General features: G+C 63.3%; 51 protein-coding genes and 3 tRNA genes (2 of these 54 running past the window's edge). 30 read left to right on the top strand and 24 right to left on the bottom strand.

The window, feature by feature from the left end; all coding sequences use genetic code 11:
• The 3 genes from G6R19_RS11480 to trxA all read left to right on the top strand — a co-directional run.
• A protein-coding gene (locus G6R19_RS11480; RefSeq protein ID WP_163164993.1) for a discoidin domain-containing protein crosses the window boundary here: on the top strand, positions 1 to 1156 show its 3' portion. Its footprint begins 410 nt before the window's first position; only the last 1156 of its 1566 coding nucleotides appear in the window; its start codon lies beyond the left edge, outside the window; its stop codon occupies positions 1154 to 1156.
• Positions 1157 to 1390: 234 nt separating this feature from the next.
• Complete coding sequence (trxB, locus tag G6R19_RS11475; RefSeq protein WP_163164991.1) at positions 1391 to 2347, top strand: thioredoxin-disulfide reductase; 957 nt, start codon at positions 1391 to 1393, stop codon at positions 2345 to 2347.
• Positions 2348 to 2380: 33 nt separating this feature from the next.
• Positions 2381 to 2707: a thioredoxin gene (gene trxA / locus G6R19_RS11470; protein WP_163164989.1), complete on the top strand. Its 327-nt coding sequence runs from the start codon at positions 2381 to 2383 to the stop codon at positions 2705 to 2707.
• A 4876-nt stretch (positions 2708 to 7583) separates the two neighbouring features.
• Here trxA and G6R19_RS11465 read toward each other — a convergent pair.
• From G6R19_RS11465 to rpmH, 8 genes are all read right to left on the bottom strand, one after another.
• Complete coding sequence (locus G6R19_RS11465; RefSeq protein ID WP_163164987.1) at positions 7584 to 8900, bottom strand: ParB/RepB/Spo0J family partition protein; 1317 nt, start codon at positions 8898 to 8900, stop codon at positions 7584 to 7586.
• A gap of 66 nt (positions 8901 to 8966) precedes the next feature.
• Positions 8967 to 10034: a ParA family protein gene (locus G6R19_RS11460; protein ID WP_275898064.1), complete on the bottom strand. Its 1068-nt coding sequence runs from the start codon at positions 10032 to 10034 to the stop codon at positions 8967 to 8969.
• Between the two features lie 89 nt (positions 10035 to 10123).
• Positions 10124 to 10774 (bottom strand): 16S rRNA (guanine(527)-N(7))-methyltransferase RsmG, encoded by a 651-nt coding sequence (gene rsmG, locus G6R19_RS11455; protein ID WP_163164983.1) that lies wholly within the window; start codon positions 10772 to 10774, stop codon positions 10124 to 10126.
• A gap of 21 nt (positions 10775 to 10795) precedes the next feature.
• Positions 10796 to 11362, bottom strand: a complete 567-nt coding sequence (locus G6R19_RS11450; RefSeq protein ID WP_163164981.1) for a R3H domain-containing nucleic acid-binding protein — start codon at positions 11360 to 11362, stop codon at positions 10796 to 10798.
• The gene (gene yidC, locus G6R19_RS11445; protein ID WP_163164979.1) at positions 11362 to 12336 is read right to left on the bottom strand and encodes a membrane protein insertase YidC; all 975 of its coding nucleotides are present in this window, start codon (positions 12334 to 12336) and stop codon (positions 11362 to 11364) included. Before yidC ends, G6R19_RS11450 begins: the two co-directional genes overlap by 1 nt.
• 15 nt (positions 12337 to 12351) lie before the next feature.
• Positions 12352 to 12747: a membrane protein insertion efficiency factor YidD gene (yidD, locus tag G6R19_RS11440; RefSeq protein ID WP_205484377.1), complete on the bottom strand. Its 396-nt coding sequence runs from the start codon at positions 12745 to 12747 to the stop codon at positions 12352 to 12354.
• Entirely contained in the window at positions 12740 to 13150 is a 411-nt protein-coding gene (rnpA, locus tag G6R19_RS11435) for a ribonuclease P protein component (protein WP_163164977.1), read from the bottom strand. The genes yidD and rnpA overlap by 8 nt, the downstream gene beginning before the upstream one ends.
• Positions 13151 to 13189: 39 nt before the next feature.
• Positions 13190 to 13327, bottom strand: coding sequence for a 50S ribosomal protein L34 (gene rpmH / locus G6R19_RS11430; RefSeq protein ID WP_003800212.1), 138 nt, complete (start codon positions 13325 to 13327; stop codon positions 13190 to 13192).
• A gap of 468 nt (positions 13328 to 13795) precedes the next feature.
• On the opposite strand from rpmH, the gene dnaA reads away from it, so the two are divergent.
• The 12 genes from dnaA to G6R19_RS11375 all read left to right on the top strand — a co-directional run bounded on the left by dnaA (position 13796) and on the right by G6R19_RS11375 (position 27100).
• Positions 13796 to 15217, top strand: coding sequence for a chromosomal replication initiator protein DnaA (gene dnaA / locus G6R19_RS11425; protein WP_163164975.1), 1422 nt, complete (start codon positions 13796 to 13798; stop codon positions 15215 to 15217).
• A gap of 523 nt (positions 15218 to 15740) precedes the next feature.
• A complete protein-coding gene (gene dnaN / locus G6R19_RS11420; RefSeq protein ID WP_163164973.1) occupies positions 15741 to 16865 on the top strand; it encodes a DNA polymerase III subunit beta in 1125 nt (374 codons plus the stop codon).
• Between the two features lie 96 nt (positions 16866 to 16961).
• Positions 16962 to 17846, top strand: a complete 885-nt coding sequence (gene gnd, locus G6R19_RS11415; RefSeq protein ID WP_163164971.1) for a phosphogluconate dehydrogenase (NAD(+)-dependent, decarboxylating) — start codon at positions 16962 to 16964, stop codon at positions 17844 to 17846.
• 45 nt (positions 17847 to 17891) lie between these two features.
• The gene (gene recF, locus G6R19_RS11410) at positions 17892 to 19094 is read left to right on the top strand and encodes a DNA replication/repair protein RecF (protein ID WP_163164969.1); all 1203 of its coding nucleotides are present in this window, start codon (positions 17892 to 17894) and stop codon (positions 19092 to 19094) included.
• Entirely contained in the window at positions 19087 to 19662 is a 576-nt protein-coding gene (locus G6R19_RS11405) for a DciA family protein (RefSeq protein ID WP_163164967.1), read from the top strand. The genes recF and G6R19_RS11405 overlap by 8 nt, the downstream gene beginning before the upstream one ends.
• Before the next feature lie 381 nt (positions 19663 to 20043).
• A complete protein-coding gene (gene gyrB / locus G6R19_RS11400) occupies positions 20044 to 22134 on the top strand; it encodes a DNA topoisomerase (ATP-hydrolyzing) subunit B (protein ID WP_163164965.1) in 2091 nt (696 codons plus the stop codon).
• Between the two features lie 55 nt (positions 22135 to 22189).
• A complete protein-coding gene (gene gyrA, locus G6R19_RS11395) occupies positions 22190 to 24868 on the top strand; it encodes a DNA gyrase subunit A (protein WP_163164963.1) in 2679 nt (892 codons plus the stop codon).
• Positions 24861 to 25568: a DUF3566 domain-containing protein gene (locus G6R19_RS11390; protein ID WP_163164961.1), complete on the top strand. Its 708-nt coding sequence runs from the start codon at positions 24861 to 24863 to the stop codon at positions 25566 to 25568. Before gyrA ends, G6R19_RS11390 begins: the two co-directional genes overlap by 8 nt.
• Before the next feature lie 97 nt (positions 25569 to 25665).
• Positions 25666 to 25739 (top strand) — tRNA-Ile (locus G6R19_RS11385).
• A gap of 68 nt (positions 25740 to 25807) precedes the next feature.
• Positions 25808 to 25924 (top strand): DLW-39 family protein, encoded by a 117-nt coding sequence (locus G6R19_RS20400; protein ID WP_229748488.1) that lies wholly within the window; start codon positions 25808 to 25810, stop codon positions 25922 to 25924.
• Positions 25925 to 25996: 72 nt separating this feature from the next.
• Positions 25997 to 26072 (top strand) — tRNA-Ala (locus G6R19_RS11380).
• Between the two features lie 77 nt (positions 26073 to 26149).
• On the top strand, positions 26150 to 27100 hold the full coding sequence (locus G6R19_RS11375; protein WP_163164959.1) for a DMT family transporter: 951 nt from the start codon (positions 26150 to 26152) through the stop codon (positions 27098 to 27100).
• 28 nt (positions 27101 to 27128) lie between these two features.
• On the opposite strand, the gene G6R19_RS11370 is transcribed toward G6R19_RS11375, so the two are convergent.
• The gene (locus tag G6R19_RS11370; protein ID WP_163164957.1) at positions 27129 to 28004 is read right to left on the bottom strand and encodes a glycosyltransferase family 2 protein; all 876 of its coding nucleotides are present in this window, start codon (positions 28002 to 28004) and stop codon (positions 27129 to 27131) included.
• Positions 28005 to 28115: 111 nt separating this feature from the next.
• On the bottom strand, positions 28116 to 29054 hold the full coding sequence (locus tag G6R19_RS11365; protein WP_163164955.1) for a hypothetical protein: 939 nt from the start codon (positions 29052 to 29054) through the stop codon (positions 28116 to 28118).
• A gap of 155 nt (positions 29055 to 29209) precedes the next feature.
• Between G6R19_RS11365 and G6R19_RS11360 the strand changes: the two genes are divergently transcribed.
• From G6R19_RS11360 to G6R19_RS11350, 3 genes are all read left to right on the top strand, one after another.
• Positions 29210 to 29755: a peptidylprolyl isomerase gene (locus G6R19_RS11360; protein ID WP_163164953.1), complete on the top strand. Its 546-nt coding sequence runs from the start codon at positions 29210 to 29212 to the stop codon at positions 29753 to 29755.
• Between the two features lie 9 nt (positions 29756 to 29764).
• Positions 29765 to 30643, top strand: a complete 879-nt coding sequence (locus tag G6R19_RS11355; RefSeq protein ID WP_163164951.1) for a rhomboid family intramembrane serine protease — start codon at positions 29765 to 29767, stop codon at positions 30641 to 30643.
• A 589-nt stretch (positions 30644 to 31232) separates the two neighbouring features.
• On the top strand, positions 31233 to 31700 hold the full coding sequence (locus G6R19_RS11350; RefSeq protein WP_163164949.1) for a carboxymuconolactone decarboxylase family protein: 468 nt from the start codon (positions 31233 to 31235) through the stop codon (positions 31698 to 31700).
• 201 nt (positions 31701 to 31901) lie between these two features.
• On the opposite strand, the gene G6R19_RS11345 is transcribed toward G6R19_RS11350, so the two are convergent.
• Entirely contained in the window at positions 31902 to 32537 is a 636-nt protein-coding gene (locus G6R19_RS11345; RefSeq protein ID WP_163164947.1) for a DNA-3-methyladenine glycosylase I, read from the bottom strand.
• A gap of 32 nt (positions 32538 to 32569) precedes the next feature.
• Positions 32570 to 32821, bottom strand: a complete 252-nt coding sequence (locus G6R19_RS11340) for a cell division protein CrgA (protein WP_163164945.1) — start codon at positions 32819 to 32821, stop codon at positions 32570 to 32572.
• 173 nt (positions 32822 to 32994) lie between these two features.
• Here G6R19_RS11340 and G6R19_RS11335 point away from each other — a divergent pair, with 173 nt between their 5' ends.
• The 3 genes from G6R19_RS11335 to G6R19_RS11330 are packed head-to-tail and all read left to right on the top strand — an operon-like array spanning position 32995 to position 34585.
• On the top strand, positions 32995 to 33774 hold the full coding sequence (locus tag G6R19_RS11335) for a class E sortase (RefSeq protein ID WP_163164943.1): 780 nt from the start codon (positions 32995 to 32997) through the stop codon (positions 33772 to 33774).
• Between the two features lie 2 nt (positions 33775 to 33776).
• Positions 33777 to 33947, top strand: coding sequence for a hypothetical protein (locus G6R19_RS20230; protein WP_205484375.1), 171 nt, complete (start codon positions 33777 to 33779; stop codon positions 33945 to 33947).
• On the top strand, positions 33944 to 34585 hold the full coding sequence (locus G6R19_RS11330; protein ID WP_163164941.1) for an aminodeoxychorismate/anthranilate synthase component II: 642 nt from the start codon (positions 33944 to 33946) through the stop codon (positions 34583 to 34585). The genes G6R19_RS20230 and G6R19_RS11330 overlap by 4 nt, the downstream gene beginning before the upstream one ends.
• 18 nt (positions 34586 to 34603) lie before the next feature.
• Here G6R19_RS11330 and pknB read toward each other — a convergent pair whose 3' ends face one another.
• From pknB to G6R19_RS11295, 7 genes are read right to left on the bottom strand one after another with little or no spacing between them, the layout of a single operon-like run.
• Complete coding sequence (gene pknB / locus G6R19_RS11325) at positions 34604 to 36550, bottom strand: Stk1 family PASTA domain-containing Ser/Thr kinase (protein ID WP_163164939.1); 1947 nt, start codon at positions 36548 to 36550, stop codon at positions 34604 to 34606.
• Positions 36551 to 36565: 15 nt separating this feature from the next.
• Positions 36566 to 38293, bottom strand: a complete 1728-nt coding sequence (locus G6R19_RS11320; protein ID WP_163164937.1) for a serine/threonine-protein kinase — start codon at positions 38291 to 38293, stop codon at positions 36566 to 36568.
• Complete coding sequence (locus G6R19_RS11315; protein ID WP_163164935.1) at positions 38290 to 39750, bottom strand: penicillin-binding protein 2; 1461 nt, start codon at positions 39748 to 39750, stop codon at positions 38290 to 38292. The genes G6R19_RS11320 and G6R19_RS11315 overlap by 4 nt, the downstream gene beginning before the upstream one ends.
• On the bottom strand, positions 39747 to 41144 hold the full coding sequence (locus tag G6R19_RS11310; RefSeq protein ID WP_163164933.1) for an FtsW/RodA/SpoVE family cell cycle protein: 1398 nt from the start codon (positions 41142 to 41144) through the stop codon (positions 39747 to 39749). The genes G6R19_RS11315 and G6R19_RS11310 overlap by 4 nt, the downstream gene beginning before the upstream one ends.
• Positions 41141 to 42859 (bottom strand): PP2C family serine/threonine-protein phosphatase, encoded by a 1719-nt coding sequence (locus G6R19_RS11305; RefSeq protein ID WP_240341842.1) that lies wholly within the window; start codon positions 42857 to 42859, stop codon positions 41141 to 41143. Before G6R19_RS11305 ends, G6R19_RS11310 begins: the two co-directional genes overlap by 4 nt.
• 2 nt (positions 42860 to 42861) lie before the next feature.
• Entirely contained in the window at positions 42862 to 43344 is a 483-nt protein-coding gene (locus G6R19_RS11300) for an FHA domain-containing protein (RefSeq protein WP_163164931.1), read from the bottom strand.
• A complete protein-coding gene (locus G6R19_RS11295) occupies positions 43341 to 44084 on the bottom strand; it encodes a DUF3662 and FHA domain-containing protein (protein WP_163164929.1) in 744 nt (247 codons plus the stop codon). The genes G6R19_RS11300 and G6R19_RS11295 overlap by 4 nt, the downstream gene beginning before the upstream one ends.
• 375 nt (positions 44085 to 44459) lie before the next feature.
• Between G6R19_RS11295 and G6R19_RS11290 the strand changes: the two genes are divergently transcribed.
• Positions 44460 to 44542, top strand: a tRNA-Leu gene (locus G6R19_RS11290).
• 105 nt (positions 44543 to 44647) lie between these two features.
• Here G6R19_RS11290 and G6R19_RS11285 read toward each other — a convergent pair.
• Both G6R19_RS11285 and G6R19_RS11280 read right to left on the bottom strand, forming a co-directional pair.
• On the bottom strand, positions 44648 to 45346 hold the full coding sequence (locus G6R19_RS11285; RefSeq protein ID WP_163164927.1) for an FCD domain-containing protein: 699 nt from the start codon (positions 45344 to 45346) through the stop codon (positions 44648 to 44650).
• A 10-nt stretch (positions 45347 to 45356) separates the two neighbouring features.
• Positions 45357 to 46484, bottom strand: a complete 1128-nt coding sequence (locus G6R19_RS11280; RefSeq protein WP_163164925.1) for a mandelate racemase/muconate lactonizing enzyme family protein — start codon at positions 46482 to 46484, stop codon at positions 45357 to 45359.
• Between the two features lie 415 nt (positions 46485 to 46899).
• Between G6R19_RS11280 and rlmN the strand changes: the two genes are divergently transcribed.
• A complete protein-coding gene (rlmN, locus tag G6R19_RS11275; RefSeq protein WP_163164923.1) occupies positions 46900 to 48135 on the top strand; it encodes a 23S rRNA (adenine(2503)-C(2))-methyltransferase RlmN in 1236 nt (411 codons plus the stop codon).
• Between the two features lie 6 nt (positions 48136 to 48141).
• On the opposite strand, the gene G6R19_RS11270 is transcribed toward rlmN, so the two are convergent.
• Complete coding sequence (locus G6R19_RS11270; RefSeq protein WP_240341841.1) at positions 48142 to 48843, bottom strand: TetR/AcrR family transcriptional regulator C-terminal domain-containing protein; 702 nt, start codon at positions 48841 to 48843, stop codon at positions 48142 to 48144.
• Positions 48844 to 48981: 138 nt separating this feature from the next.
• On the opposite strand from G6R19_RS11270, the gene G6R19_RS11265 reads away from it, so the two are divergent.
• Both G6R19_RS11265 and G6R19_RS11260 read left to right on the top strand, forming a co-directional pair.
• Complete coding sequence (locus G6R19_RS11265; protein WP_163164919.1) at positions 48982 to 50367, top strand: NAD(P)/FAD-dependent oxidoreductase; 1386 nt, start codon at positions 48982 to 48984, stop codon at positions 50365 to 50367.
• A gap of 124 nt (positions 50368 to 50491) precedes the next feature.
• Entirely contained in the window at positions 50492 to 50974 is a 483-nt protein-coding gene (locus tag G6R19_RS11260; RefSeq protein ID WP_163164917.1) for a pyridoxamine 5'-phosphate oxidase family protein, read from the top strand.
• 3 nt (positions 50975 to 50977) lie between these two features.
• Here the strand turns inward: G6R19_RS11260 and G6R19_RS11255 are convergent, their stop codons facing one another.
• Positions 50978 to 51577, bottom strand: a complete 600-nt coding sequence (locus G6R19_RS11255; RefSeq protein WP_163164915.1) for a hypothetical protein — start codon at positions 51575 to 51577, stop codon at positions 50978 to 50980.
• 72 nt (positions 51578 to 51649) lie between these two features.
• Positions 51650 to 52249: a hypothetical protein gene (locus G6R19_RS11250; RefSeq protein WP_163164913.1), complete on the bottom strand. Its 600-nt coding sequence runs from the start codon at positions 52247 to 52249 to the stop codon at positions 51650 to 51652.
• A gap of 153 nt (positions 52250 to 52402) precedes the next feature.
• Between G6R19_RS11250 and G6R19_RS11245 the strand changes: the two genes are divergently transcribed.
• The 5 genes from G6R19_RS11245 to G6R19_RS11225 form a co-directional block, all read left to right on the top strand.
• Positions 52403 to 52783: a VOC family protein gene (locus G6R19_RS11245; RefSeq protein ID WP_163164912.1), complete on the top strand. Its 381-nt coding sequence runs from the start codon at positions 52403 to 52405 to the stop codon at positions 52781 to 52783.
• Positions 52784 to 52896: 113 nt separating this feature from the next.
• On the top strand, positions 52897 to 53655 hold the full coding sequence (locus G6R19_RS11240; protein WP_163164910.1) for a 5-oxoprolinase subunit PxpA: 759 nt from the start codon (positions 52897 to 52899) through the stop codon (positions 53653 to 53655).
• Positions 53652 to 55298 carry a 5-oxoprolinase/urea amidolyase family protein gene (locus G6R19_RS11235; RefSeq protein WP_163164909.1) on the top strand — a complete coding sequence of 549 codons (1647 nt, stop codon included), beginning with the start codon at positions 53652 to 53654 and terminating at the stop codon, positions 55296 to 55298. Before G6R19_RS11240 ends, G6R19_RS11235 begins: the two co-directional genes overlap by 4 nt.
• Positions 55295 to 57040: a biotin carboxylase N-terminal domain-containing protein gene (locus tag G6R19_RS11230; RefSeq protein ID WP_163164907.1), complete on the top strand. Its 1746-nt coding sequence runs from the start codon at positions 55295 to 55297 to the stop codon at positions 57038 to 57040. The genes G6R19_RS11235 and G6R19_RS11230 overlap by 4 nt, the downstream gene beginning before the upstream one ends.
• A 63-nt stretch (positions 57041 to 57103) precedes the next feature.
• Positions 57104 to 57671: the 5' portion of a GntR family transcriptional regulator gene (locus G6R19_RS11225; protein WP_163164905.1), read on the top strand. Its footprint extends 122 nt past the window's final position; only the first 568 of its 690 coding nucleotides appear in the window; it begins with the start codon at positions 57104 to 57106; its stop codon lies beyond the right edge, outside the window.

Below are 57671 nucleotides of genomic sequence, written 5' to 3'. Positions count from 1 at the left end.
GGACGCTGGCTACATCAACTACGGCGATACGCACCCCAGCCAGGTTGATCCTTTCCGTGCTGCGCCCGCAGTGCCGCCAAGGCCTCCTGTCCGGCCGACGAATTCACCCGCCGGGCGTAAGCCGTCCGGGGCGTCCCCGATGGGAGCAGCAGCTCTGGGCGGCGCGGCCGGGGCTGCGGCCGGGGCTGCGGCGTCCCATGCTTCAGCTCGCCCCGCCGGCCCGTCGACCCGGCCTGCTGAAGATCCGGCAACTGCCAGCTTCGAGTCCAACCAGAGGAACCAGCCCGAGGCGGCCGGCAGCGGGAAGCCGAAGGTGTCCCTCTGGTCTGAGGATGATTACGCAAGCGCCGGAGACCAGGACCGGTACGAAGACACTCCGGTTAGAGATGAAAAGCCGGCCAAGAAGAAGTCTCCCGTGTTTGCGCGGCCGGCTGCCGCTGCCGCCCCTGCCGGCCCCTCCTACGCTGATCAGGACGATTATGACGACGACCGGGATGCACCGGCACGTGAACCGCGATCCATGCGCTGGCTGGTGGGCGGGCTGCTCGCCGTCGTTCTGATTGCCGGGCTCGTTTTCGCCGTGACAAACCTTGGCAGCCTCTTTTCCTCGGAGCCGCAGGCCAATCCTTCAGCTCCTGCCACCGCCAATGGCGCTCCCGCAGGCTCTGCCGCGCCAACGCAGGCACCTACCTCGGCCCCGCCCGCCGTCCCGCCGGCCATTGAAAGCGTCAGCCGGCAGGGTACCTTCGACTTTGCCGCAACCTTTGACGGTGACCTGGTCAGGGCATACGACGGTAACGCGGCCAGCTACTGGTCGGACATGGAATTCGCCACGGAAAACTGGGGAGGACTCGCCGCACAGGGCGTGCCGCTGGTGGTGAAGCTTGAGAACCCGGCAACGGTTTCTTCAGTGACGCTTTCGCAGCTGGGTGGTTCAGGTGGAAACATCACGGTGTACACCAACGATCAGCCGTCTTTGGACGGAGCGAAGGCAGTGGGGACGAACAGCTTTACGTCAACCGATCTTAATATGCCGCTCGCGGAGCCGGTCCAGGCCCAGTACGTCATTGTGTCCATCAACTCCCTTCCCCGGCTGGCTGCACCAAAGACGCGCTATGGCTACGGCCTCCGGTTGGCGGAGATCAAGGTCCAGTAAACCCCCACTGCCACTGCGCCGCTTCGGCGAAACTGGTTGGGCTGTAATCCTTACTGTGTTTGGGTTTGCCATGGGACGGTAATCTGGAAAGAGCGTCTCGCGGAGTTCGCTTACTGCTGTCCGCGGTAATCCGCCGTGCCCTGGGGTCGGAATATTCAGCCTGCAGTATCAGTTGTGCCATGTGGCCGGCCTCCAAAGCGGGGCGCGTCAAATAAGGAAGAGGTTCACCGTTCAGTGACCATCGCAGAAAACACCACGTCAGAAGTACGTGATGTCATCATCGTCGGCTCCGGCCCCGCTGGTTACACGGCAGCTGTCTACACTGCCCGCGCCAACCTGAAGCCCCTGTTGCTGGCAGGTTCTGTCACTGCCGGCGGTGAACTGATGAACACCACCGATATTGAGAACTACCCGGGTTTCCCGGAAGGCATTATGGGGCCGGACCTGATGGAAAGCTTCGAGAAGCAGGCAGCACGCTTCGGCACCGAGATTCAGTTCGAGGACGTTACGTCGCTCCAGCTCGAAGGACCTATCAAGACTGTCACGATCGCCACCGGCGAAAGCTTCCAGGCACGGGCAGTGATTCTCTCCACGGGCTCCGCCTACCGTGAACTCGGCCTCCCGAACGAGAAGCGGCTTTCAGGGCACGGTGTCAGCTGGTGTGCAACCTGTGATGGTTTCTTCTTCAAGGACCAAGACATTGCGGTCATCGGTGGGGGAGACTCTGCCATGGAAGAGGCGCTGTTCCTCACCAAGTTTGCGAAATCGGTAACGGTTGTCCACCGCCGCGATACGTTGAAGGCGTCGAAAATCATGGCCGACCGCGCACTGGCCCACGAGAAGATCAACTTCATCTGGAACAGCACTGTGGACGACGTTGTTGGAGACCAAAAGGTCACCGGTTTGAAGTTGAAGAACCTTGTGGACGGTTCCATTTCTGATCTGGCGGTTACGGGCGTATTCGTCGCCATCGGCAACGACCCCCGGACTGATCTCGTTAAGGGAGTCCTGGACCTGACGCCGGAGGGAACTATTGCCGTCGAAGGCCGGAGTTCGAAGACCAGCCTGTCAGGCGTGTTCGCCGCCGGCGACGTCATCGACCCCACGTACCGACAGGCAATCACAGCGTCCGGTTCCGGATGTGTTGCCGCTATTGACGTCGAACACTACCTCGCAGACCTGCAAGCCTAAGTCCGTAAGCGCTACGAAGAGAGAGATAAAACTATGAGCAATGCAAAAGACGTCACAGACGCTAGCTTCGGCACGGACGTTCTGTCCTCAGATAAGCCGGTTATCGTGGACTTCTGGGCTGAATGGTGCGGCCCCTGCCGCAAGCTCGGCCCGATCCTGGACGAGATTTCCGTCGAGTACAGCGAAAAGGTTGACGTTGTGAAGCTGAACGTGGACGACAACCCGACCATCGCGGCAGAGTACGGTATTACATCGATTCCGGCTGTCTACCTGTTCCAGGGTGGGGAAGTGAAGAGCACCGTCATCGGCGCAAAGCCGAAGCAGTTCTTCGAGAAGGAATTTGCTGACGTCCTTTCCTAGGTCGTTACTCCCGGGCTCTTGCCCTGCAAGTACAGAAGTGGTCACCGCTCATGGGCGGTGACCACTTTCTTTTTGGCTCCAGTGCTTCCGTGCGTCTCCACTGTCTCGCTCGCGGAGACGCCTCCAAAGGCACCGGGATTGCCTGGGAAGCGCTGGACCGTACGGAAACGTACAGCTACAGCATTCAATCGTGTGATCTCGGGCTGGGGCGTAACTCTCCAGGGACCGCGTGGTAACCGAGCCGTTTCACGTGAAACACACGCGACTACGCGCGTGGGGAGGGCACGAAGGCTCCAAGCGAAGTGAAGGACTATGGCGGAGTACTGGAACCGGGCAGCGTTCCAACACCGAAGTGCACGATCAGCTAATTCCGATCACTTCATATTCTCGTAAATGTTCATGGCGCACACCTATAGAGTTTCCCTGAGGAGATCCAGTTCCAGGCCGCACGGCTGCCCCTTGTCGCCGCTGCGAATCACGGGCTATTCGCAGAACATCCCGCGGTCTTTCCCAACTGCATTCCTGTGCCGTGTTCGCTATTACGTACAAACCACCCTGCGACAGAGCGTTCGGCCCTGGGACTTGGGCAATCAGCTCGGAAGCCTCGCTATTCACTGCTCTGGTCCTGCTGTTTCACGTGAAACAAGAAGCCACCCTTTGGACTGAATGCACAGTCGTACAGGAAGCACCCTGCGACTCAGCGTTATTCGGAGATGCATGGAAAAGGACGCGCTTGAGCGCGAATTGGATAATGTCTCCGCTGTAGCCCCAGATGGAGTTCCGTGCTGCCAACGGCTGAAAACAGCCAAACCCCAATGAATGGTGTCTTCGGCAATGTTCGTTGTGACGTTAGTCGACAGAAGGTGCGAAAGATGGGCTTTCGATCGTGCGAGAGGGCAACTAGCCCCTAGACGATTGCTCAGGAAATGTCGACTGACCAAATCGGTACAAGGGCACACTTCGACAGAGTCCGAACGAGGCATAGACTCTGTAACGCCAGTGCCTGCCTCGAGACACCTCTTGGACCGACGCCAATAGGGCCAGTGAATGCTGATCAAAGCCTCTGGCGAGAGGGGCGAATCGAGCAACCCCCCACATTTTGGAACCCGACTGCAGGGCCGCTTTCGAAACGACGATCGAAAGTGAGAAATTTCGACATCCCCACTAAGCTCGCGCGAGGACAGGCTATCAGCCCACAGTACGTAAGGTGCAGTCCAAGAAGGGTCCTTAATGTCACCGTGGCTATCAATTATCCGCATCCTGGCCTTGGAGTTAGAGGGCACAGTTCGGTGACCTAAATGGCTCCCGTACTCAAACCACCCGTCATTTGATTAGGCCGAACGCGGAAAGGCACCAACCAGCCCCGCTTCTATTCATGCAATCACTGGGCCGGCCTACCGTGTGCAACTACTGAGGTCACCGTGAAATGCTTTCCGGCATGACAGGGTGCTTAGGGGAGTCGTTCAATAGGTTGCCCCTTGTAGGATCGGACTGATGCAGGCGCACTTTAAAATGATCGCGGATAAGCGGCCGCTGTTTCACGTGAAACGGCGGCGGCGCCTGCCCCGAGCAAATCATCCTAGTTTTGGGTTAGACACGAACGGCGTTCGTTCGTCTCCTACGAACCACCGAATGCACCCTTTCCCGTCGTCCAAGCGTGCCACTCGAATGTCGCATCGCCCGCCCGGCAAGTTTCAGGTGTACCCGCACGTTTCACGTGAAACATCAGCTACGACGCCTTCTCTCCTGCGGCGGGCTTTTACATGTACCATTTTCAAGGGCTCGGGGCACGCGCTGCCCCTTTGGCAAGAAACGAACGCTGCCAAGTTGGACAGAAATAGGGGTTGTCCGGTTCCCTCTCACCAATGCCCCTACGACCACCGCGGAACCTTCTAATTCGATGTGGTCCGTGTAAGGCCCGCTGGGGGAGCCAGAGTCTGTCACCTGGAGGGCTACCGCACACCACCAGCGAGATACATGACATCGGACGCGCTGCCCACCCACCGCACCCGCTTTCCACCTTTCGCACTCCTGTCTCTCCGGCTGCTGACCCACGCTAGAGAGCAGCTGCCGAGCCGCTCACAGCTCTCACGTCCGCGAGAGTGAAACAGATCTTTCGGATCTTGCTCCACGGCCTGCCGATGGACCAGATCTATAGAATGTGCCACAGCAAGGGTGCCTAACCGGTGGCCGGCCCAACCTCAAGGCCGCGTCTTCACGACGGCGGCCCAGGATACAGCCCCACACTCCTTACCGCTACCTGCTTCACATGGGCAGATCGATTCGCGCCTGGTATGCGCAGTGACTAGGTGGTCACCTGCTGTCCTATAGCGCGCGCGTCCCGTCGTTATCCCCATTGTTATCCACAGCCCGCATCCTGCTTGTCAACAGCGTTATCCACAGCTCTCCTGCCACTTCACAGGCAGCCACTTCCCGGCCCCCAGGTAAGCATCAGCAGAGATAGCGCCCTACTTGGCGCAACGAAACGCGATGGAAGACTCCGGATGCGTTACTTCGTGCACTTCAACGGCAAAGTATCACCTGCTGCAATACTAGACTGGTTGATTTTCTAGACGAGTCCAGGCAGTTTCGCGCCCCTGCGCTGTTCTCCTAGTGTTTCACGTGAAACACCCACAGAGGGAATCCGTACCTAGGGCTCGTAGCACCACGCCGACGGGCACAAACACCGTGGCGACCGCGACAATCATCCACAAGGCGCCGGGCATCTGTCCACAGAGTTATCCACAGTGATATGCACCGCATCGAGGCGGCCCCGTCGCATTTCTCCATGGCCGCATCGCGGGGAATCTATAGGCGGAGTAGGTAGAAACTGGCTTAGCGCCGTTGATGGAGACGCCCGTGCTGACGCCGACCCTGCTACAAATCCTGTGCGTCCTTAGGAGTTAGGGGAACGAGCAGCACGAGTTCGCTGGCCGCGCCGCATCGCGATGATCCTTTCGCTACTACCTGTGGGCAATATGGGCATCTCCACAGGAACCAAGCAAAGTGGAAGCTCGACCGGTGCTGCGAAATCTGCGGCCTTCCATGTCGGGAGAGGCCACCAGCACCAGAGCTATGCACAGACGATAGCTAGGAGGATAAGGCTTCTGCCATCTGCTCGATTGGGCCAGACCGACGGCTTATATCGATTTCACTGCGGGCTGACGTGACAACTCATCACCCCACTAACTACGACCCAAACCATCGGCCGATCTTTACGCCTGTCTTTGGAAGAGGCAGCGGTAGGCCTCCGTCGTACTAGCGATAATGGGTCGTCGTGGCGGATCAGACCTTCGCCGTCGGACTAACCACGCAGGGGAGACCGGTCGTCCGTGTTTCACGTGAAACAGTCCTGCGATCCCTGTGCAAGCAAGACAAGCTCAGCAGCTTGAAGAGGACGAAGAACAATGGGGAACGACGCGGCACGCGCTGATCCGGCCTGACTACGGAAGGGGCACCCGCCAACAGAATCAAACACTGCCCACGTCCCAATCCCAGAATCGAATCAGTTGGCAATAATCTGCCCGATTCAGGCCGCTATCCTGACGGTCTCTAGGAATCCTAATAGGACCCACTCTCGCCCTATCCTTCCCGACAATGCTGGACGTCAGCCTGGTGCAAGAAGCGCTAGGTGCAGCTGCTGCAGCGTCCTATGACCGAACACGCAATGACCGGAAGTGCCACGGAGACAATCGTCATACCCCGGCTGTCGCTGACGTCCCTATGGGCGGGCCAAGTTGCTCGGCTTTGTAGCAGAACCTCGGGGGATCCGCGTGCTGCTATGTTGCCTCTTACAGCCGGCTGGGCCTACGTTCCCAGAGGTACGGGGACCTTCGCCAAGTACGAACCAGGTCTCACTCCTTACGCTAGGAGCGGCGCCAATGTGTTCTAGCCTCAGGGACTAGGAAAGCGGTATTCTCCGGCCCGCTTGCGAGGTGTGCACGGACCAGCAGGAGTTCCTGCGCATCACCAGCAATCCGGAAGCCAATGCTTCCACCACCCGTGTTCTAGAGGTTCTCACGATTGCTTGTTGTGAGAAGTGACAACCAGGCTGAAAGGATCTGGCCAATAGCTATCAGGGCACGGTAGTCTTTGCTGTTCCCGCGCCTGCCAAAGGTGTTTCACGTGAAACAAGCTGTGAGCCTGCCCGCCGCTCGCTGAAGCAACGCCGGAATAGGCCTCGAGAAACTGGAAACCCTTAAGTTGCTGTCGATAGCTGAATAGGGTAAGCGCACGCCTTCTCTTGCACGAAGACATCCCATAGGACAACCGGCAGCAGCTACAGGCGGTACGGAGGACCGCTCTATGACTACAGCGCATCCCGAACGAGCGCTGGACTAAAGGAAGGAGCGAAGCAACAAGGAATAGGACATTCGACATAGTCCGCCAACTTTGCGCGCTGGAACCTGAGCTGCGTTCATAGACGCCACGCACCTGCTACCAGAAGCACGGCTAGAGCGGCGACAGGAGCCGCGTGAGGCAGACGCCTATAACAGCCTGCAGCGGCAAGCTTCGTATGACGGGCATGTGCATCTATGGACACAGATCGAGCTATCCGCTAAGGATGGAGAAGTTTCACGTGAAACAGCGGCCGCGGAAAACCGCGGACAGCTGCACGAGCTATGGCGTGCAGCAAACGGTGCGAATCGGGGACAGCCTTACGAGTAAGCGACCACGGCAATTGCAGCTGAGGCTTCGTACCAGGTAGCCGAACCTGGCTTATGCGGAAACACACTTGCTATAGATTCAACAGCATTTCCCAATTCACGGCACAAAGGAAAAAGGCCATAGCCCTTCAAATTTGGGCAGCACAAATTACGTCTACTGCGGAAGAAAGCACCTAAGGGAGGCATTCACAAACCCTCCCGCACCTTAACTAGTTTTTTGCCCCCGGCGCGAGCACATCCATGATGCGGTTAAGATCCTCCACGCTGGCAAATTCGATGCTGACCCGGCCCTTGCGGACCCCAAGCGAGATCTTGACGTTGGTGTCCAGGCGGTCGGAGAGCGATGAAGCCAGGTAGTCCAAGCGCTCGTGCCGCGCACCAGGACGGGGAATGTTGTTCTTCGCCGGCTTAGCCGGGTCCTGGTACATAGCCACGGCTTCTTCGGTGGCGCGTACAGACATACCCTCAGCCACAATCCGCTGTGCCAGACGTTCCATGGCTGCGGCATCAGGAAGTGCCAGGAGCGCCCGCGCATGGCCTGCCGACAGCACTCCTGCTGCCACGCGACGTTGGACCAACGGCGGCAGCTTCAGGAGCCGCAGGGTGTTGGAAACCTGGGGCCGGGAGCGGCCGATGCGGTCGGCCAGCTGTTCATGGGTGGTACCAAAATCTTCGAGCAGCTGCTGATAGGCCGCCGCTTCTTCCAAGGGATTCAGCTGGCTCCGGTGGAGGTTTTCCAGCAGCGCATCCCGCAGGAGGTCGTCGTCGGTGGTGTCCCGGACGATTGCGGGGATAGTCTCCATGCCGGCGGCCTGTACCGCACGCCAGCGCCTCTCGCCCATAACAAGCTCGAACGGTTCTCCACCGTCTTCAGTTGAATTACGGACGACAATTGGCTGGAGGACACCTATTTCGCGGACGGAGTGTACAAGCTCCGCCATGTCGTCCTCATCGAAGACTGCGCGCGGCTGCTTCCGGTTTGGATGAATATCAGAAACGCGAATTTCTGCAAATCGAACGCCGGGCACCGGCACCAGTTCCACGCCCGTATCCGTCTTAAACGAATCAAACGAATCGTCAGCCCCGCTGACCGGAACTTCCTGCCCGTCCTCGTTGGCGGACACCGCCGGCTCGGCATCCGTTTGGGCCGTAGACCTGTGCTCGTTCTTGGTGCCCGCAGCGGTCTTAGTTGCAGAACTGCTGCCTGATTTGTTGGAGGTAGCGGCTGCTTCAGTTGCTCGCGTGGAGGATTTCGCTGCAGCCGGCTTACGCGAAGGACTGGTAGCTTTGGCCGCAGAATCCGGCGCAGTCGTTGACTTAGTGACAGCTCCAATCGGCGGCGCTGATTCCTCTGCCTCTGAAGCGTCAGCAGCCGTCTCGGGCGCCACAGTCTTCCTGCGTCCCTCGGGAAAGAAGAGATCGACGGGACGCGAAACCGCTGCGCCGTTGCCAGCCCCATTCGCACCGGCGGAACTTGGAATCAGTGCGCCAAGACCGCGGCCTAAGCCCCTTCGCTTCTCGCTCATGGGTAAATCCCTCCAGTGGTAGAGCCCGGCCTTGCCGGACTCCAGTTGTTGCAGTTCTTGAAGATTTTAGCGTTCTGCTATTTCAGCAGCGGCTTCCAGGTAGGACAGGGCTCCACTGGATGAGGGGTCGTAGGTCATCACGGTTTGTTGGTAGCTCGGAGCTTCGGAGATACGAACCGAGCGCGGCACAACCGCAGACAATACTTGCTCGGGGAAGTGTTGGCGCACCTCGGCGGCGACCTGGGCAGCCAGGTTGGTGCGGCCGTCATACATGGTCAGGAGGATGGTGGAGACCACGAGATCGGCGTTGAGATGTTTCTGGATCATCTCGATGTTTTTGAGAAGTTGGCTCAGTCCCTCCAGTGCGTAGTACTCGCACTGAATGGGAATCAGGACTTCACTCGCTGCGCAGAAGGCGTTAACCGTCAGAAGGCCAAGGCTTGGAGGGCAGTCAATGAAGATGTAGTCCAGGCGTTGTTCGCCCTTCTTCTCCCGAACCTTTGCGTAAACATCAATGGCTCGGCGCAGCCGCTGCTCGCGGGCCACAAGCGACACAAGCTCAATCTCTGCACCCGCCAGGTGGATTGTGGCCGGTGCACAGATGAGGTTGTCGATATCCGGGCACGGCGCGACCACATCGGCCAGGGGAACGTCGTTGATCAGGACGTCATAGATGCTGTCCACGTCCGCGTGGTGCTCAATGCCCAAGGCAGTGGAGGCGTTGCCCTGGGGGTCGATGTCTATCACCAGGACATTCAGTCCGGCGGCGGCAAGGGCGGCCGCGATGTTCACTGTTGTGGTGGTCTTGCCGACGCCGCCCTTTTGGTTGGACACCGTGAAGACCCTCGTCTTCTCGGGACGCGGCAACTGCCGTCCAACAAGTCGCTCACGCCGGCGGGTCTCGTGCGCCAATTCCCGGGCGATAGGACTGGAATCATCAATTGCGTCGATAATGTTCGCCCTACCCGCAGAAGTTGTTTCACGTGAAACGAGGACAGGAGACGAGTTTGAGACCAGACGCGGTTGATTCCCGAGTAAACCCGAGGTGGCCGAAACAGCACCAGCGAGAGAACGTGCTGACCCCAATGACACGAACGGCGGTATCCGTTGCGTGGAGGCTTCGCTACTGGTCACTGGGGCACACTCACTCTCGTTCAGCTATTTTTGCTGCCGTTGACTAGCCTAACTGCTTACCCCGGCAGACTGTGGCCGCCGGGCCTACCCTAGGCCTTCTTTTGGGACTTGTTTACGACGATGCGTACTACAGTGGTGGGTTCTTCCAAAAGGTTGTCGCCAACCGTGATGACAGAGGTCTGAACGCCCCCCAGTTTGCGGATAACCTTCGCTGCCTTCTCAATTTCCTCAGCCGCACTGCGGCCCTTGATGGCCACCACTTCTCCGTGGCCTCCCAGCAGCGGAATGGTGAGGCCGGCGAGGTTACTCAGAGCGGACACGGCCCGTGCCGTCACGACGTCGGCCTCCACGTGGCCAACCGCAAGTTCGGCCCTGGTCCTCATCACCGTGACATTATCCAGGCCCAGATCGTCAACTACTTCCTGCAGCCAGATGACCCTGCGTTCCAGCGGTTCGATCAGGGTGAGTTCCAGGTCCGGACGCGCGATCGCGAGGCACAGGCCTGGCAGTCCGGCACCGCTGCCGACGTCGGCAACATGGCTTCCCTGGGCGATCTCACTTTCGATGACCGCACAGTTGAGGACATGCCGTCCCCAGAGGCGGGGGATCTCCCGCGGGCCGATAAGCCCGCGCTCGGTTCCGGACGTGGCGAGGTGTTCCACATAGCGCTTGGCGAGATCCAGGCGGTCGCCAAAAATCTTTTCAGCTGCCAGAAGCTCAGCTGCCGTGATGTCAACCATGATCAGCGAATCCGCAATTCTCTAGTCTGCGGATACAACAATATGGCGTCCGGCGCCTTCGCCCTCGGACTCGCTCACCAGGCCCAAGTCGGCAACCGCGTCGTGAACGATTTTCCGCTCATAGGCGCTCATCGGTTCCAGGGCAACAGCCTGGCCGGTTTTCTTCACGGCAGCGGCTGCATCTTCGGCAATTTTCTGCAGGTGGCCAGTGCGTTCCTGCCGGTAGCCGTTGATGTCCAGCACCAGGCGGGAGCGGTTCTCCGTTGCGGACAGGACGGAGAGCCGGGTCAGTTCCTGCAGGGCTTCCAGGACTTCACCGTCTTCGCCCACGAGGTTGTCCAGGCTATCGGACTCTTCCTCGGTAACGATGGAGATGTAGGTACGGCCGTTGCGGACCTCAATGTCTATGTCACCGTCGATGTCGGCGATGTCCAGCAGCTCCTCGAGGTAGTCCGCGGCAACATCCCCTTCTTCCTCGAGTCGGCTGGCTGAGGAAGCCTTGGGGGCAGAGCTGTCCTGGGCAGCGGACTCGTCCTGATCGTCGATGATCTCTTCGGAAAGGGCGTGTTCGGTACTCTCGGCTGACATTACTTCTTCTTCCTGTTCTTGCGTTGCGGCTGAGTGCGCTGTCCCTTGGCCTGCGCCACGGCTGCTGCTGCGGCGGCAGCGTCGGCATCTTCGTCCTTCTTACCACTCAGGATCGAGAGGGCCGGCAGGCCCTTGGCGGCCCGGCGCTCGGCGAGGGCCTTGGCTGCGGGGGATCCCGGCGTCGGCATGCGGCGGATAACAAAGAACTGCTGGCCCATGGTCCAGAGGTTAGTGGTGGTCCAGTAGATCAGGACACCGATGGGGAAGTTAATGCCGCCCACACCGAAGACGATGGGCAGGATGTACAGCATCATCTTCTGCTGGCGCATGAAGGGGCTGGCCATGGCTTCTTCAGACATGTTCTTGGCCATGATCTGCTTCTGCGTGATGAACTGCGAGGCGGTCATGGCAAGGATCATCACAATGGACAGAATCCAAACTGCCGTGAGGTTTCCCTCACCGCCATGCAGCAGGGAGGCAGACAGCGTGGCGCCGAAGATGGTGGAGTCATCGAACTGAACCACCTGTTCGTGGCTCATGGCCCCGATTCCATTCCCTGCGGCGGCGGCTCCGGAGATCCCGGAGAGAACCGTGAACAGCGCGAAGAAGAACGGCATCTGGATCAACATGGGCAGGCATGCGGAGAACGGGTTGGTCCCGTGCTTCTTGTACATAGCCATCTGTTCCTGCGCCATGGCCTGGCGGGACAGCTGGTCAGTCTTGCCCTTGTACTTGTCCTGGAGCTTCTTCAGGTCGGGCTGGAGCAGCTGCATGCCGCGCTGCGCCTTGATCTGCTTCACGAACACAGGAATAAGGGCGGCACGGATCACCAGCACCAGGCCGATGATGGACAGAGTCCAGGTCCAGCCGGAGGCCTCAGGCATGCCAATGGTGCTCAGGCCCTCATGGAAGCCCACCATGATGATGGACACAAGCCACTTGAACGGAAACATGATTGTTTCAAAGAAGTCCATACTTATCCCTATTCGTCAGGCCGCCGTGCGGCCTTCTCCATCAGTCCGAGCAGCCAGGTACTTGTCCGGGTTGTTCAGCACAACAATTGTGGGGGTCTGGCTCAACGGCCATTTCCGGTGGCCGGCGGGGACGTGGTCCACGCCACCGGCATTCCATGGATGGCAGCGGCCCAGACGCCGGAGGGCAAGCCAGCTCCCCTTGACGGCACCATGGACGGTGATCGCTTCAAGGGCATACGCCGAGCATGAAGGAAAGAAACGGCAGACCTGGCCATACAAGGGAGAGATCACCTTGCGATAAGCCTTCAACAGAAGAATGAGGATGTTCCGGGGCAGGTTCCAGAGGAACCTCCAGGCAGCGGCAGCAACAGGAAGGAAATAGGTGACGACGACGGCGGTGGCGTTACGCACGCGGTGTCCCCTCCTGTGTTGTACCGGCCGAACCGTTGGCAGCAGCCCGTGAAGGGCGGCCAGCCAGCCGGGTCATCGTCGCTGCCAATGCGGCGTTGTAATCCGACAACAGCTGATCCCAGCTTGCGGACGCGGACGCAGGAAGCGCCCGGACCACTATGGCAAAGCCGGTACCGTACTCGCGCAGCGAGGCAGCACCTGCTTCTCTCAGTCTCCTCTTAACGAGGTTCCTGACCACAGCGTTCCCGACACCCTTGGAAACGATGAACCCGATCCGGCTGGGTTCGTCAGCAGCAATGGCTGCCGTATATAACACTACGTTCCGGCGTCCATTGCGGACACCGGAACGTACAGTTGTTGAAAAATCGGTTGCAGTCCTCAAACGGTTGCGGGTGGCCAGCACCTTAAACTCGCAAAGAAATGTCTACCGACGAGTCAGTATTTAGGCCGACAGCTCGGTACGGCCCTTGCCACGACGGGCTGCCAGGATGGCGCGGCCGGCACGGGTACGCATACGAAGGCGGAAGCCGTGCTTCTTGGCTCGACGGCGGTTATTCGGCTGAAAAGTCCGCTTGCTCACGTTAGTTACTCCAGTGGATCAAAGGTGCGCCCACCCGATCAGTAAAGGGGAAGAACTGGCCGACGCTAAGTTTTGTATATGCACGCTTCCCCCGGCTGCCCAAACGCACTGCGTCTGGGAGATTCAGATGGGGCCAAAAAGCGGACACAAAGGACTTCACAACGTTAGGGCAATTTAAGCCCCTGAGTCAAACCGGAGCAGGGTGCAGGCGCTATCCACAACTGTGGCCAAGTGGCCCTTCCAGCCTGTGGATGAAGTGGCTCACAGGGCTGCTTTCAGAACAACAACGGTGTAATTATCCACAAGCTACTTGCCAGCTATCTTCTAGGCTTTTCATCCCCTAGAGTTGCCCAGTAGCCGATTATCCACGTGCTGTGCATAACCCTGTGGATGAAGCTGAACCCATCCTGGTTCAAGACTCGCGGCTGCAGGCAATGCAGGCAAAGCAAGTTTTGAGGGAACCGATTGATGACAGTAGACGAAGCCAACCACGCCAATACTGTCGGAAGTTCCTGGCGGCGGGTTGTCACCCTGCTGGAGCAGGATCACCGCGTCACACCGCGGCAGCGTGGCTTTGTCATCCTCGCCCAGGCGCAGGGCCTGATCGGCTCTACCTTGCTGGTTGCCGTTCCCAATGAGCTCACCCGGGAAGTGCTGCAGACCCAGGTGAAGGACGCGCTGGACGACGCACTGCACAACGTGTTTTCCGAAGACATCCGCTGTGCCATCGACGTGGACACCGATCTGGTGCCTGTCCACGAAGAGCCCGAACCCGTCGTCGAGCCTTCCTTCTCGCCGGACCAGCTCATTGAGCAGAAGCCGCAGCCCATGCTGCCCAGCACGTCCCACGAGTTCGGCCGGCTGAACCCGAAGTACGTCTTCGATACCTTCGTGATCGGTTCCTCCAACCGTTTCGCCCATGCCGCTGCCGTCGCCGTGGCCGAAGCGCCGGCGAAGGCCTACAACCCGCTGTTCATCTACGGCGACTCCGGTCTGGGAAAGACGCACCTGCTGCACGCAATCGGCCACTATGCCCGGCGGCTGTACAGCGGCATCCGCGTCCGCTACGTCAACTCGGAAGAGTTCACCAACGACTTCATCAACTCCATCCGCGACGATGAGGGCGCCAGCTTCAAAACGACGTACCGCAACGTGGACGTCCTGCTGATCGACGACATTCAGTTCCTGGCCGGCAAGGACCGGACGCTGGAGGAGTTCTTCCACACCTTCAACTCGCTGCACAACAACAACAAGCAGGTGGTCATCACCTCTGACCAGCCGCCCAAGTTGCTCGCCGGTTTCGAAGACCGCATGAAATCCCGTTTCGAGTGGGGGCTCCTGACGGACATCCAGCCCCCGGAGCTCGAGACCCGAATCGCCATCCTCAGGAAGAAGGCCCTCAGCGAAGGCCTCTCCGCTCCGGATGACGCACTTGAGTACATCGCGTCCAAGATTTCGAGCAACATCCGTGAACTCGAAGGCGCCCTGATCAGGGTTACTGCCTTCGCCAGCCTCAACCGGCAACCCGTGGACGTTGCCCTCGCTGAGATGGTCCTCAAGGACCTCATCACCGACGACGGCGCCCAGGAAATTACGTCGAGCCAGATCCTCACGCAGACGGCGGACTACTTCAAGCTCAGCATGGAGGAGCTCTGCAGCAAATCCCGCACCAGGACCTTGGTCACCGCACGCCAGATCGCCATGTACCTGTGCCGGGAGCTGACTGACATGTCGCTTCCCAAGATCGGCCAGGAGCTCGGCGGCCGCGACCACACCACCGTGATCCACGCGGACCGCAAGATCCGCGAACTGATGGCCGAGCGCCGTGTGATCTACAACCAAGTGACAGAGCTGACCAACCGGATCAAGCAGCAGCAGCGCGATTCCTAGCGGAGCATCTATACCTTATTAACAGGTGCATGTGGATAAGCCTGTGGATACTTAAGGGGACAACCGCGGTTAATGGGCTTAAAACCCTTAAGGCGCCTGTGGATTCGAAAAACCGCGAAAAATGTTGTCCCCATCCACACCCTGTTTAAAACCTGCTCCACCCACAGTCCATGAACAGGGCTCAACCGCCGGATCATGCGGGCGGAGGCAGTTATCCACAGTTTCCACAGCAGTTATTAACACTACTAATCCCAAAAATTCGAAGTCCCTCAAATAACAAGTTCGATCTCCAGCACCACACGAAGGGTCCAGCGGCCCAAAGGGACCTGGCGCCGGCGGCTGGGGATGGGTTAATCGCTGATCTTCCGGCTAAGCTGTCAGCAGCGCTCCCATCCTTGGGTTTCTGCGTGGTCCAGGCAGCACGGACCATGCAAGTTCAGGTGCCGGGGCAACTCCTTTTGGAACTTCCTGCGGGAAATTTCCGGAACACCATCGCAGCAGCAATGAAAGGCGGCACCCTTCCGTGAAGTTCAGAGTCGATCGGGACGTCCTGGCAGAAGCCGTCACCTGGACAGCCCGCTCGTTGTCTCCGCGGCCGCCCGTTCCCGTCCTCTCCGGCCTCCTCTTGAAGGCTGAAGCAGGCACGGTCAGCCTTTCGAGCTTTGATTACGAGACCTCCGCGCGTCTCGAAATCGCCGCTGACATCCGGGACGAAGGCACCATCCTGGTGTCGGGACGCCTCCTTGCGGACATTTGCCGCAGCCTCCCCTCTGCTCCCGTCGATGTCGAAACCGATGGCAACAAAGTCACCCTGACCTGCCGCCGAAGCAGCTTCCACCTGGCCACCATGCCCGAAGCCGAGTACCCGCCGCTTCCGGCCCTGCCGGCCGTCAGCGGAACGGTTCCGGGCGACTCGTTTGCCCAGGCCGTTTCCCAGGTGATCATTGCTGCCAGCAAAGATGACACCCTGCCCATCCTCACTGGCGTTCGGATGGAGATCGAGGATGACCTCATCACGCTCCTCGCTACGGACCGCTACCGCCTGGCCATGCGTGAAGTTCCCTGGAAGCCGGTCACTCCTGGAATCTCCACCAGCGCATTGGTCAAGGCAAAAACGTTGAACGAGGTGGCCAAGACCCTCGGCAACAGCGGCGACATCCACCTCGCCCTTTCGGATGATGAAAGCCGCCTGATCGGCTTCGAAAGCGGCGGCCGCACCACCACGTCGCTGCTGGTGGACGGTGATTACCCGAAGATCCGCTCGCTCTTCCCGGATTCAACCCCCATCCACGCGACGGTGCAGACGCAGGAACTTGTTGAGGCAGTACGCCGCGTGTCCCTGGTGGCAGAACGCAACACCCCCGTGCGCCTGGCCTTCACCCAGGGCCTGTTGAACCTTGACGCGGGTACCGGCGAAGATGCCCAGGCCTCCGAAGAGCTGGAAGCCCAACTCTCCGGTGACGACATCACGGTGGCCTTCAATCCCCACTACCTGGTGGAGGGCCTGAGCGTGATCGAGACCAAGTTCGTTCGCTTCTCCTTCACCACGGCACCGAAGCCGGCCATGATCACCGCCCAGGCGGATGCCGATGGCGAAGACCAGGACGACTACCGTTACCTCGTGATGCCGGTCCGCCTCCCCAACTAGGTAGCGCCAACTGTCGTTTTGGACGCCCAAAACGACACTTACCGCTACCTAGTTGGGTAACTTTTTCCCACCCCTCGCGCAGAAAGAGGTTCCACCATGCACATCGGACTGATCGGCCTTGGCAAAATGGGATTCAACATGCGCGAACGCCTGCGCAAGGGTGGTGTAGAGGTCACCGGGTATGACCGCAACCCGGACGTCACCGATGCCGGCTCCATTGATGAACTCCTCACCGCTGTTCCAAGTCCGCGGCTGATTTGGGTGATGGTTCCCGCCGGTGACATCACGGACGCCGTCATCAGGGAGCTCAGTGAAAAGCTTGACCAGGGCGACCTCATCATCGACGGCGGCAACTCCCGCTTCACCGAAGACCAGAAGCACGGGGAACTCCTGGCCGCCAAGGGCATCCGCTTCGTAGACTGCGGGGTTTCCGGTGGCGTGTGGGGCCTGCAGAACGGTTACGGACTGATGGCCGGCGGCGACGCAGCCGACATCGAGCGGGCACTTCCGGTCTTTGACGCCCTGCGCCCGGAGGGGGAACGCGAGGACAGCTTTGTCCATGTTGGCGGGATCGGCGCAGGCCACTACGCCAAGATGGTGCACAACGGCATCGAGTACGGCCTGATGCAGGCCTACGCCGAGGGGTACCAGCTGCTCGCCTCCAAGGACATCATCACCGATCTGCCGGGCACTTTCCGGGCCTGGCAAAAGGGCACGGTGGTCCGTTCGTGGCTGCTGGACCTGCTGGTCAAGGCACTCGATGAGGATCCGGGCCTGCAAAACATCGACGACTACGTCGAGGACTCCGGTGAAGGCAGGTGGACCGTGGAAGAAGCCATTGCCAACGCGATTCCCGCGCCGGCCATCACGGCCGCGCTCTTCGCGCGCTTCGAGTCCCGCGAGGACAGTTCCCCGGCCATGAAGATGGTGTCCGCACTGCGCCACCAGTTCGGCGGACACGCAACCCGTCCCGCCAAGTAGCCTCCACCGGGAACCTGCGAGGTTCCCAGAATTGCCGAAAACCGCGTGTACCTAGAACACCTTTCCCTGACTGACTTCCGCAGTTACGCGCAGGTCGACCTTGCCCTGGGCCCGGGTGTCACGGTTCTGGTGGGCTACAACGGCATCGGCAAGACCAACCTCATGGAGGCCATCGGTTACCTGGCCACCATGAGCTCCCACAGGGTCAGCTCGGACGGGCCGCTTCTGCGCTTCGGAACTGACCGCGCGCTGGTCCGGGCCAGGCTGGTCCGCGGCGGACAGACCACCGTCCTGGAACTGGAAATCAACGCGGGGCGGGCGAACCGCGGACGCATCAACCGCAGTAATCCCGTCCGTGCCCGCGATCTGCTGGGCATCTGCCAGACAGTGCTCTTTGCCCCCGAAGACCTGGCACTGGTCAAGGGTGAACCCTCAAACCGGCGCCGTTTCCTGGATGAGCTGCTCGCCAGCCTTATTCCGCACCACGCGGCCACGCGCAGCGATTACGACCGGGTACTGAAACAACGTAACGCCCTGCTGAAGTCCGCCCGCGCCGGGAAGTTCACCTCCGCTCACGAGGCAACGCTGGATGTGTGGGACCAGCACATGGCCAAGGCCGGCGCCGAGCTGCTGTTCGCCCGGCTTGAACTGGTGGAGCGCCTCCGCCCCCACGTGGCGCGTGCTTATGCTGAGCTGACTGACGGGTCAAAGCCTGCTGACGCCGTCTACCGCTCCACCCTCCAGAACCAGATGGACGACGACGGCGCCCCCGTGATGCGCACTCCCGGCACCAATGCCGGAGGTACTTCGGCAGACGTGGAAGACCTGCGCCAGCTGACGGTGGATCAGCTAACCGAACGGTACGTGCGTGCCTTTGCCGAAGCGCGCAAAAAAGAACTGGAACGGGGCATTTCCCTGGTGGGCCCGCACCGGGATGAACTGGAGCTTGTCCTGGGCCAGGCACCGGCCAAGGGGTATGCCTCCCACGGAGAAACCTGGTCCATGTGCCTGGCACTGCGGCTCGGTTCGTACTATGTGATGCTGGACGATGCCAGGACCGGAGGCTCAGCCCCCATCCTGATCCTCGACGACGTTTTTGCCGAGCTGGACGTCCAGCGCCGGCGTAAACTGGCGGCAATAGTCTCGGGTGCGGAACAGGTCCTGGTGACCGCCGCCGTCGACGCCGATATACCGGAAGAGCTGTCCGGACGGCGGGTGAAGGTCATCGCGGGAGGTATCGATGAATAGGGACGACGAAAGCGCCGGCGGCAAAGCCCCCCGCCACGACGCGGACGGCCGCACCCCGGACAGCATCGATGCACCCCAGGCTGCACTGAACAGAATGCGGGAGGCTGCCGCCGCGCGGGGCGAAATCCGCCGTGCCGCACCGCGCCCCGGATCCCAAAAGGCCAAAAAGGGCATCCGCGACACCCGCGGTTTCAGCCAGTTCCACGCCACCGGCCGCGATCCCCTGGGCCTCGGCAAAGTAGTGGGCCGCCTGGTGGCCGAACGTGGCTGGACCTCGCCGGTTGCAGTGGGATCCGTCATGGCAGAGTGGGCCACCTTGGTGGGACCGGAAATCTCCGCTCACTGCACGCCCGAAAGCTTCACCGGCACCACCTTGCACGTCCGGTGCGATTCAACCGCCTGGGCCACACAGTTGCGGCTCCTCAGCATGAGCCTGCTGGAGAAATTCCGGGTGGAGCTCGGCGATGGAGTGGTCACCAGCATCCAGGTCCTGGGGCCCTCCGCGCCCAGCTGGCGCAAGGGCGGCAGGTCCGTCAACGGCCGGGGGCCCCGGGACACCTACGGATAGCCCGCCGTCGAACTCTTGAAAATCCCCTGATTGGCGTGTAGCGCCCTGGAAGGGCCGGAGGGTGTATAGGCACCCGGAGACCGGACCGTTGGAGCGCCCAAGGCGCGGTCTACGGCTTGTAAGGGCACATCGACTGCCATCCACGCCCCTGGAATGCGGGGATACCGCCTGTTTCGCGGTAGAATCGTTGGAGATAACTGGGCGCGGGTTAAACGTTGACTGAGTCCGTTTTCCGCACGCTTCCAGCACGCGGACTTCGGATTCCGCCATCAGCTAGTAACCGGCGCTATAAGTTTGTGCCTGTTGGCAGATGACTTTCCTGATGGAACTGGGGAAAGAATCAGCCGGCCATCATCGAGAACAGAGGAGTCGACAGCACCTGTGGCTAACGACAATACAGATATTCTGGCAGCTGAGCCCGCAGTCGAGGATGCCCGCACGCCTGACACCCCGGGGGAAGCTGCCACTCCACGCGAGTACGGCGCCAGCGACATTACTGTCCTTGAAGGCCTCGAGGCAGTACGGAAGCGCCCGGGCATGTACATCGGCTCCACGGGACCCCGGGGACTCCACCACCTGGTCTACGAAGTGGTGGACAACTCTGTGGACGAGGCCCTGGCCGGCTACTGCACACATATTGAGGTAGTGCTCCAGGCGGACGGCGGCGTTAAGGTCGTCGACGACGGCCGTGGCATTCCCGTGGACATGCACCCCACCGAACACAAACCCACGGTCGAGGTGGTCATGACCATCCTGCATGCCGGCGGCAAGTTCGGCGGCGGCGGCTATGCCGTATCCGGCGGCCTGCACGGTGTGGGTATCTCCGTTGTTAACGCCCTTTCCAGCAGGGTGGACACAGAGGTCCGCCGCCAGGGACACGTCTGGCGGATGTCTTTCGCCGACGGCGGCAAGCCCCAGGGCAGCCTGGTGAAGGGTGAGGAAACCGACCTGACGGGAACCACCCAGACGTTCTACCCGGACGCCGAGATCTTCGAGACCACGGAGTTCGATTTCGAGACGCTGCGCGCCCGCTTCCAGCAGATGGCCTTCCTTAACAAGGGGCTGCGCATCACGCTGACTGACGAACGCACCTCTGCCAGCGATAACGACGCCGACGCCGACCTTGACCTCGATGCTGTTGTCACCGAAGGCGAAGTAAGCGCCGAGCACCGCACGGTGGTTTACCAGTACGACGAAGGCCTGCTGGACTACGTCAAGCACCTGAACTCCGGCAAGAAGGTGGAAGTGGTCCACGAGGACGTCATCGCCTTCGAGACCGAGGACAAAGAGCGCCGGATCGCCCTGGAGATGGCGATGCAGTGGACCAACGCCTACTCAGAAAGCGTCCACACCTACGCCAACACCATCAACACCCATGAGGGCGGTACGCACGAAGAGGGTTTCCGCGCCGCCATGACGTCCCTGATCAACCGCTACGCGCGCGAAAAGGGGATCATCAAGGAAAAGGACGACAACCTTACCGGTGATGACATCCGTGAGGGCCTTACCGCCGTCATTTCCGTCAAGCTTGCCGAGCCTCAGTTTGAAGGGCAGACCAAGACCAAGCTCGGCAACTCCGAGGTCAAGGGCTTCGTCCAGCGCGTCGTTACCGACGGACTCGGCGACTGGCTGGAACGCAATCCCGGCCCTGCCAGGGACGTCATCCGCAAGGCCATCTCCGCGGCGCAGGCCCGCATGGCGGCCCGCAAGGCCCGGGACAACGCGCGCCGCAAGAGCCCCCTCGAATCCTTCGGCATGCCGGGCAAGCTGTCCGACTGCTCCTCCAAGGATCCGGAGAAGTGCGAGGTCTACATCGTGGAGGGTGACTCCGCCGGCGGTTCCGCCAAGCGCGGCCGAAACCCCGAAACCCAGGCCATCCTTCCGCTGCGCGGCAAGATCCTGAACGTGGAGCGCGCCCGCCTGGACAAGGCGCTGGGCAATGCAGAAGTCCAGTCCATGATCACGGCGTTCGGTACCGGCATCGGTGAAGACTTCGACCTCTCGAAACTGCGGTACCACAAGATCGTCCTGATGGCCGATGCCGACGTGGACGGCCAGCACATCACCACCCTGCTGATGACCCTGCTCTTCCGCTACATGCGCCCGCTGATCGAAAACGGCTACGTCTACCTGGCCCAGCCGCCGCTGTACAGGATCAAGTGGTCAAACGCTGCCCACGACTACGTCTACAGCGACAGGGAACGCGACGCGAAACTTGTCGCAGGCCAGGCGGCCGGGCGCCGCATCCCCAAGGACAACGGCATCCAGCGCTACAAGGGCCTGGGCGAGATGGACTACACGGAGCTGTGGGACACCACCATGGACCCGGACCACCGCACCCTGCTGCAGGTCACTATGGATGACGCCCTCGCGGCAGACCAGATCTTCTCCGTGCTGATGGGTGAGGACGTGGAATCACGCCGTAACTTCATTCAGCAGAACGCCAAGGACGTCAGGTTCCTGGATATCTAAGCGCACGTCCTTCGAATATTCCAGAGCTGACATATACCTGAAACGGAAATAGAAAATGAGCGACGAAACACCCGAGAACCCGGTCCCCGAGGCCGGGAACCCGGACACCGTTCTTGAAGGCGATGTGCTGATCGACCGCGTTGAGCAGGTGGACCTGCAGACGGAAATGCAGCGGTCCTACCTGGACTACGCCATGGCTGTCATTGTGGGCCGCGCCCTTCCGGACGTCCGTGACGGCCTGAAGCCTGTCCACCGCCGCGTGCTTTACGCGATGTTCGACGGCGGCTACCGCCCCGAGCGCTCCTTCAACAAGTGCGCGCGCGTTGTGGGCGAGGTCATGGGCCAGTACCACCCCCACGGCGACACCGCGATCTACGATGCCCTGGTCCGCCTCATCCAGGATTGGACCATGCGTTACCCGCTGGCCCTCGGCCAGGGCAACTTCGGTTCTCCCGGCAACGACGGAGCTGCTGCGCCCCGTTACACCGAGACGAAAATGGCGCCGCTGGCCATGGAGATGGTCCGCGACATCGACGAGGAAACCGTCGATTTCCAGGACAACTACGATGGCAAGAACCAGGAACCCACCATCCTGCCGGCCCGGTTTCCCAACCTGCTGGTCAATGGATCCTCAGGCATCGCCGTCGGTATGGCCACCAACATCCCGCCGCACAACCTCCGCGAGGTAGCCGACGGCGTGCAGTGGTACCTGGCCAACCCGGGAGCCAGCCGCGAAGAACTGCTGGAAGAACTCCTGCTGCGGGTCAAGGGCCCGGATTTCCCCACCGGTGCCACGATCCTCGGGCACAAGGGCATCGAGGATGCCTACCGGACCGGCCGCGGCTCCGTCACCATGCGGGCCGTAGTGAACGTGGAGGAGCTGCAGGGACGTACCTGCCTCGTGGTCACGGAACTGCCATACCAGGCGAACCCGGACAACCTCGCCATTAAGATCGCCGAACTGGTCAAGGACGGCAAGATCCAGGGCATTGCCGACCTGCGCGATGAAACGTCCGGCCGGACCGGCCAGCGGCTGGTCATCGTCCTCAAGCGCGACGCCGTCCCCAAGGTGGTGCTGAACAACCTCTACAAGCACACCGAACTGCAGAGCAACTTCTCCGCCAACATGCTGGCCATTGTGGACGGCGTGCCCCGCACCCTGAGCCTGGATGCCTTCATCAGGCACTGGGTGACCCACCAAATGGATGTCATCGCCCGGCGCACCCGGTACCGGTTGCGCAAGGCCGAGGAAGAAGCCCACATCCTGCGGGCGCTCCTCAAGGCACTGGACATGCTCGATGAAGTCATCGCCCTGATCCGCGCTTCCAACACAACCGAAGCGGCTCGCGACGGCCTGATGGAATTGCTGGACATCGACGAGCTGCAGGCACGGGCCATCCTGGACATGCAGCTGCGCCGCCTGGCCGCCCTGGAACGCCAGAAGATCCAGGACCGCCACTCAGAGCTTGAAGCACTGATCGCGGAGTACAACGAGATCCTTGGCTCCGAGCAGCGCCAGCGCGAGATCATCAGCACCGAGCTTGGCGAGATCGTCGCGAAGCACGGCGACGACCGGCGCACCAAGATCCTTATGGGCTACGACGGCGACATGTCCATGGAGGACCTCATCCCCGAAGAGGAGATGGTTGTCACCATCACCCGCGGCGGCTACGTCAAGCGCACCCGGAGTGACAACTACCGCTCCCAGCAGCGCGGCGGCAAGGGCATCAAGGGTGCCCAGCTCCGCGGCGATGACGTGGTGGAGCACTTCTTCGTCACCACCACCCACCACTGGCTGCTGTTCTTCACCAACCTTGGCCGGGTATACCGGGCCAAGGCGTACGAGCTGATGGAAGCCGGCCGCGACGCCAAGGGCCAGCACGTGGCAAACCTGATGGCGTTCCAGCCGGACGAACACATCGCCCAGGTCCTGGACCTGAAGGACTACCAGCAGGCGCCGTACCTGGTTCTCGCCACCAAGCGGGGCCTGGTCAAGAAGACGCGGCTGGAGGACTACGACACCAACCGTTCCGCAGGCGTCATCGCGATCAACCTCCGCGACGGCGACGAACTCGTATCCGCGCAGCTGGTGTCCGAAACCGATGACCTGCTGCTGGTGTCCCGCAAGGGCCAGTCCATCCGCTTCACGGCCACCGAAGACGCCCTTCGCCCCATGGGCCGGGCAACCTCCGGCGTCACCGGCATGAAGTTCCGCGAAGAGGACGAACTGCTCGCTGCCAACGTGGTGACCGACGGCTCGTTCGTGTTCATTGTCACGGACGGAGGCTACGCCAAGCGCACCGCGGTCGAGGAATACCGGCTGCAGGGCCGCGGCGGCCTGGGCATCAAGGTGGCCAAGCTGGCCGAAGGACGCGGTGACCTGGTGGGAGCGCTGATCGTCCAGGAAGAGGACGAGGTCCTGGTGGTCATGGAAGGCGGCAAGGTTGTCCGTTCCTCGGTTGCCGGCGTCCCGGCCAAGGGGCGCGACACCATGGGCGTTATCTTCGCCAAGCCGGACAAAAATGACCGGATCATCGAGGTGGCGCGCAACAGCGAACGCGGTCTCGAGGGCGAGGAATCGCTTGAGGATGACGTAACGTTGGCTGAAGATGGCGGCTCCCCGGAGGAAGCCGCAGAGTCAGCAGTGGCAGAAGAATCACCGGCCGTTGAGTCAGAGGACGCCTCGGGCGACGCTGAGCCGAACGAAGACAACACGGAGGTAACGAGTGAGTAATCCGGACTCATTTCCCAAGCCGAACACTTCTGTTCCCGAGGGAAGCCGGCCCTCGGCTGCGCCCCGCGTGAACGCTCCTGTTCGTCCCCAGCAGCGGCCGGCAGCTCCCGCAGCTGCCCCGGGCCAGCGCCCGTCTGTTCCCGGCCAGCGCCCCGCCCAGGGCGAGCGTCCGACGACGGGACAGCCGGCCCCGCGCACGGCTCCGGGAAGTCCCGTGCAGGGTCAGCGCCCCGTGCAAGGTCAGCCCGGCCAGCGGCCCGCACCGGGAAACCCGGTGCAGGGCCAGCGTCCCGCCGCGGGGACTCCAGGATTGGTGAAGCCGGCGCCGAAGGCCAAGGTCAGGCGTGCCCGGCTGCTGGTCAGCAAGGTGGACCCCTGGTCCGTCCTGAAGATGGCATTCCTGCTGTCGGTGGCGCTGGGAATCGTCACCGTAGTCGCTGCCATCGTCCTGTGGACCGTTCTGGACCTCACGGGGATTTTCGACCAGGTGGACAGCCTGCTGGGCACGCTCGCCGGCTCTGAGGGCGGCGGCTTCGAGCTGAAGAAGGTCGCCAGCCTCGGCCAGGTGGCATCATTCGCCACCATTATTGCCGTAGTGAATGTGGTCCTGCTGACTGCCCTCTCCATGCTGTCTGCCGTTCTGTACAACATCGCTGCCACCCTGGTGGGCGGCATCGGCGTCACCCTCACCGACGATTAGGTCCTTGCTTTCACCGGCCAGTTCCCGGTGAAAGCGCCCGATTTGAGATCGGGCCGGGATGTGCTGTAAAGTCATGTCTCGGCCCGATGCGGTATCGGGGCGTATAGCTCAGGCGGTTAGAGCGCTTCGCTGATAACGAAGAGGTCCCAGGTTCAAGTCCTGGTACGCCCACGGAACCTGTGCAGGTTCAAGTGGAGGTTTGGTTCGCATCACTGCGGCCGGACCGGAACGGGGAGCATGTGAAGAAGTTGCTAGTACTGGCAGCCGCAATCGCAGGCGTCCTGGTCTACCGGAAAGCACAGGAATCCGAAGCCCGGAAAACTGTCTGGAGCAAGTCAACCGACACGGTTGACTAGGACGGACGCCCGGTGCCGGGGCTGGTCAACAGCCCTGAGGTTCTAGGGTATGATTGACGGGTTGCTTCTTATGGGGGCATGGCGCAATTGGTAGCGCACCTGCTTTGCAAGCAGGGGGTTCGGGGTTCGAGTCCCCGTGCCTCCACCATAAGGAAGTCCCGGTCAGCGGAAACGCTGGCCGGGACTTTTGCTTTGCCCCGCAGTACCCGACATTAGGGTTGGACAGTGAACTTCTTTCTCGCGGCCCTGGGGGTGCTGGGCGTTGCGTCGTCCGGTCCCCTGATAGCGGCAACGCTTGGGGCAACCAGCGTCAGCGCGCTGGCCATAGCCTTCTGGCGCAATGCCATTGGCGCCGCTGTCATGGCGGCACCCACCCTCATTCGGGAGCCAACCCAGTTTGGCAGGGTCACAAAGGTGGAGTTCCGCTGGTCCGTCCTGGCCGCCGTCGCGCTGGCCCTGCACTTTGCCTGCTTCATCACCTCACTGCAACTGACGTCCGTTGCCGCAGCCACAGCCCTGGTCTGCCTCCAGTCGGCGTGGATCGCCGTCTTCCAGCTCTTCAGGGGAACCAGGCACCGGTGGCAGGTACTGGCCGGGCTGGGCATCGCGTTCGCCGGTGTGGTGGCCATTACCGGCTTCGACCTGGGCACGTCACCCGAAGCCCTGCTGGGGGACCTGCTGGCTGTGGCCGGCGGAGCCCTTGCCGGGCTGTACACGCTGGCCGGAGGCAAGGCGAGGCAGAGCATGAGCACCGGAACCTACACCACGCTGTGCTACGGCATGTGTGCGGCGCTGGTGGCCTTGTTGGCCCTGCTGGGCGGCCAACCGCTGGTGGGCTTCGAGGCGGCCGGCTGGCTGGGCATCGCAGCCATTACGGTCTGCGCGCAGCTCATCGGGCACACGGCGTTCAACCACCTGCTGGCCACCATGAGTCCGCTTTTGGTGTCGATGATCATCCTGCTCGAGATTCCCGGAGCCGCCCTCCTCGCGGCGTTCTTCCTGCAGGAGGTGCTCCCCGCCGGTACGTACGCCGGGCTCGCGCTCATCCTGGTGGGACTCGCCGTCGTCGTCCTTGGGCAAAAGTCCGGAAGGGGAGGGCGGCGTGGCCGTGCGGCAGGAACAGGCAATGCTGATGGGCCGCCGGAGCGTCCCCTGGCGGAACTGGGGACGGACTGACCTGTGCAGGTCCAGCTGCCGACGGGTCCTACTGGCCGCCGCGGCGCACGGGCTGGGCCGTATTCACCGTGTGGATGGCCCGGAGGAGTTTGGCCGGGAAATACACAGAGAAGAACACCACCATGGGCGCTTTGAGCGCCATCTTCTTGACGTTGTGGGCCTTGTAGGTACGGTCAAACCGGGTGACGTAGAAGCGGTAGTCCCGCGGTGAGTCCTCCAGCCGGCGGGCCGACATGCCGGAAACCATCTGCGGACAATAACTGATCTTCAGGTCGTGGTCCGCCAGGTGCAGCGAAAGGTCGATGTCCTCATGCATCTCGTCCTTTTCGTCACGGCAGGTCTCGGACCGGATGACTTGCCAGGCTGAGGAACGCAGGGCCATGTTTGAGCCGAACAGGAAGTGGTACTGGTGTTTGGCCAGCTTCAGCATTAGCTGGCGCATCTTGTCGTCAGCTTTCAGGCCGAAGCGGCGCATGGGCATGTCGTAATAAACCACGGGACCGGTGGCCGCCTGGACGGATGTGTCCAGGAAGGCCCGCTGCACCTGTTCCACCCAGTCCGGCTCCACCACGGAGTCCGCGTCAATACGGCCGAGGATGTCCCCGGTGGCGTTGTCCAGGCCGTAGTTCCGGGTGGGAATGAGGCCCTGTTCCTTGTCCTGGCTCAGCAGGACGATGGGGCTTTCCGGATATTCGAGCTGCATCTGGCGCACAATGTCCGCGGTCCGGTCCTTTGACAGGTTGTCCACCACGATGATCTCGTGGGCCGGGACGGACTGGTAAATGGCAGCAATAAGGCACTGCCGGATCACGCTCTCCTCGTTGTATGCCGGGATAACGATTGACACGCGGGGCAGTTCTGCTGCGTCGTTCAAGGCATCCTCAGAGGATTGATCGGCTGACATCAGTCCAAATCTAGCATCGATCAGATGCGCCTCCCGGGAGGGCGGCTGTGCCCGGAGACGAATGAGGGGCCCCGCCTCAAAGGCAGGACCCCTCACCGGACAGCCGGACTGCTAGGACTGGGTGGTGCCCTTGTCCGCGCCGCTGCTGCTGGATGCGATGTTCCTGGTGGCTGTCTTAGCATCGGTGGCCACTGATGCCGTGCTGCTGGAAACGTCCTCAGCCACATCCTCCGCCACGTGCTTTGCCTTCTCCGCGGCGTCTCCCGCCGTGTCCTTGGCGGCCTCGGCCACCTCGGAGGCGGAGCCGGTGGTTGCTTCCGGGACCTCGTTCACTGTGGTGGCCGGAACCGGCGCGGGCGTGCCCGTGCCTGCAACAGGTGAGGGCGTCTTCCACGGATCCTCGACCGGCTTGGATGCTTTCCAGGCTGCCACGCCGGCGGCAACCGCCGCGGCGATGACACCGAAGACCAGCCAGCCGCGCTTCTTCGGGGCCTCGGGCTCCGCGAGCTGAACGGTTGCCGTGCGGCCGGCTTGGCTGGCCGCAGCCTTGAGCTGCGTTCCTGTGGCCAGGGCCTGCTCCTGGATGGCGTGGATGATTCCCACGTCGCCAAGCTTCTGGGCAACGGCGTCCACGCGGGCGGGTGTGTTTTCCAGCGTCCGGTGCACAACACTGGATGCCGAACCGATCTGGTCGGACAGGCGGGGCAGGTATTCCACCACCACGCGGTCACGGGCATTAAGGATGACGGGCGTGGCCTTGTCCAGGGCCTCATGCAGCCGCGGCGAAGCGCCGTCCACTGCATCGTTGATCCGCGGAGCGAGCTGGGCCAGGCCGTCCTGGATGCGGGGCGTTACCACGGCTACTCCGTCCGCCGCCCTGTGGGCCGCGGTCTTCAGGCCTTCCTGGATCTTGGGAGATGCGGTATCCAGGCTGTGCTGCAGACGGTCCACGGCTGCTTCCACGCGGGGGGATGCCCAATCCTTGGCATTTTCCATGGCGCCAATGACTGACAGCTCAAGGTCACGGGCAATACGATCCGATTTCTTCACAACTACCTCCCGAATTAATGTGACGGTCTGTGGTTAGCCTACGTGCCTTGGTCTTCACCGGCTATTCTCTCTGCGGATTTTAGGCGGATTTCACCCAGCGCGGAACTGCTGCAACAGCCATCACCACCCCGGACCGCCGTGGAAGAATGGGCGTTATGACTGCAATCGCAACCGCAAAAGCAACCATCCACACCAGCCTTGGCGACATCGTCGTCAACCTCTTCGGCAACCACGCGCCCAAGACGGTCAAGAACTTCGTTGGCCTCGCCACCGGCGAGCAGACGTGGACCCACCCGGAGACGGGCGAGGAGAAGACGGGCACGCCGCTGTACAACGGCACCATCTTCCACCGCATCATCAAGGACTTCATGATCCAGGCCGGCGATCCCCTGGGCCGCGGCACCGGCGGACCCGGCTACCGGTTCGACGACGAGATCCACCCTGAGCTCAGCTTCAACCAGCCCTACAAGCTGGCCATGGCCAACGCCGGGATCCAGATGGGCAAGGGCACTAACGGTTCACAGTTCTTCATCACCACCATCCCCACCGACTGGCTCCAGGGCAAGCACAGCATCTTTGGTGAAGTGGCCGACGACGAATCCAAGAAGGTTGTGGACGCCATCGAGGGCGTGCGCACCGGCATGGGTGACCGCCCGGTGGAGGACGTCACCATCAACAGCATCGACATCGAACAGCTGTAATCCCCACCCATGAGTTACGGAGTTCCGTCGGCTGAGCCGTCCGCACAGGTTCCGGTGTGCCCGCGGCATCCGGACCGGCCTTCCTATGTCCGCTGCCAGCGGTGTGGGCGGCCGGCGTGCCCCGACTGCCAGCGGGCGGCCGCCGTCGGATTCCAATGCGTTGACTGCGTCAACGAGACAAGCCGGACGACGCCCCAGGTCCGGACGGTCTACGGCGGCGCCGTAGCGTCCGGCAAACCGGTGGTGACGTACGGGATTATTGCCCTTTGTGCGGTGATGTACGTGCTTCAATGGGTGGTCCCAGGCCAGGTGGTCTACGAGCAGTTCGCCTACAACAACGTCTTCGCTACCCCTGAGTACGGGGCGTTTGAGCCATGGCGGATGCTGACCGCGGCTTTCCTGCACTCGCCGGATTCCGTCCTGCACATCGCCTTGAACATGTACACGCTGTGGATCTTCGGCCAGGCCCTCGAGCCACTCCTGGGCCGTGCCCGCTTCCTGGCGCTGTATCTGATCTCGGCCGTAGGCGGCTCCGTTGGATACCTGCTCCTGAATCCCGTGCTGGTACCAGGACAAGGGCTGGTGGGAGTTGTGGGCGCTTCAGGCGCCATCTTCGGCCTCTTCGGCGCCATGCTGCTGGTGCAGCGGCACCGTGGTGGCGATACCCGCCAGCTGTGGGTGCTGATTGCCATCAACGGCGTGATTGGTTTCCTCATCCCCCAGATCGCTTGGCAGGCGCACTTGGGTGGCCTGGTAACGGGTGCCCTTTGCGCGGCAATCCTTGCCTACACTCCGCGTGGACGGCGGCAGGGCCTCATCCAGGCAGCGGGCCTGGTGGCGGTCGTGCTGCTGCTGGCCGTCGCCAGCTGGGTGAAAATCTCGATGTAGCCACAAAGGTATGCAGCCCGAAGGGCTGACGCCGTCCCGTTCTCAAGAGGGCCCCGACATAACCGATGTCGGGGCCTTTTCTTATCCACAGGACTTATCCACAGTGTTGGTAACTTACATGCGTGTAGTTCGTCTCGGGAAACCAGTTTTCCCGCCAGTCCGCGGGAATTCCGGGAAGCAGGACGGCTTGCAATCCACAGCTGTGGATAACTCTTGGGGATAGTGCTGTGCTTAAGTGGACAAAAGCCCGAAAAAGCAGCCGTCTGTGGATAAAACAGTGGAAGACAGCCCAGATTGGCAGCATCCCAGGCTTGCGTAGGCTTCTTTCAACAGCGTTTTGCACAGTGTTAATAAGTGACACCGGTGTAATCGCGTGGCCGTAATTGCCCGCACCGCGGTGCGAAAGGAGTGACGACCCGCTTGCAGCTTCCACAGTTTCCACAGTTGTGGATAACTTGTGGGTATCGCTGTGTTGGTAAGTGGACAACCTGGCGCGGGTAGTTGAAGCTTGGTGCCAGTCCGCAGTTTCAACGCAAAGGTGCCTGCCACTTTTTGCGCCTGCCATTGCCGTCCGACCCAGGAGTACCTATTGAGCGCCACCACGCAGCACATCTTCCTCGACAAGCAACATCCTGTCCTCTGGCGGGCACTGAACGGGTTGGGGCTTAAAGTGCGGGAGGCCGCAGAGGCCGCCGGGCTGGACGGGAAGACAGTGGAGCTCCTGCACGTCCGGATATCGCAGCTCAACGGCTGTGCTTACTGCCTGGATCTGCATGTCAGGGATGCCCTCAAGGCGGGCGAGAGCGGACAGCGCCTGGCGGTGCTCCCCGCGTGGCGCGAGACGGCCCTCTTCACCGAAAAGGAACGGGCCGCCCTTGCACTGGCCGAAAGCATCACCGAGTTGCCGGACCATCATGCCCAGGCCCAGGAGGAAGCGTTCGCGCGCGAGCACCTCACGGAAGAGGAGTTCTCGATTGTCAGCTGGCTGGCGATCACTATGAACGCATTCAACCGGATATCCATCACCAGCCACCACCCCGTCCGCCGGGACCGTTAGCCGTCCCTCCGGACCGTTAAGGCAGGCCCTACTTAGAGGGCCTGGTTATCCACAGGTCTTCCACACTGTTAATAACTGCATCCGGGTGGCATGATTGGCCCGTTCCCGCTGCTTGGCGGTCGTGAGGCCGGCTTTCTACTGGTGCCCTCAGGTTTTCAACAGTGTGGATAACTTTCCCAACAGTTGGGGAAAACCAGGGAATCAGGCGTGGGGCCGCGGCCAGATTCCTGAAGATCCACGGCGGTGGCTGTCCAACAGGTGCGTGTCCACCATGCCAATGGCTTCCATGAGGGCAAACATGGTGGTGGGGCCGACGAAGGAAAATCCCTTCTTCCGCAATGCCTTGGACAGGGCAACCGATTCCGGGGACTGCGTGGGGATGTCGGTGTGGACTGCCGGGCGGGGTGTGTCTGTTGGTTTGAACTGCCAGACAAACTCCACCAGGCCGCCTTCCTGGCGCAGCGCGAGTGTGGCCTGTGCATTTGCCACCGCGGACCGGATCTTCAACCGGTTCCGGACGATGCCGGGATCCTGCAGCAGCCGGTCGACGTCGGCTTCGGTAAACAGCGCTACCGCATCCGGGTTGAAGCCCGCAAAGGCGGCACGGAACGCAGGGCGCTTCCGGAGGATCGTGGCCCAGGAAAGTCCTGCTTGAAACCCCTCCAGGCAGATACGCTCGTAGAGCCCCTGTTCATCGATGACAGGAAGGCCCCACTCATTGTCGTAATAATCGCGCAGGAGTGGGTCAGTGGATGCCCACGCCGGCCGGGCGAGGCCGTCCTCGCCTACGACTGCACCGCCGTGAGCAGGCCGGTCAGAGGCTGGACCACCGCTCACCGTTGTGCCGACGGCTGGACCGCCGCCAGGAACTAGGAGCGCCACCGGGTGGTCATGAGGAAGCCGATGATTGCGATGCCGAAGCCGGCCACGATGTTCCACGATTCCCACGCCGCAACCGGCAGCTGGCCTTCGCTGATGTAGAACGTGATGATCCAGAAGAGGCCGATGATCATCAGGCCGAACATGACCGGCTTGAACCAGACGGGGTTGGGCTTGTAGGCCTGCGACGAAGCCTGCTGGGGGGTGCTGGCGGTCTTCTTGCGAGGCTTTGACTCGGGCACGGGTTCTCCTTGGCGGGCTGAGGCAAGCTCGGCGTTCCGGGCTTGATATCCTGCAAGAAGGAAGTTGCCAGCGGTCTGCGCGATCTTGGTCAAATCTGGATTCTTACTAGCAGCCAATTCTAGCCGTAGTCATGGGTCACCAACGCCCATCGCAACCGCCGGGAGGAGAACCCGTGGTACTGCAGGAGAAGGCGCGGCCCGTTGCTGCGCCCGCTGCCGGCGTCGTCATTTTGCGCGGGGCAGTCCTGGTGGTGGGTGAGCTGCTTATTACAGCCGGGATCATTCTTCTTCTTTTTGTTGCCTGGCAGCTGTGGTGGACCAACGTGGAGTCCGACGCCAAGCAGAGCGAAGTCATCAAGGAGTTTGCACAGGACCTCGGTGCTGCCGCTCCAGCCGCCCCGGACGCGCCGGCAGCCCCTGAAGATTTCGGTCCGCCCGCAGTTTCGGCAGCGCCCGGCCACGCCGGCACCATCGGGATCATGTACATTCCCCGGTTCGGCGAAAACTACACCCGGCCCATCGTCCAGGGGACCACCAGTGACGTACTGGACACGCTCGGGTTGGGGCACTACACCAACACGGCCATGCCGGGAGCGGTTGGTAATTTCGCTGTTGCGGGGCATCGCCAGACTCATGGTGCGGTCCTGGACAATATCCACACCCTGGTTCCGGGGGACAAGATCTACGTCCAGACCAAGGACGGATACTACGTGTATGTTTTCCGCAACAACCAGATCGTGATGCCGTCGCGAACGGACGTCCTGGAGCCCGTGCCCACACTTCCGGGCGTTACCCCCACGGAAAGCTTCCTCACCATGACCAGCTGCAACCCCCGCTTCGGGGCGGAAGAACGCATTATCGCCTACGCGCTGCTGGACAGCTGGCGCCCTGCATCAGCCGGTCCGCCTGTTGAAATCGCAGCCCAGGTTGCCGCAGCGATTGGAAAGGGCTGAGCATGTACGGCTGGATTTTCCGCCATCTTCCAGGGCCTTTGTGGCTGCGGATCGCCACCTCGCTGGTGCTGATCGCCGGCGCACTGGTATTGATGGTTCAGTTCCTTTTCCCGTGGATGTCCGAGTACACCCAATTCACCGACTCAACGATTGGTTCCGTAAGCCAGCCATGACCACAACCAAGATCCTCGTGGTGGATAACTACGACAGCTTCGTCTACACCCTGGTGGGCTACCTCCAGGAGCTTGGCGCCGAGACCACAGTTGTCCGCAACGACGACGTCACCCTGGCGGAGGCCACCGAACTGGCCGGCACCCGCGACGGCGTGCTGATCTCTCCCGGCCCTGGCAACCCGGCTGAAGCCGGAGTCTGCATCGAACTCATCAAATGGTGCGGCGAGAACAGCGTGCCCATGTTCGGCGTGTGCCTGGGACACCAGGCGCTGGCGGAGGCATTCGGTGGCAAGGTGACCCATGCCCCGGAACTTATGCACGGGAAGACCTCCCTGGTGGAACACATCGGAACCAGTGTCTTTTCGGGACTCCCCTCCCCCGTCACGGCCACCCGCTACCACTCCCTCGCTGCGGTGCGGGACACGCTTCCCGATGTCCTTGAAGTAACGGCGGAAACCGCGTCAGGCGTGGTGATGGGGCTCCAGCACCGCACCGCACCCCTGTGCGGTGTGCAGTTCCACCCGGAATCCGTGCTGACTGAGGGCGGTTACCAGATGCTGGGGAACTGGCTCGAGTCCCTGGGCATGAAGGGTGCGGCTGCGCGGGCAGCCAAGCTGAGCCCGCTCATCCAGCACTGACCTGTTGAGGCCTGCCCTTCAGTCGTCATCCTTTTTGGTGGATGTCGGCGTGGGCGTCGGGGTCGGAGAGGGGCTTGGCGGCGGAGGCGGCGCCTTGGCAACCACGATGGTGACAGTCTTGCCCTGTTCCACCGCGGCGTTAGCGGCGTCGCTCTGATCCGTGACCCTGCCTGGTTCCACCTGCGCGTTCTCCGCCTCGACCACGGCGGGTACCAGACCCAGTTCCTTCAAAGCCGCTTCTGCTTCTTCCCGGGTCCGTGCGCGCAGTTCGGGGACTGCGACCTTGCCGGTGGACACCACCAGCTCAACGCTTGTGCCCACGCCAACGCTCTGTCCCGGGGCGGGGCTTGTGGTGATCACGATGCCAGCCGGGACTGTGGGGCTGTTGGCGGTGGTGGTTGAGGGAGCGCCCATCAACCCGATCTGGCGGAGCATGTCCCGGGCAGCAGCTTCAGTTTTGCCCGGCAGGCTGTCTGGAATCTTGACGGCGCTTGGCCCGTCGCTGATATTCAGGACCACCTCGGCTCCGGGATCCACGGCGACGCCGGAGGCAGGATCCGTTCCGATGGCAGTGCCCTTGGGTACCGTGTCATGTTGTGCGCGGACGATTCTGGGCACGAGGTCCGCGCCGTAGAGCTCCTGCAGGGCAGCAGACTCAGTCATCGCCGCCACCGCCGGAATCGAAACCTTCGGCGGCGGCGGTGCCGGGCGGTTCACGATGCTGTACAGCCACAGTCCGCCGCCGGCCAGGACGAGGACGGTGAAGATCACAAGTGTCGTGATCCACGCACGACGCCGGGACTTTTGCCGTGCGGTTCGCTCGCGTTCCAAAGGCAGGCCCAGGAGCAACTCATCCCGTGTGGAAGGTTCGTAAGCACCGGGACCGGGACTGCCGCCGTCGTCGGCCGGTGTGCTTATGGCAGCGAGCCGTCCCGTAGGAGCGTCATCCAGGAAGCTCGCGCCCGTAACCGCAAAGGCTTCAGTGGCGGGGGAAGAGGAAGCGGGTGGGACATAATCGTTGGGATCGGTGGGCGCCTCGGAGGGCGATGCCGCCGCAACAGGAATGCCGGCCCTAGCGGCGCGCAGGGCACGCTGGAACGCTGCTGCATCCTGGAACCTGTCGTCGCGGTTCTTCTGCAGTGCCTTGGCAAGCACGGTGTCCAGTGCAGGCGAAATCTCCGGGTTCAGGCTGCTCGCCGGTGCCGGGATTTCACGCACGTGCTGGTATGCCACGGACACGGGACTGTCGCCGACGAACGGCGGGCGCGAGGTCAGCATTTCATACAGGAGGCAGGCGGCGGAGTAGAGATCGCTGCGCGCATCCACTGTTTCACCGCGTGCCTGCTCAGGCGACAGGTACTGGGCGGTGCCCACCACGGCCTGCGTCTGGGTCATAGTGGCCGAGGAATCGGCAATGGCACGGGCGATGCCGAAGTCCATGACCTTCACCGAGTCACTGCCGGGGCAGTACATCACGTTGGCCGGCTTGATATCCCGGTGCACGATCCCCGCCTTATGGCTGTACTCGAGGGCTCCGAGTACGCCCAGGCAGTAATCGATAGCGTGGTCGATAGTGACGTCGTTGGCCCGGATAAGATCGCGGATGGTCTTGCCCTCAACGAACTCCATCACGATGTACGGCACGCGGACATTGTCATGCGAACCGTCGTGGACGAGGTGCTCGCCTGTATCGTAAATAGCCACAATGGACGGGTGGTTCAGCGCCGCCACAGCCTGCGCTTCGCGCTTGAAGCGCGCCTGGAACTGGGGATCACGTGCAAGGTCCGCGCGCAGCAGTTTGATGGCCACGGTGCGTCCGAGCCGGGTGTCCAGGCCCCGGTGAACGTCCGCCATTCCTCCCCGGCCGATAAGGTTGCCCACCTCGTACCGTCCGCTCAGGACACGTTGGCTATCCACCGGGAGGCTGTCCTCCCGGTGCAACGGTGTGCGCGCTGACTCGTTCATTGGCTGTCCTGGCGGTTACGGCTTGCAGGTCGGAGGCAGACCCGGCAGCTCGCCGGCGGCGCAATCCGGGAGGGGCGACTGTGCTGTGGGTGCTGCCACGGCGGAAGTGGTGGATGTCGGCGACGGCGGCGGCGGCGGAGAGGTTGTGGTGGGGGCGGGCGGTGCCACGGCATAGGTAATGGTCACCGGCGAGCCCACTTCCACCAGACCCGACCGCGACAACCCAATCACCGAGTTGGGTGCTGAGTTCGCATCAACCTGCGGCTGCACGCTGACGTCCAGGTTAAGGGCGGAAAGCTGCGACTGAACCGTCCGGTAGTCCTTCCCCAAGTAGGCCTCAGGAATGACGTTCACGGTTTCCGGCGGCGGGGGCGTGCTCACTGTGGGTGTGGCGCGGGTCTGTGTCGGCGTGGCCGACTGCGTTGTCTGGGTGGGGGTTGCGCTGCTGGGCTGAGTGCTGCTTGAAGGGGCGGAGGAGGTGGGGTCGCTCGACGGAAACAGGATGCCCTGCTGGTTGAGGAAGAAGCCAACCAACGCGAACAGGAGCAGCAGGATCAGGGCGATCAGCGGCCAGGTCCAGGGGCTGCGGCCGCGGCGTTCGGGCTCATCGGCCGGCTCGTCGTCGTACGTTGTTTCTTCCGGCACCCAATTCCGCTCGGCGGCGAGGGCATTGGCGCGGGCGAGCGTTCCCTGCGGCTCATCGGTGTCCGCAGCCGATCCTGCGGTACCGGCCGCCATTCCTGCCATGGCACCGGCAGCACCGGCACCCAGCACCGGCAACGCAGAGGTTGCAGTGGCGGAAGTGTCACGCTGGGCACCGATAACACCGGTGGGTGCAGTTGTTGTGTCCACCGGTGCCGTGATGGGACCGGTATCGGCATCAAACAGAAGCATTCCCGGGACGGCGGCACGGGCGGCGCTGACGTCTCCGTTCCGGATCGCCTCCGCTGCCTCAGCCAGCTTGATTGCATTCGCGGGCCGGTTCTTGGGATCCTTGGCGAGCATGGACATCAGGAGGGCCCGCACCGGTGTGGGAAGCGACTCCGGCAGTGGCGGCGGCGCGTCGTTGACCTGGGCAAGGGCGATGGCGATCTGGGACTCGCCGGAGAACGGCCGGTGCCCGGAGAGGCATTCGTAGCCAATGACACCCAGTGAGTAGATGTCCGACGAACCGGTGGCCGTCTGGCCGGTGGCCTGCTCCGGTGCCAAATACTGGGCAGTGCCCATCACCTGGCCCGTCTGGGTGAGGGGCACTTGGTCGGCAAGGCGGGCGATGCCGAAGTCAGTGACTTTCACGCGTCCATCAGGAGTGATCAGGAGGTTGCCCGGCTTGATGTCGCGGTGTACCAATCCCTGGGCATGTGCAACGGAGAGAGCACGGGCTGTCTGCGCGATGATGGACAGGGTGCGGTCCGGGGACAGCACCTGCTCATGCTCGATGATGCTGCTCAGCGGCTGGCCGGGGACCAGTTCCATGACCAGGTAGGCGGAGCCCTCTTCCTCGCCGTAGTCGAAGACGTTGGCAATGCCAACGTGGTTGAGCAGGGCAGTGTGGCGGGCCTCTGCGCGGAAGCGCTGAAGGAAACCGGGGTCCCCCGTGTACTCCTCTTTCAACACCTTGATGGCGACGATGCGGCCCAGGACGAGGTCTTTGGCTTTCCAGACTTCGCCCATGCCGCCGATCGCGATCCGCGTGGTCAGCTGGAATCTGCCGCCGAGGGTGATTCCGGTTGTAGGCCTCACTTATTCAACACCGCCTCAAAAATTCTCTTCGCATTCGGACTGGTTAGCTGTGCGCCGGTAGTGATGTCCACGCCCTCCATAACGATCGTGACACCCACCTGCGGGTTGTTGGCGGGGGCAAAGCCGGTGAACCAGGAGTTGTTCACGCCATTGCCCAACTCTGCAGTTCCGGTTTTGCCTGCCACCTGGACTCCCGGGACCGCTGCCCTGTTGGCGATGCCCTGGCTGACCGCACTGGTCATCCACTCCGTGATCTGGTTGGCGATCTCAGGGGTGGTTGAGGTGCGCAATTGTTCCGGCTGCGGTTCGTCGATGACACGAAGGTCCGGGGAACGCAGGGTCTTGATCAGGTTGGGCCTCATCTGCACCCCGTCATTGGCGATGGCCGCGGTCATCATGGCCACCTGCAGGGGCGTAGCCCGGACGTCCCGCTGTCCGATGGCTGACTGGGCGAGTCCCGGCGCATCCAGGTCGTCGGGGAAGCCGTTGTCCCGGGCGTAGCCGAGCTTCAGCTGGTCCCCCATGTCCTCGCCGAAGCCGAACTTCCTTGCCTGCTCGGCGATCGCGTCGCGGCCCAAGTCCAGGGCAATACTGGCGAACGGTGTGTTGCAGGATTGCTGCAGCGCGAAGGCGAAGTCCGCCGTGTCCCGGGTGTAGCAGTTGCCGCCTGCGTAGTTGGGAAGCTTGTACTGGATGCCGTCGAAGGGCATTTCAGCTGGATTGGGAAGTTCGCTGTCCTTGTTGTATTTGCCTGACGCAAGGGCCGCGGCGGTGTCCACGAGTTTGAAGACGGAACCCGGGGCAAGCAGTTCACCGGTGGGTCCGCTGACGTTCGGGTTCAGGTTGATGCCCGGAACTTTGACCAGTTCGTTGATATTGGCCGACTCTTCGGTGGGATTCTGGGTGGCAACCAGGTTGGGGTTGTAGGAGGGTTTGGACACCATGGCCAGGATTGCGCCGGTCTTGGGGTTGGTGACCACAATGGAACCGCGCTGCCCTTCCGGGATGAGGTCGTAGGCGAGCTGCTGGATCTCCGGATCGATGGTGAGTTCCACCGACGCACCCTTTGGCTGGCTGCCCAGGAAAAGCTGCCCCACCCGATCCAGGAAGAGCTGGTCTGAATTGCCTGCCAGTTGCTCGCCCATGGCCTGCTCCAGGCCGGTGGCCCCGTAGTTCTGCGAGAAGTACCCGGTGATTCCTGCGTACAGCTCCGGCTGCGGGTAGGTCCGCTGGAACGCGCAGGTTTCCGAACCGCTCTCCACTGATTCGGCCACCGGTGATCCGGCCACAACGATCGCGCCGCGGTCATTGCAGTAGTCCTGCAGGATGGCACGCTGGTTCCACGGGTTGGCCTCAAGCTCTTCGGCGCCAATCACCTGGACATAGCTGATGGCGCCGAAGATCAGCGCGAACATCGCAATCGCCGCTACCCATGAATGCCGTATCGCCTGGTTCACAGGTGCTTCACCGCCTCGGTAGGAGTATCAATGCCCATGGATTCCGCGCCCTTGGCCGGTGGCAGGGGTGTGGTGTCCACCGGGCCGCGGGCGGTGTGGGAAATCATCAGGAGCAGGCCCACGATGATCCAGTTGGCCAGCAGGGAGGAACCGCCGGCGGCCAGGAAGGGCGTGGTCAGACCGGTCAGCGGAATGAGTCGGGTAACGCCGCCGATGACCACGAAGCACTGCAGCGCCACGGCGAATGACAGTCCGCAGGCGAGCAGTTTGCCGAACGCATCGCGGGTGCCCAGGGCAGCCCGGAAGCCGCGGGTGAAGAGCAGCAGGTACATCAGGACGATGGCAAAGAGTCCGATCAGGCCAAGTTCCTCGCCGAGGGAGGCGATGATCATGTCGCTGTTGGCGAACGGAACCAGGTCCGGCCGGCCCTGGCCCAGGCCGGTCCCTACGAGGCCGCCGTTGGCCATGCCGAAGAGTCCCTGCACGATCTGGTGGCTTCCACCGGGAGCCCGGTCGTAAACCTCCGGGGTAAAGGCGTTCAGCCAGCCGCTGATACGGAGTTCCACGTGGGAAAAGACCCGCGACGCCGCAAAGCCGCCGCCGAGAATGAGGGCCAGGCCGATCACCACCCAGCTGATACGGCTGGTTGCCACGTAGATCATGACGATGAACAGGCCGAAGAAGAGCACGGATGAGCCGAGGTCGCGCTGGAAGATGAGCACGCCGATGCTCACCAGCCAGGCAGTGATCATGGGGCCCATGTCCTTGAACCGCGGAAACTGCAGCGGGCCGATCTTCCGGCCCGCCAGCAGGATCAGGTCGCGGTTCGAGGAAAGATACCCGGCGAAGAATATGGCGAGGGTGATCTTGGCGACTTCACCCGGCTGGAACGTCATGGGCCCAAGCCGGATCCACACGCGGGCACCGAGGATTTCGCCTGCGCTGATGCCGGGAACCAGCGGCAGCACCAGCAACAGGGCGCTGGCGGCAAGGGAGATGAAGGTGAACCTGCGGAGGATGCGGTGGTCCTTGAGGAACCAGATGACGGCGATGGCGACTGCCATGGCGATCAGGGTCCACCGGAGCTGGTTGTTGCCGGTATCGTCTCCCGGCGCGTCGAGCCGGTGGATCATGGCCAGGCCGATTCCGTTGAGGGCCACTACCAGGGGAAGTATTACCGGATCTGCATATTTTGCGCGGAACCGAAGCACGCCGTGGAATACCAAGGCAGCCAGGGCGAGCAGGCTGGACTGGAACCAGAAGTCCGAATCAAACGCCTTTTCCTGGTCCACCCCCACCAGCATGTTGGCCCCAATGCCGACCGCAAGGGCCAACAGGAGCAACGCAAGTTCCACGTTGCGGCGGGGTTTGGTTGTGGTACTGAGCTGGCTCATTGGCCCACCTCGCAGGTGACTGTGGGACTGGGTGTGGGGGACGGGACCGCAGGGGTGGCCGAAGCATCAGGCGCCGGTGCAGCCGTCGCGGTGGGCGTGGCCGTAGCGGTTGCAGCCGTTGAGGCGCCGGGGGAAGCCGAGGGCGCCACGCACTCGTCTTCAGGTGAGGTGCTGCCGGTGAGTTCGAGGTTTTTCACGATGCGCTGGGCGTCGTAGAGGTCCTGGGCGGGTACCGTCTGCCGAACGCGCTGCTGCGAGAACGGCGGAAGGGAATCCATGCGGATCTCGGTGACCGTCTCAAGACTGGAGAGCTGGATGGGTCCCAGCCGCTGGGAAACGCCGTTGAAGATGGCAACGCGGGCATCGAACTCGCCGACGTAGTAACGGGTTTGGGTCCAGGCGTACCCGAGCCAGAGTCCAATAGTCAGAAGCACCAGGACGGACGCGGCAATGGACCAGGTCAGCCACCGCCGTGGCTTGAGGGGCACGACTGTGTCGTCGTCACCGGCGGGGGGTTCGGCCTTGTGCGTGAGGAGGGTGGCGGCGCGCCGGGCAACAGTGCGGCCGGCGATAGTGGGAATGGAACCGGACTCCGCAGCTGTTGCGGCTGCTCCCACAAGTTCGTGCGGGCGTGAGGCCAGTTCGTCACGGAGCACTTCGGCGGAGAGGTGCTCGCCGAGGTGCGGATCCGTGACTCCTGCTCCAGGGCTATCCGGGCTGTTGCTGTTTTTGGCCGATGCCGGTTCCCCCGATTCCTTGGCGGCATTGGAGTTCTTGGGATCATTGGCGGCAGGAGGTTCTGCTGGGGTGCCGGCGGCGGGCTTCGGCCTGTCTACCGCATCCGGTGCCTCGACGGCCAGGGCACCCGCGCTCTTCGCCACGGCAGCGGCTTTGGTGACTTCGTGGGAGGGAATAACGTCGACGGCGGCGGTACTGACGTCGTCGGGCGTTTCCTCAACGATTTCCACCATAACAACGGTGACGTTGTCCGGGGAGCCGGCCTCGAGGGTGAGGTCCACGAGGGTCTCCACACACTCGCGAAGGTCCTTGGTCTCGCGGACGGTGCGTTCAACTGCATGTCCGGCAACATAGTTAAGGCCGTCCGAACAGAGGAGCCAGCGTTCCCCGGGTTTCACGTCCAGGCTGTCCAGGTCCAGTTCAGGGCTGGCATCGACATCACCCAGGACACGCATCAGGACGTTTTTGTGCGGATGCGTTTCGGCTTCCTCAGGCCGGAGCCGGCCTTCGTCGATCAGCCGCTGCACAAACGTGTGGTCAACACTGACCTGCTCAAACTCGCCGTCACGCAGGCGATACGCCCGGGAATCACCGATGTGCGCAAAGTGCAGCTTCCCCTCGGCAAGCAGGAGCGCCGTGACGGTGGTTCCCATCCCGGCCAGCTTGGGGTTGACATGCACAAGCTCAGACAGCAGGGAGTTTGCGGTCTGGATCTCATCGGCCAGCGTGGTGGCGGCATCGCCGGCGTAATCACCCCGGTCCAGGTGGATCATGTCAAGAACAGTGGCGGCCGAAGCAACGTCGCCGCCCGCGTGCCCGCCCATGCCGTCCGCGACTACGGCCAGGTGGCGTCCCGCGTAAGCGGAATCGTCGTTTTTCGAGCGGATTTTTCCGACGTCGGACCTCGCCGCGAAGCGCATGATGAGGGGCCGCTCCACCGGCTTGTGGCCGGGTGCGGGGCTTTCCGGGGCGGCCACGGCTATGGCCTCAATTCAATGACCGTCTTGCCGATTCTCACGGGTACGCCAAGCTCAACGGGCAGGGCACGGGTCAGCTGCTGGTCTGCCAGGTAGGTGCCGTTGGTCGAACCCAGGTCCTCGATGAACCAGCGGCTGCCCTGCGGAAACAGCCTGGCGTGACGGCCGGAGGCATAGTCGTCCTCCAGGACCAGGGTGGCCTCCTGCGCGCGGCCCAAAAGGATGGGGCTCGCTGCCAGCGGAAGTGTTCGGCCCTTGAGTGGGCCTTCGACGACCACCAGTTGCCGGGCCTGCTGCTTTACGGGTTGTGGCGTGGCTTCGGCCAGTTCGGGATTTTTGCGCATCTGCCGGGCCGTTGGGGCGCCGGCAGCGGCCTTTCGGCCCACCATAAGGTCCCGGCGCATGGTGGAGACGATGCTGAAGATCAGCACCCAGAGCAGCAGCAGGAAACCGAACCGCAAGGCGGTGATGGTGAGTTCACTCATGCGTGGCCGCCAGAACTGGCAGGAAGCAGGCGGAAGATAATCTTTGTCCGTCCCATGGTGATGGTGGAGCCGTCGGTGAGTTCGGTGCTTCCCGAGACCTTGTGCCCGTTCACATAGCTCCCGTTGGTGGAACCCATGTCCACTGCCGTGGTGACGCCATTGGCCGTGCGGATTTCAAGGTGGCGGCGGGAAACGCCGGTGTCCTCGACCAGGATGTCGGCCTCCGAGGACCTGCCGAGCACAATGGACGGGGCGTTGAGTGAGTACCGCTGGCCGTCGATGTCGAGGACGGGCTGCAGCCGGACCGGCTGGCGGCTGGGAGCGGCAGGCAAGTTGGGACGGGGCGGGGGACCGCCTGTTGTGCCCTTGGATTTCTCGGTTGAGGAGACAATTTCGAAGTCACCGGCGCGCAATTCTGTATCGCGGCGGAAGGAGATCCGCACCGAACCCTGAAGCGTGTAGCCCTGGCTGCGGACGTGGTTGATCACAACATCGCAGAGTTCTTCGGCAAGCGGGGTGCCCCATTCCTGGGCGCGTTTGAAGTCATCATCGCTGAGCTGGACATCAAAAACGTTGGGCACCAGGGTGCGTCCCGCGGCGACAGTGAGGGACTTGTGGTCCACTTCCCGGCGCAGCCTGCTGGCGATTTCTACGGGTTCAACCTGGGCGCGCGAGCCGGTGGAGAAGACGCCCCGGACGGCCTTTTCGATGCCGCGCTCGACTTTGTCCAGCAGACCCATGGTTCTTCTCCTTTCCCCCCGGCTGCGGGGCAGTTTTCGTTCCGTAAGTTCACTTGCAGTGGTGTTCCCAAGCCGCCGGTGTGCCTGCCTGCAGCAGTCACTCCTACATCCGATACTACTGGGCGGGCCCGTGAATGACCTTAATCCACAACGGCCGGGCGCTGCCAAAAGTTCAGTTTCCGATGGTCTGCAGTGCCTGGTCGCCCGCGGTGTTGGCAGTGTTGCGGGTCCGTTCCTGGCCTTGGTTCGTGGGCGGTTGCGGGTGGCCCGGTGCCCCAATTGGTATTTTCCGGGCAATGTCCGTTATGCTTGATCTCGCTGCTTTTACAGGGTTGCGGTTCGGGAAACCGGACGGGATTCTGTGAAGGAAGTTGCGCGCGAGTGGCGGAACGGCAGACGCGCTGGCTTCAGGTGCCAGTATCCGAAAGGGTGTGGGGGTTCAAATCCCCCCTCGCGCACGCACATCAAGAGCCCCGGTCAATAGACCGGGGCTCTTTTGCTTTTGCTGCCGAATGCCTGCCTGCATCCCTGTCTGCCGGGGCGCAGGCCGGGAACGGCTCAGGTTAGGGCCGTGCGGAAGACTTGAACCGGCGTCGGGAGTTGGCAAGGTGGCTGCGCATGGCGGCGGCTGCGGCAGCCTCGTCGCCGTCGGCGATGGCGTCTGAGATGGAGCGGTGCTCCTGGACCACCTGGTCGAAATGGTCGCGCGCGTAGTGTTCCGCGCCGGTCATCAGCCGGGTGCGCGGCATCGCGATCATGGTCTGGCCAAGGGCGGCCAGGCAGTCGGAGTAGTAGGGGTTGCCGGACGCGGCAGCAACGGCCCGGTGGAACTCGAAGTCGGACTTCATGGCATGCGCCGGATGGCCGGCACTCAATGTGAACTCGTCAAGTGCCGCCGTAACAGCCCTGAGCTGCCGTTCGGTGTGGTTCCGCGCGGCCAGCGCCGCCGCTTCAGCTTCCACCCCGATCCGGAATTCGAGCAGGTGGAGCCGGTCCTCCATGGTTGCGACGGGACGGGCCCCGGGTGCTGCCTGGGGCCCGTCCGACGGCGGGGTGAGGGCGAAGCTGCCTCGCCCTCGTTCGGTTTCGACCAGGCCCTCGGCCTGCAGCCTGGTCAGCGCGGCGCGCACCACGGTACGGCTCACCCCGAAGTCGCTGATAAGGGTGTTTTCGCTGGGGAGCTTCTCGCCCGGCTGGATGACGCCGTCCACAATGCGGGTGCGAAGGTTAGCGGTGAGGTCCGCGGTGAGGTTCCGGCTCATGGCAACAAGGTTACGCGCCGAACTCCACGGACTCGGTGGTCCAGGCGCGTGCCTGCTCGCTCAGCGTGACGCCCAGGCCGGGGCGGTCCGGGACGATCATCCGGCCGTTCTTGGTCTCGAGCCGCTCGTTGAACAGGGGATCGAGCCAGTCGAAGTGCTCAACCCAGGGCTCGCGCGGGTACGCCGCTGCCAGGTGCAGGTGGATTTCCATGGCGAAGTGCGGGGCAAGGCCCAGCCCGCGCTCGTCGGCAAGCGCAGCCAGGCGAAGGAACTGGGTGATACCGCCCACCCGGGGTGCGTCCGGCTGGATGATGTCGCAGCTGTTGGCGTTGATGAGGCCCTTGTGTTCGGCCACGGAAGCGAGCATTTCGCCGGTGGCGATGGGGGTGTCCAGTACCTGGGCAAGGTGCGCGTGGCCCTCGAAGTCGTAGGCGTCCAGGGGCTCCTCAATCCAGATGAGGTTGAATTCTTCGAGCTGGCGCCCCATCCGCAGCGCGGTGGCGCGGTCCCACTGCTGGTTGGCGTCCACCATCAGCGGGACGTCCCAGCCGATGTGGTCGCGGATGCCGGCGACGCGGCGCAGGTCCTCTTTGCTGTCAGGGAGGCCCACCTTGATCTTGATGCCGCCGATGCCCTCCTCAAGGGACTGCGTAGCGCGGGCCTTGACCTCTTCGAGGGTGGCGTTGAGGAAGCCGCCGGAGGTGTTGTAGGTCTGCACGGAGTCGCGGTAGGAGCCAAGGAACTTGGCGAGCGGCAGGCCGGCCCGCTTGGCTTTGAGGTCATAGAGGGCGATGTCGATGGCGGCGAGGGCCTGGGTGGCAACGCCGGAGCGGCCCACCGAAGCTCCTGCCCACAGCAGTTTGGTGTAGATCTTGGCGATGTCGTTGGGGTCCTCGCCGATGATGCCCTCGGCCACTTCCTTTGCATGCGCGTACTGGGCCGGGCCGCCGGCACGCTTTGAGTAGCTGAAGCCGACGCCGGTGTGCCCCAGCTCCGTGGTGATCTCGGCGAAGAGGAAGACCACCTCGGTCATGGGCTTCTGCCGGCCGGTGAAGACCTTGGCGTCGCTGATGGGAACAGCGAGGGGCAGCCGGGCGGTGGACAGTTTGACGTGGCGGATCAGATCGACGGTACTCACGGTTTCTCCTTTGGGCGGCGCTGGGCTCCTTCGCCCGCCTTCTTATTCTATAAGTGCTTAACTTGTATTACAACTACGCGCAGCTTATGGGTCTCACACTCCCTGCGGGGGGCACGTTTGCCTATCAGTTTCGAGGAGGCGCCGCATAAACTTATGGGGTACGCAGCGAACGCAATGAGCGGGTGCAGCGTGCTTTAGAACGGAGAGCACCATGCTCGGGATCCTCATGTGCAAACTGAACCTGCGCCACATCTGGCACATAGAATCTGCGGAAGATGGCAGCGGCCGTTACAGGCGCTGCACGCGTTGTGGTAAGTACGACCGTGACAGGGACGGCAGTGGCTTTATGCACTGACGGGCACGGCGTTGCCGGGGCCCTATGTCAGCAATAACAAGGCATGGGACAATAGAGGGGATGACTTCCCCCACTTCTTCCTCCGAAGCTCCCGCGCGCGCCCGTCAAGAGGCCCCGGAGAGCACCCGTCCGCAGGTCCTCCCGACTGCCGAAGGCTGGGAGCAGGCGCGTACCGTCGAGGGCCGGCCGCTGCTCCAATTCGCGTCACCGCGGGTGAAGCAGCCGCCCACGCATCTTGCCGACCTGAGCCTGGCCGAGCGCGGCGCGAAGATGAAGGAGCTTGGCCTCCCCGCCTTCCGGGCGAAGCAGCTCTCCACGCACTACTTCCAGCATTGGACCGTTGATCCGGAAGCCATGAGCGACCTCCCCAAGGCCGGCCGGGAGGAACTCGTCTCCCGGATGTTCCCGCCGCTGCTCACCGAGGTCCGCCGCCAGCGCAGCGACAAGGGGGACACCATCAAGTTCCTCTGGCGGTTGTTCGACGGAGCGCTGGTGGAGTCCGTACTGATGCGCTACCCCGGCCGCATCACTCTCTGCATCTCCTCCCAGGCCGGCTGTGGCATGAACTGCCCGTTCTGCGCCACCGGCCAGGCCGGTCTGACCCGGAACATGTCCACCGCGGAGATCGTTGACCAGGTGGTCGCTGCGAACCGGGTGATAGCGGCCGGTGAGCTGGGCCCCAAGGAGCACGACGACGAACGTGTCACCAACATCGTGTTTATGGGCATGGGCGAGCCGCTGGCCAACTACAAGCGCGTCATGGCCGCGCTCCATCGCTTCGTGGATCCCGCACCCGAGGGCCTGGGCATGTCTGCCCGGAACATCACGGTCTCGACGGTGGGCCTTGTCCCCGCCATCCGCAAGCTTGCTGACGAGGACCTGCCGGTCACGTTCGCGCTGTCCCTGCATGCCCCCGACGACGAGCTCCGCGACGAGCTGATCCCGGTCAACAACCGCTGGAAGGTGGACGAGGCGCTCGACGCGGCCTACGACTACTACCGCAAGACGGGCCGCCGGGTCAGCATCGAGTACGCGCTGATCAAGGACATGAACGACCACCCCTGGCGCGCCGACCTGCTGGGGAAGAAGCTCAACCAGCGCGGCCGCGGCTGGGTGCACGTGAACCCAATCCCGCTCAACCCCACCCCGGGCTCCATCTGGACCGCCTCGGATAAGCCGGTGGAGCAGGAATTCATCGCGCGGCTCCGCGCCGCGGGCGTGCCCTGCACCCTGCGCGACACCCGCGGCAAGGAGATCGACGGCGCCTGCGGCCAGCTTGCAGCCGCCGAAGACTAGGGACTCTCAGCCCCGCAGGGCACCGAGCCCTGAGATCAGCGCCTCGAGCCCTAGCTCGAACGCCACGTCCGCCGGCCGGCCCCGCCCTTGGGCACCGCTCTGGGCGGCGGCGCTCCGGACGGCTGCGGTGAAGTTCGGCGTGGTGCCGGCCATGGATCCCGCCTCGAAGATGTCCTCGGGTGCGGTCACGTCGTACGCGGAGCCGAAGATAAAGGACTCCAGCGCCACGATGGAGGACACGACGCGGTCCTGGGGGAAGCCGGCGTCGAGAAAGCCCTTGCTCACTGTTTCGTACATCGCCAGTGTCTGCGGCGCATCCGTTACCGGAAGGACGGCGATCACCGGAATCAGCGGGGTGTGCTCGGCGAAGACATTGCGGTAGCTCCACGCCCAGCTGCGCACCGCCTCCTCCCACGGGGCCGAGCCAAAATCGGACACATCCACCAGCGAGGTGAGGTGGTCCTCCACCAGGAGCAGGACGTCCCGTTTGGCGGCCACATGGTTGTAAAGGGCCGACGGCGCCACGTCCAGTTCCTTGGCCAGGCCCGCCATGGTCAGGCCGTCGTAGCCCTTGCGGCTGATCAGTTCCAGCGCCGCCGCCGTGATCCCGGCTTTGTCCAGCAGTGCGGCCGAGGGCCGGCCCGCCCGCCGCCTGGCGGTGCCGGGTTTTCCGGCGGCGCGTCCCTGTACAGCTGGTACTGCCGGCATTACTGGCCTTTCTCTGGTGGTCTCCAGCATTATTCCATCCGGCACTTCCGGTCCGTGCAGGGAGCCGCTATAGTTCTAATAAATGAATGGCATTCATTTAGTGGTCCCCATCACTGCGGGGACCCAAGAGAGGACATCATGCTGAACCTGAACCGCGACGTTGTGGTCGTTGGAGCCGGGCCGTCCGGACTTACCGCAGCCCGTGAACTGAAGAAGGCCGGCCTGAGCGTCGCCGTGCTTGAGGCGCGCGACCGCGTAGGCGGCCGCACCTGGACCGACACGGTGGACGGGGCCATGCTGGAGATCGGCGGCCAGTGGGTCTCGCCGGACCAGACCGTGCTCCTGGAGCTGCTCGACGAACTCGGCCTGCAGACCTATCCCCGGTACCGCGACGGCGACTCGATGTACATCGGAGCCGACGGCGTGCCCGTCCGCTATACAGGGGACACCTTCCCCGTGGATCCGGACACCAAAGCCGAGATGGACAAGCTGATCAGGCTGCTTGACGCGCTGGCCGCCGAGATCGGCGCCACCGAGCCGTGGGCCCATCCGAAAGCACGCGAGCTGGACACCGTCTCCTTCCACCACTGGCTGCGGCAGAACTCGGCCAATGAGGAAGCTTGCAACAATATCGGCCTGTTCATCGCCGGCGGCATGCTTACCAAGCCGGCCCACGCCTTCTCGGCCCTGCAGGCAGTGCTGATGGCCGCCTCGGCCGGGTCCTTCACCCACCTCACCGACGAGGACTTCATCCTGGACCGGCGCGTCGTGGGCGGCATGCAGCAGGTTTCCCTGCTGCTCGCGCAGGAGCTGGGGGACGACGTCGTCCTTGACTCCCCGGTGCGCACCATCAACTGGGAGCCGGACGCCGAGGGCGGGCACCGCGTCACCGTCGTCTCGGAACGGGCCACTGTGAAAGCCCGGTTCGTGATCATGGCCGTGCCGCCCAACCTCTATTCCCGCGTCTCGTTCAACCCGCCGCTGCCCCGCCGCCAGCACCAGATGCACCAGCACCAGTCACTGGGCCTGGTCATCAAGGTCCACGCGGTCTACAGCCGCCCGTTCTGGCGGAACTCCGGCCTGTCCGGAACCTGCTTCGGCGCCGGATCCCTGGTCCAGGAGGTCTACGACAACACCAACTTCGGGGACACCAGGGGAACCCTGGTGGGCTTTATCTCGGACGAAAAGGCCGACGCCGTCTTCGAGTTGAGCCCGGAAGAACGCAAGGGCGCGGTGCTGGAGTCCATTGCCGGATTCCTTGGCGCCGAGGCGCTGGAGCCCGAGGTCTATTACGAGTCGGACTGGGGTTCGGAGGAATGGACCCGCGGCGCCTACGCCTCCAGCTACGACCTCGGCGGCCTGCACCGCTACGGCAAAGACCAGCACGCCGCCGTCGGGCCCATCTTCTGGTCGTCCTCGGACCTGGCGGCCGAAGGCTATCAGCACGTTGACGGCGCCATCCGGATGGGCCGCCGCACCGCGGAACGCATCTGCGAAGCGGCGCGCGTGACGGTCCCTGCCTAAGCCCGGACATCCCTGACAGCCCGGCGGGCGGCGAAAAGACAGCCCGCCGGGTGGAATCTAAGCATGCTTACCAATAGGCTGGCGGATGGGGAGCGTCCCCGCATGCAGACGAACGAGGTGAAACATGACTGACACCGAGAGCATCAGCAAGGTCACGGACATCATTAACGATTCCCGCATCGGAATGTTGACCACCATCAATGAAGAAGGCGCCCTCGTCAGCCGGCCGCTGGCGGTCCAGGACGTAAAAGACGACGGCGACATGTGGTTCTTCACCGGCCTCGGCACCTCGCAGGTTGCCCATGTCCGGGCTGACCCGCGCGTGAACGTTTCCTTTGGCAAGAACACTGAGTGGGTCTCCGTTGCCGGAACCGCTGAGTTGGTAACGGACCGGGAGAAGATCCGGGGGATGTGGAACCAGGCCGTTGAAGCGTGGTTCCCGGATGGCCCGGACACTCCTGAGGTGTGCCTGCTCCGCGTCGATTCCGACTCCGCCGAGTACTGGACCAGCCCCGGCGGGACCGCCGCGACGGTGTTCCAGTGGGTCAAGTCCAAGGTCACCCACAGCCGGATGAGCGTGGGCGAAAGCGGCACCGTAGAGCTGTAGGTCCTATTGACCGTTCAGGGCGCCGAGGACGGCGGGCAGCAGCACGTTGTCCCGGCCCCAGGACGGGTCCAGGATCTCGACGTACCAGGAATCCGCGAGCAGGAGCGCCAGCGTTTCGTTGGTTTCATCGGCCCAGTCCTGGATCTGCTCCTCCGTCACGGGGTTCTCGCTGGACCCAAGGACGGTCACCACCTCGCCGCCGTCAACGGTGACCGGGATGGCTGCACTGCTTGACTCGCTCGGGGCATGCACTACGGCGACCAGTTCGGACCGGGTGGAGAGTGCCAGGAGTTCCGCGGCGACGTCTGCACTGCAAAAGCCGGTGACGTACTGGCGCTGGGCAACGCCGGCTGAGCGCAGCCCCGGTTGTGATTCCTTCGTGAATACCCCGCTCCGGTTCAGGGCAGCGAGCCCGGGCGCGATGGCTGCGGTCTCGGCGTCGTAGGTGGCAGTGAAGGTGGCGGCCTGATACTCGCTGTGGCCCTCCAGCCAGCGCGCGGTCAGCTCACCGGCAGCCTCCAGCGTAATGGCCTGGCGCCAGACTTCCCGGTCCTCCAGCCGCCTGCCGAACCGGTCACGGCTTTCCGTTTCTTGGGGCTCCATCCTCGGATGCTACGGCGCTGCGCCGCCGGACTCCAGCGGCTGCGACACAGCAGTTAATGCGCGGGCCGGCAGTCAGTGTCTGCTGGCGGGGATTCCTGCCGCCTGCTCGGCGGCGGCGAGAGCGCGGCCAAAGCGCTCGACGGCGGGCGGGTACCCATGGTGCCCCGCGGCCCGGAGCTGCTCGGCCTCGCGCATGGCCTTAATAACGGCGGCGGTCTGGGGCAGCCGGACGTCGGTCATGGCAGGGTAGTCGATGCAATACGCGGGATCCAGTTCGTACCGGCGCCAGCGCTCCAGCAGCACGCTGTGTTCAGCCTGTGCAGCCGTGTGCAGGGGCAGGTACTCCCGGCGCTGCCGCCGAAGGGACAGCCAAGCCACCATCCGCGGGCTGGCCCGGTAGGCCGCGACACCGGAAGCTACGGCCGCGCCGCAGAGGACGAGCCCTGCCCAGGGGGATGCCAGGGCGGGGATGAGCAGGGCGGGAAGGGCCACCGCCGCGCCGAGGAACAGGTCCCAGAACAACTGGTCCGAACGCTCAGGTTCCGTGCCTGTCCCGGCGAGGGCACGCCGACGTACCTGGAAAACGGTGGCCGCAACGCTGCCCACCAGCACAGATCCACACAGTAGAAGGACCCACGCCCCCTGGAACAGGGATTCTGCGATGGCTGCCACCTTGCACCTCCACGTCCACAGGCCCGGGCGGAAAACGCCGGGCTGGTCCTTCCATTCCAGCCCCTTCCCGTTCTTGGGTCAATGGCTGTGGCAGACCGCCGCATGGCAAGGGCGGGGCTTTCCGGGCCGGTCGGCGGCACGTACCTTGGGACCATGAGACTCAAAATGTGCAGCATCCACGTTCAGGACCCCGCCGCGGCCCATACCTTCTACACCGGGACGCTCGGCTTCGAGACGCTGATGGCCATGCCCGAGTACAACCTGTTCATCATTAAGGACCCCGGTGCGGACCAGGGCTCAGTGGGCCTGCTGCTGGAACCCAGCGACAACCCGATTGCTGCGGACTACATGAACGGACTGTACAAGGCCGGCATGCCTGCGATTGTTTTTGGTGTCCCGGACGTGCAGGCGGAGTACGAGCGGCTTACCAGGGAGGGAGTGAGCTTCCGCGGCGAACCGGCGGAAGACCCCTCCGGGATAAGCGCCGTGTTCGACGACGGCTGCGGCAACTACATCCAGCTCCATCAGGACTGACCCCGGAGACTGACTTCGGATTGATCCGCCCGACCAGCCTCCCAAAGATTGTTGAACAATCCTGGTCTATCGGGCATGATGGTTGGAGAAGCCAACCTGAGACGAGGGTCACAATGCAATCCATCGATCTGAACAGCGACGTCGGAGAGTCCTTCGGCAGCTGGACCTTGGGCGATGACGCGGCTGTATTCCGCCACGTCACCAGCGCCAACGTGGCCTGCGGTTTCCACGCCGGGGACCCCAGCACCATCGCGCAGACCTGCCGCGATGCCGTGGCCGCCGGGGTGACCATCGGAGCGCACGTCGGCTACCGGGACCTGGCCGGTTTCGGCCGCCGGTTCCTGGACTGCTCCGCTGCCGAACTCGCCGACGACGTGCTCTACCAACTGGGAGCCCTGCAGGCCCTTGCCCGCGCCGCTGGGTCAGAGATCAAGTACGTCAAGCCCCACGGCGCCCTGTACAACGCGATCGTCCACCACGAAGTCCATGCCGCGGCCGTGGTTGATGCCGTGCACGCCTTCAGCCCAGGGCTGCCGCTACTCCTCCTCCCCGGATCGGTGGCGCTGCGGAAGGCGGAGGCCCGGGGCCTCCAGGCCAGGGCGGAAGCCTTCGCCGACCGCGCCTACAACCCGGACGGCACCCTGGTATCGCGGCGGGAGCCGGGCTCGGTGCTGCACAACAATGAAGCGGTCACCAGGAACATGGTGCTCCTGGCCACCGAAGGCAAAATCATCGCCCGGGACGGCAGCGTCCTGCACGTCCAGGCGGACAGCATCTGCGTACACGGCGACACCCCCGGTGCCGTAGCGATGGCCGGAGCTGTGAGGGCGGGGCTCGAGGCCAGCGGTGTCACCGTCCGGAGCTTTGCGTGAGCATCACCGGAATCCGCTGGGCCGGACCCCGCGCCCTGCTGGTGGAACTGGCCGACCTTAACTCCGTGCTGGCCTTCCACCAGCGTGTCCAGGCGGCTCCCTTGCCGGGACAGTTGGACGCTATTGCCGCAGCTGCGACCGTCCTGGTGAAATTCGCCAGCCAGGCGCAGGCACGGGGGGCACGTACCGCCGTCGAACAGTTCCAGCTCGAAGGCGCCCGGAAAGTCGGGGGCCGGGAGGTCACCATTGAAGTGGTGTACGACGGCGAAGACCTCGCCGAGGTGGGGCGCCTCACCGGGCTCGGCGCGGACGGTGTGGTTGCCGCCCACACGGGCCAGCTCTGGACGGCTGCCTTTGGCGGCTTCGCGCCGGGATTCGCCTATCTGGTGGGCGGGAACAACAGCCTCACCGTTCCGCGCAGGCCTACACCCCGGACAGCTGTTCCTGCCGGTTCCGTTGCCTTGGGGGGCGAATTTTCCGCGGTGTATCCCCGGCAGTCGCCGGGCGGTTGGCAGCTGATCGGACGCACCTCCGCCGTGATGTGGGATCTGGAACGGGAGCAGCCCGCGCTGATCCGGCCCGGAGACACAGTCCGTTACGTGGCCGTTGACTCGTTGACGGAGCCCGCCGGCGCCGCGCTTATTTCCATGGAGGAGACGGATGCGGACCGGCCCGATGCCGTCCGCTCCGGACTCGAGATCCTGCAGCCCGGCCTGCAGTCCCTGCTGCAGGATCTGGGCCGGCCGGGACTGGGGGACCTCGGTGTCTCCGCCTCCGGCGCCGCCGACCAGCAATCAGCCCGCCAGGCAAACAGGCTGGTGGGAAACGGCCCCGCTGCCGCCGTCGTCGAAAATCTTCTCGGCGGGCTCACCGTAAGGGCCTTGGGTGACCAGGTGGCAGCAGTAACCGGCGCCGCCGCCCCCCTCGAGGTCCGCTCCGCCGAAGGCGTCCTGCTGCGCCGGCCGGACCCTTGCGCTCCGTTCGCACTGCTCGACGGCGAAAGCCTCACCGCGGGAGCGCCGGCCCTCGGACTGCGCACCTACCTGGCCGTCCGCGGCGGATTCGATGTTCCGTCGGTCCTCGGCAGCCGTTCCACCGACACCATGTCCGGACTGGGTCCTGCTCCACTCGCAGCCGGCACCCGGGTGCGCGTGGCTCCTGCAACTGAACGAACGTCGGTGGGTCATCCGGAGCCGTCCGCACTGCGGGTTGGAGCCGGAACCACCGAACTCAGGGTGACCTTGGGCCCCCGCGAGGACTGGTTCCCCGAGGAAGCTGTCCAGGTCCTCACCCAACAGCAATGGCAGGTCTCGGACCAGTCAAACAGGATCGGCGTGCGCCTGGTGCCGGACCCCGGCCGCGGACGCCCCCTCGAACGCAGCCGCACGGGGGAGCTCCCCAGCGAGGGCGCAGTAGCCGGCGCGCTCCAGGTTCCCCCCAGCGGGCATCCCGTCATCTTCCTCGCTGACCATCCCATAACCGGCGGGTACCCCGTGATCGCCGTGGTGATCCCCGAAGACCTCCCCGCCGCCGCCCAGGTCCCGCCCGGCGGACACGTCCGGTTCACGGTGGTTGATGCCGCGACGCTGGAACCCCTCGCACAAGCCGCCAAAGACACTATTTCCGAAAGAATCCCGTCATGAAAAAAGTCCTGATCGCCAACCGCGGCGAGATTGCCGTCCGCATCGTCCGCGCCTGTTACGACTCCGGCCTGCAATCCGTGGCGGTGTACTCGGATCCGGACGCCGACGCGCTCCACGTGCGGATGGCAGACGAAGCGTATGCGCTCGGCGGTTCAACCGGGGCCGAGACCTACCTGGACATGGCGAAAGTGATTGCTGTGGCGCGGCGCTCCGGCGCTGACGCAGTGCATCCCGGCTACGGGTTCCTGTCCGAGAATGCCGACTTCGCCCAGGCCGTGCTGGATGCCGGTCTGACCTGGATAGGCCCTACGCCGGAATCCATCCGCGCACTGGGTAACAAGGTGACCGCCCGGGACATCGCCGTCAGGGCCGGCGCCCCGCTGGTTCCCGGCAGTGACGGCCCGGTGGCCAATGCAGGCGAAGTCCTCGCCTTCGCACAGGAGTACGGCCTGCCGGTGGCCATCAAGGCGGCGTTTGGCGGTGGCGGGCGAGGCCTGAAAGTTGCCCGGCGCCTCGAAGACGTTGAAGACGCCTTTGATTCGGCAGTCCGGGAGTCCACTGCTGCCTTCGGTCGCGGCGAATGCTTCGTTGAGCGCTTCCTGGACCAGCCGCGGCACGTTGAGGCGCAGGTCCTGGCGGACACCCACGGCAACGTGGTGGTGCTGGGCACCCGGGACTGCTCCCTGCAGCGCCGTAACCAGAAGCTCGTCGAGGAGGCGCCGGCGCCATTCCTGACAGCAGACCAGCGTGCGCAGATCCATGCGTCAGCCAAAGCCATCTGCCGGGAAGCGGACTACCACGGCGCAGGAACGGTGGAGTACCTCGTCGGCAAGGACGGCATCATCTCCTTCCTTGAGGTAAATACCAGGCTCCAGGTGGAGCACCCGGTCACCGAGGAAACGTCCGGCGTGGACCTGGTCCGGGAACAGTTCCGGATCGCTGCCGGCGGCACGCTCTCGCTCACCGCGGATCCCGAACCGCGCGGGCATGCCATCGAATTCAGGCTCAACGCCGAGGATCCGGCCCGCGGATTCCTGCCGGGACCCGGAATTGTCGAGGCTTTCGAGCCGCCCACCGGCGCCGGTATCCGCGTGGACAGCGGGGTCCGCTCCGGCTCCGTAGTGTCCGGACACTACGACTCGCTCCTGGCCAAACTCATTGTGCACGGGGAAGACCGGAACCAGGCCCTGCGCCGGGCACGGGCAGCCCTGGACGAGATGCAGATCAAGGGCCTGCCCACGGTGCTTCCCTTCCACCGGGCAGTGGTGCGCCACCCGGACTTCACCGCCGGAGACCGGTTGGGCGTCCATACCACCTGGATTGAAAACGAGTTCGCTGAGCCCCTCGCGGCTTCTCCCGAGATAGCCCGCACCGCCCCCGCGTCAGCCCGAAACACCATCACCGTGGAGCTGGACGGCAAGGCGGTCCAGCTGGGGCTGCCCTCCCGGATTTACGAAGCGCTGGTCAACGGCGGTGGCAGTTCCGTGACGGCTGCCGTTGACGCGCGGGGTGCTGCGGCGGACGGCCAGGATGACAGGCTCGTGTCTCCGATGGCCGGCTCACTGGTGAAGTGGCTGGTGGACTCGGGAGACCAAGTTGAAGCCGGCCAGCCCATCGCGGTGCTGGAAGCCATGAAGATGGAAACCACTGTGGCCGCCCACCGGCCGGGAACGGTGGCAAGGGGAGCGCAGGAGCCAGGATCCGCCGTCGCACGCGGAGACGTCCTGGCCAGCATCGCCTGAGGCGCACCGCTTAAGTCCGTCCCACGTGCGCTGGCCCCTGCCAGCCTTGGGTACATTGGGGGTATGCCCATGAACGCTGCATTGCAGGGGATCGCTGAGAGTGCACCCGCAACCCACGCCCATACCGGCGCGTGGGTTGCGGGCGTGCTCCGCGCCCGGATCTCGGCCGGCCAGCTCCCGCCTGGCACCAAGTTGTCAGAGCAGAAACTGTCTGCGGCGCTTGGCGTTTCGAGGAATACCCTGCGGGAAGCCTTCACCGTCCTTGCCGGCGAGTCGGTGGTCCATCGGATTCCCAACCGGGGCGTCTACGTGGCTGCCCCCGGTGGTGACGACGTGCGGGAAATCTATCGCGTGCGGCGGGTCATCGAGCCGGCTGCCGTCCTGTGGGGGGAGCTCACGGACGACGCCCTGGACCAGCTGGACGCCATCATTGTCCGCGCCCGGGAAGCGCTGGCCACTGGTTCGGTGACGGGCATGGGCGACGCCAACCAGGAACTCCACAAGGCGCTGGTAGGGCTGTCGGGCAGTGCATCGCTGGACGAGCTGATGGAGAAGGTCCTGGCCGAGATGCGCCTGGTGTTCCATGCAATGGCTACCACCCCTGATTTCCACAGCCACTATGTGGAGCGTA

Origin of the sequence: Arthrobacter sp. Alg241-R88, from assembly GCF_900537115.1 — a bacterium.
Classification (GTDB): domain Bacteria; phylum Actinomycetota; class Actinomycetes; order Actinomycetales; family Micrococcaceae; genus Arthrobacter.
The sequence above is the reverse complement of the archived record's forward strand: the minus strand, read 5'-3'. Positions and strand labels throughout refer to the sequence as shown.

Coding starts and splice junctions, on each gene's coding strand:
- G6R19_RS11285 (WP_163164927.1), bottom strand. CDS start 45,346: ATGAGCCGGAACCTCACCGCGGACCTCACCGCTAACCTTCGCACCCGC.
- G6R19_RS11360 (WP_163164953.1), top strand. CDS start 29,210: ATGACTGCAATCGCAACCGCAAAAGCAACCATCCACACCAGCCTTGGC.
- G6R19_RS11310 (WP_163164933.1), bottom strand. CDS start 41,144: ATGAGCCAGCTCAGTACCACAACCAAACCCCGCCGCAACGTGGAACTT.
- G6R19_RS11295 (WP_163164929.1), bottom strand. CDS start 44,084: ATGGGTCTGCTGGACAAAGTCGAGCGCGGCATCGAAAAGGCCGTCCGG.
- G6R19_RS20230 (WP_205484375.1), top strand. CDS start 33,777: ATGTACGGCTGGATTTTCCGCCATCTTCCAGGGCCTTTGTGGCTGCGG.
- pknB (WP_163164939.1), bottom strand. CDS start 36,550: ATGAACGAGTCAGCGCGCACACCGTTGCACCGGGAGGACAGCCTCCCG.
- G6R19_RS11450 (WP_163164981.1), bottom strand. CDS start 11,362: ATGTCAGCCGAGAGTACCGAACACGCCCTTTCCGAAGAGATCATCGAC.
- yidC (WP_163164979.1), bottom strand. CDS start 12,336: ATGGACTTCTTTGAAACAATCATGTTTCCGTTCAAGTGGCTTGTGTCC.
- G6R19_RS11465 (WP_163164987.1), bottom strand. CDS start 8,900: ATGAGCGAGAAGCGAAGGGGCTTAGGCCGCGGTCTTGGCGCACTGATT.
- G6R19_RS11270 (WP_240341841.1), bottom strand. CDS start 48,843: ATGCCGGCAGTACCAGCTGTACAGGGACGCGCCGCCGGAAAACCCGGC.
- G6R19_RS11245 (WP_163164912.1), top strand. CDS start 52,403: ATGAGACTCAAAATGTGCAGCATCCACGTTCAGGACCCCGCCGCGGCC.
- G6R19_RS11405 (WP_163164967.1), top strand. CDS start 19,087: ATGAATAGGGACGACGAAAGCGCCGGCGGCAAAGCCCCCCGCCACGAC.
- gnd (WP_163164971.1), top strand. CDS start 16,962: ATGCACATCGGACTGATCGGCCTTGGCAAAATGGGATTCAACATGCGC.
- G6R19_RS11370 (WP_163164957.1), bottom strand. CDS start 28,004: ATGTCAGCCGATCAATCCTCTGAGGATGCCTTGAACGACGCAGCAGAA.
- dnaA (WP_163164975.1), top strand. CDS start 13,796: ATGACAGTAGACGAAGCCAACCACGCCAATACTGTCGGAAGTTCCTGG.
- trxA (WP_163164989.1), top strand. CDS start 2,381: ATGAGCAATGCAAAAGACGTCACAGACGCTAGCTTCGGCACGGACGTT.
- G6R19_RS11330 (WP_163164941.1), top strand. CDS start 33,944: ATGACCACAACCAAGATCCTCGTGGTGGATAACTACGACAGCTTCGTC.
- G6R19_RS11240 (WP_163164910.1), top strand. CDS start 52,897: ATGCAATCCATCGATCTGAACAGCGACGTCGGAGAGTCCTTCGGCAGC.
- rlmN (WP_163164923.1), top strand. CDS start 46,900: ATGACTTCCCCCACTTCTTCCTCCGAAGCTCCCGCGCGCGCCCGTCAA.
- G6R19_RS11260 (WP_163164917.1), top strand. CDS start 50,492: ATGACTGACACCGAGAGCATCAGCAAGGTCACGGACATCATTAACGAT.
- G6R19_RS11230 (WP_163164907.1), top strand. CDS start 55,295: ATGAAAAAAGTCCTGATCGCCAACCGCGGCGAGATTGCCGTCCGCATC.
- rsmG (WP_163164983.1), bottom strand. CDS start 10,774: ATGGTTGACATCACGGCAGCTGAGCTTCTGGCAGCTGAAAAGATTTTT.
- G6R19_RS11255 (WP_163164915.1), bottom strand. CDS start 51,577: ATGGAGCCCCAAGAAACGGAAAGCCGTGACCGGTTCGGCAGGCGGCTG.
- G6R19_RS11355 (WP_163164951.1), top strand. CDS start 29,765: ATGAGTTACGGAGTTCCGTCGGCTGAGCCGTCCGCACAGGTTCCGGTG.
- G6R19_RS11300 (WP_163164931.1), bottom strand. CDS start 43,344: ATGAGTGAACTCACCATCACCGCCTTGCGGTTCGGTTTCCTGCTGCTG.
- gyrA (WP_163164963.1), top strand. CDS start 22,190: ATGAGCGACGAAACACCCGAGAACCCGGTCCCCGAGGCCGGGAACCCG.
- G6R19_RS11265 (WP_163164919.1), top strand. CDS start 48,982: ATGCTGAACCTGAACCGCGACGTTGTGGTCGTTGGAGCCGGGCCGTCC.